This is a genomic window from Streptomyces sp. NPDC058663, from assembly GCF_042716745.1.
Taxonomy (GTDB): domain Bacteria; phylum Actinomycetota; class Actinomycetes; order Streptomycetales; family Streptomycetaceae; genus Streptomyces.
On record NZ_JBHXRV010000019.1, the window covers coordinates 20,251 to 77,921 of the forward strand.

The 57,671-nt window shown below is 72.2% G+C and carries 43 protein-coding genes and 1 tRNA gene (1 of these 44 running past the window's edge); 15 read left to right on the forward strand and 29 right to left on the reverse strand.

Features of this window, described 5'->3' with window-relative positions; genetic code table 11:
* Positions 1-159: 159 nt before the first annotated feature.
* From ACFWVV_RS15910 to ACFWVV_RS15925, 4 genes are all read right to left on the reverse strand, one after another.
* Positions 160-2,529, reverse strand: a complete 2,370-nt coding sequence (locus ACFWVV_RS15910; RefSeq protein ID WP_384352804.1) for a glycoside hydrolase family 3 N-terminal domain-containing protein — start codon at positions 2,527-2,529, stop codon at positions 160-162.
* Positions 2,530-2,687: 158 nt separating this feature from the next.
* The gene (locus ACFWVV_RS15915; RefSeq protein WP_384352801.1) at positions 2,688-3,512 is read right to left on the reverse strand and encodes an SAM-dependent methyltransferase; all 825 of its coding nucleotides are present in this window, start codon (positions 3,510-3,512) and stop codon (positions 2,688-2,690) included.
* A 103-nt stretch (positions 3,513-3,615) separates the two neighbouring features.
* Positions 3,616-3,831: a DUF397 domain-containing protein gene (locus ACFWVV_RS15920; RefSeq protein WP_384352836.1), complete on the reverse strand. Its 216-nt coding sequence runs from the start codon at positions 3,829-3,831 to the stop codon at positions 3,616-3,618.
* A 108-nt stretch (positions 3,832-3,939) separates the two neighbouring features.
* Positions 3,940-4,800 (reverse strand): helix-turn-helix domain-containing protein, encoded by an 861-nt coding sequence (locus tag ACFWVV_RS15925; protein ID WP_384352798.1) that lies wholly within the window; start codon positions 4,798-4,800, stop codon positions 3,940-3,942.
* 238 nt (positions 4,801-5,038) lie between these two features.
* Here ACFWVV_RS15925 and ACFWVV_RS15930 point away from each other — a divergent pair, with 238 nt between their 5' ends.
* The 3 genes from ACFWVV_RS15930 to ACFWVV_RS15940 all read left to right on the forward strand — a co-directional run bounded on the left by ACFWVV_RS15930 (position 5,039) and on the right by ACFWVV_RS15940 (position 9,617).
* Positions 5,039-5,503: an ATP-binding protein gene (locus tag ACFWVV_RS15930; RefSeq protein WP_384352795.1), complete on the forward strand. Its 465-nt coding sequence runs from the start codon at positions 5,039-5,041 to the stop codon at positions 5,501-5,503.
* On the forward strand, positions 5,500-5,919 hold the full coding sequence (locus tag ACFWVV_RS15935; protein ID WP_384352792.1) for a hypothetical protein: 420 nt from the start codon (positions 5,500-5,502) through the stop codon (positions 5,917-5,919). Before ACFWVV_RS15930 ends, ACFWVV_RS15935 begins: the two co-directional genes overlap by 4 nt.
* Positions 5,920-6,053: 134 nt before the next feature.
* The gene (locus ACFWVV_RS15940) at positions 6,054-9,617 is read left to right on the forward strand and encodes a DUF4132 domain-containing protein (RefSeq protein WP_384352789.1); all 3,564 of its coding nucleotides are present in this window, start codon (positions 6,054-6,056) and stop codon (positions 9,615-9,617) included.
* Positions 9,618-9,717: 100 nt separating this feature from the next.
* On the opposite strand, the gene ACFWVV_RS15945 is transcribed toward ACFWVV_RS15940, so the two are convergent.
* Both ACFWVV_RS15945 and ACFWVV_RS15950 read right to left on the reverse strand, forming a co-directional pair.
* Complete coding sequence (locus tag ACFWVV_RS15945; protein ID WP_384352833.1) at positions 9,718-10,203, reverse strand: thioesterase family protein; 486 nt, start codon at positions 10,201-10,203, stop codon at positions 9,718-9,720.
* A gap of 285 nt (positions 10,204-10,488) precedes the next feature.
* Entirely contained in the window at positions 10,489-11,385 is an 897-nt protein-coding gene (locus ACFWVV_RS15950) for a TetR family transcriptional regulator C-terminal domain-containing protein (RefSeq protein ID WP_384352786.1), read from the reverse strand.
* Between the two features lie 219 nt (positions 11,386-11,604).
* Between ACFWVV_RS15950 and ACFWVV_RS15955 the strand changes: the two genes are divergently transcribed.
* Positions 11,605-12,912 carry an MFS transporter gene (locus ACFWVV_RS15955; protein ID WP_384352783.1) on the forward strand — a complete coding sequence of 436 codons (1,308 nt, stop codon included), beginning with the start codon at positions 11,605-11,607 and terminating at the stop codon, positions 12,910-12,912.
* A 76-nt stretch (positions 12,913-12,988) separates the two neighbouring features.
* On the opposite strand, the gene ACFWVV_RS15960 is transcribed toward ACFWVV_RS15955, so the two are convergent.
* From ACFWVV_RS15960 to ACFWVV_RS15980, 5 genes are all read right to left on the reverse strand, one after another.
* On the reverse strand, positions 12,989-15,634 hold the full coding sequence (locus tag ACFWVV_RS15960; protein ID WP_384352782.1) for an ATP-binding protein: 2,646 nt from the start codon (positions 15,632-15,634) through the stop codon (positions 12,989-12,991).
* 155 nt (positions 15,635-15,789) lie between these two features.
* Positions 15,790-16,842: a YeiH family protein gene (locus tag ACFWVV_RS15965; RefSeq protein WP_384352779.1), complete on the reverse strand. Its 1,053-nt coding sequence runs from the start codon at positions 16,840-16,842 to the stop codon at positions 15,790-15,792.
* Positions 16,842-17,411: a cysteine dioxygenase gene (locus tag ACFWVV_RS15970; protein WP_384352776.1), complete on the reverse strand. Its 570-nt coding sequence runs from the start codon at positions 17,409-17,411 to the stop codon at positions 16,842-16,844. The genes ACFWVV_RS15965 and ACFWVV_RS15970 overlap by 1 nt, the downstream gene beginning before the upstream one ends.
* Positions 17,412-17,519: 108 nt before the next feature.
* Positions 17,520-18,425, reverse strand: coding sequence for a LysR substrate-binding domain-containing protein (locus tag ACFWVV_RS15975; RefSeq protein WP_384352773.1), 906 nt, complete (start codon positions 18,423-18,425; stop codon positions 17,520-17,522).
* A gap of 157 nt (positions 18,426-18,582) precedes the next feature.
* Positions 18,583-20,253, reverse strand: a complete 1,671-nt coding sequence (locus ACFWVV_RS15980) for a cytochrome bc complex cytochrome b subunit (protein WP_384352770.1) — start codon at positions 20,251-20,253, stop codon at positions 18,583-18,585.
* 867 nt (positions 20,254-21,120) lie between these two features.
* Here ACFWVV_RS15980 and ACFWVV_RS15985 point away from each other — a divergent pair.
* A complete protein-coding gene (locus ACFWVV_RS15985) occupies positions 21,121-22,287 on the forward strand; it encodes a hypothetical protein (RefSeq protein WP_384352767.1) in 1,167 nt (388 codons plus the stop codon).
* Between the two features lie 3 nt (positions 22,288-22,290).
* Here ACFWVV_RS15985 and ACFWVV_RS15990 read toward each other — a convergent pair whose 3' ends face one another.
* Positions 22,291-24,471 carry a tetratricopeptide repeat protein gene (locus ACFWVV_RS15990; RefSeq protein ID WP_384352764.1) on the reverse strand — a complete coding sequence of 727 codons (2,181 nt, stop codon included), beginning with the start codon at positions 24,469-24,471 and terminating at the stop codon, positions 22,291-22,293.
* A gap of 335 nt (positions 24,472-24,806) precedes the next feature.
* Here ACFWVV_RS15990 and ACFWVV_RS15995 point away from each other — a divergent pair, with 335 nt between their 5' ends.
* Entirely contained in the window at positions 24,807-25,910 is a 1,104-nt protein-coding gene (locus ACFWVV_RS15995; RefSeq protein ID WP_384352830.1) for a M20 family metallopeptidase, read from the forward strand.
* A 24-nt stretch (positions 25,911-25,934) separates the two neighbouring features.
* Here ACFWVV_RS15995 and ACFWVV_RS16000 read toward each other — a convergent pair whose 3' ends face one another.
* Genes ACFWVV_RS16000 through ACFWVV_RS16010 form a run of 3 tightly spaced genes read right to left on the reverse strand, consistent with a single transcriptional unit; the run spans position 25,935 to position 29,102 of the window.
* Entirely contained in the window at positions 25,935-26,834 is a 900-nt protein-coding gene (locus tag ACFWVV_RS16000) for an ABC transporter ATP-binding protein (RefSeq protein ID WP_384352761.1), read from the reverse strand.
* Between the two features lie 4 nt (positions 26,835-26,838).
* Positions 26,839-28,017, reverse strand: coding sequence for a FecCD family ABC transporter permease (locus tag ACFWVV_RS16005; RefSeq protein ID WP_384352758.1), 1,179 nt, complete (start codon positions 28,015-28,017; stop codon positions 26,839-26,841).
* Positions 28,014-29,102: a FecCD family ABC transporter permease gene (locus ACFWVV_RS16010; protein ID WP_384352755.1), complete on the reverse strand. Its 1,089-nt coding sequence runs from the start codon at positions 29,100-29,102 to the stop codon at positions 28,014-28,016. The genes ACFWVV_RS16005 and ACFWVV_RS16010 overlap by 4 nt, the downstream gene beginning before the upstream one ends.
* Positions 29,103-29,269: 167 nt before the next feature.
* Here ACFWVV_RS16010 and ACFWVV_RS16015 point away from each other — a divergent pair, with 167 nt between their 5' ends.
* The 6 genes from ACFWVV_RS16015 (at position 29,270) to ACFWVV_RS16040 (ending at position 37,100) form a co-directional block, all read left to right on the forward strand.
* Complete coding sequence (locus ACFWVV_RS16015) at positions 29,270-30,259, forward strand: ABC transporter substrate-binding protein (RefSeq protein WP_384352827.1); 990 nt, start codon at positions 29,270-29,272, stop codon at positions 30,257-30,259.
* 104 nt (positions 30,260-30,363) lie between these two features.
* A complete protein-coding gene (locus tag ACFWVV_RS16020; protein WP_384352752.1) occupies positions 30,364-31,974 on the forward strand; it encodes a (2,3-dihydroxybenzoyl)adenylate synthase in 1,611 nt (536 codons plus the stop codon).
* Positions 31,975-32,067: 93 nt separating this feature from the next.
* Positions 32,068-32,700, forward strand: coding sequence for an isochorismatase family protein (locus tag ACFWVV_RS16025; RefSeq protein WP_384352749.1), 633 nt, complete (start codon positions 32,068-32,070; stop codon positions 32,698-32,700).
* 4 nt (positions 32,701-32,704) lie between these two features.
* Complete coding sequence (locus tag ACFWVV_RS16030; RefSeq protein WP_384352746.1) at positions 32,705-32,956, forward strand: phosphopantetheine-binding protein; 252 nt, start codon at positions 32,705-32,707, stop codon at positions 32,954-32,956.
* Positions 32,953-36,909 (forward strand): amino acid adenylation domain-containing protein, encoded by a 3,957-nt coding sequence (locus ACFWVV_RS16035; RefSeq protein WP_384352743.1) that lies wholly within the window; start codon positions 32,953-32,955, stop codon positions 36,907-36,909. Before ACFWVV_RS16030 ends, ACFWVV_RS16035 begins: the two co-directional genes overlap by 4 nt.
* Complete coding sequence (locus tag ACFWVV_RS16040; RefSeq protein ID WP_384352740.1) at positions 36,906-37,100, forward strand: MbtH family protein; 195 nt, start codon at positions 36,906-36,908, stop codon at positions 37,098-37,100. Before ACFWVV_RS16035 ends, ACFWVV_RS16040 begins: the two co-directional genes overlap by 4 nt.
* Positions 37,101-37,186: 86 nt before the next feature.
* On the opposite strand, the gene ACFWVV_RS16045 is transcribed toward ACFWVV_RS16040, so the two are convergent.
* Together ACFWVV_RS16045 and ACFWVV_RS16050 are read right to left on the reverse strand one after the other, a co-directional pair.
* Positions 37,187-38,557: an enterochelin esterase domain-containing protein gene (locus ACFWVV_RS16045; protein ID WP_384352738.1), complete on the reverse strand. Its 1,371-nt coding sequence runs from the start codon at positions 38,555-38,557 to the stop codon at positions 37,187-37,189.
* A 370-nt stretch (positions 38,558-38,927) separates the two neighbouring features.
* Positions 38,928-39,395: an ATP-binding protein gene (locus ACFWVV_RS16050; protein ID WP_384352736.1), complete on the reverse strand. Its 468-nt coding sequence runs from the start codon at positions 39,393-39,395 to the stop codon at positions 38,928-38,930.
* Between the two features lie 173 nt (positions 39,396-39,568).
* On the opposite strand from ACFWVV_RS16050, the gene ACFWVV_RS16055 reads away from it, so the two are divergent.
* Both ACFWVV_RS16055 and ACFWVV_RS16060 read left to right on the forward strand, forming a co-directional pair.
* A complete protein-coding gene (locus tag ACFWVV_RS16055; protein ID WP_384352733.1) occupies positions 39,569-40,441 on the forward strand; it encodes a Scr1 family TA system antitoxin-like transcriptional regulator in 873 nt (290 codons plus the stop codon).
* Entirely contained in the window at positions 40,438-40,644 is a 207-nt protein-coding gene (locus ACFWVV_RS16060; protein ID WP_384352730.1) for a DUF397 domain-containing protein, read from the forward strand. Before ACFWVV_RS16055 ends, ACFWVV_RS16060 begins: the two co-directional genes overlap by 4 nt.
* 125 nt (positions 40,645-40,769) lie before the next feature.
* Here ACFWVV_RS16060 and ACFWVV_RS16065 read toward each other — a convergent pair.
* A tRNA-Leu gene (locus ACFWVV_RS16065) sits at positions 40,770-40,857 on the reverse strand.
* Between the two features lie 97 nt (positions 40,858-40,954).
* Complete coding sequence (locus ACFWVV_RS16070) at positions 40,955-41,419, reverse strand: hypothetical protein (protein WP_384352727.1); 465 nt, start codon at positions 41,417-41,419, stop codon at positions 40,955-40,957.
* Between the two features lie 157 nt (positions 41,420-41,576).
* Here ACFWVV_RS16070 and ACFWVV_RS16075 point away from each other — a divergent pair, with 157 nt between their 5' ends.
* Positions 41,577-42,947, forward strand: coding sequence for a DUF2254 domain-containing protein (locus ACFWVV_RS16075; protein ID WP_384352724.1), 1,371 nt, complete (start codon positions 41,577-41,579; stop codon positions 42,945-42,947).
* A 136-nt stretch (positions 42,948-43,083) separates the two neighbouring features.
* Here the strand turns inward: ACFWVV_RS16075 and ACFWVV_RS16080 are convergent, their stop codons facing one another.
* The 10 genes from ACFWVV_RS16080 to ACFWVV_RS16125 form a co-directional block, all read right to left on the reverse strand.
* Positions 43,084-44,079: a sugar phosphate isomerase/epimerase family protein gene (locus ACFWVV_RS16080; protein ID WP_384352823.1), complete on the reverse strand. Its 996-nt coding sequence runs from the start codon at positions 44,077-44,079 to the stop codon at positions 43,084-43,086.
* Between the two features lie 174 nt (positions 44,080-44,253).
* Positions 44,254-45,702 carry an alkaline phosphatase family protein gene (locus ACFWVV_RS16085; protein ID WP_384352721.1) on the reverse strand — a complete coding sequence of 483 codons (1,449 nt, stop codon included), beginning with the start codon at positions 45,700-45,702 and terminating at the stop codon, positions 44,254-44,256.
* Positions 45,699-47,024, reverse strand: coding sequence for a metabolite traffic protein EboE (gene eboE, locus ACFWVV_RS16090; RefSeq protein WP_384352718.1), 1,326 nt, complete (start codon positions 47,022-47,024; stop codon positions 45,699-45,701). Before eboE ends, ACFWVV_RS16085 begins: the two co-directional genes overlap by 4 nt.
* Positions 47,025-47,144: 120 nt before the next feature.
* Positions 47,145-47,999: a TatD family hydrolase gene (locus ACFWVV_RS16095; protein ID WP_384352715.1), complete on the reverse strand. Its 855-nt coding sequence runs from the start codon at positions 47,997-47,999 to the stop codon at positions 47,145-47,147.
* The gene (locus ACFWVV_RS16100; protein WP_384422708.1) at positions 47,999-49,336 is read right to left on the reverse strand and encodes an EboA domain-containing protein; all 1,338 of its coding nucleotides are present in this window, start codon (positions 49,334-49,336) and stop codon (positions 47,999-48,001) included. The genes ACFWVV_RS16095 and ACFWVV_RS16100 overlap by 1 nt, the downstream gene beginning before the upstream one ends.
* On the reverse strand, positions 49,333-50,247 hold the full coding sequence (locus tag ACFWVV_RS16105; RefSeq protein WP_384352709.1) for a sugar phosphate isomerase/epimerase family protein: 915 nt from the start codon (positions 50,245-50,247) through the stop codon (positions 49,333-49,335). The genes ACFWVV_RS16100 and ACFWVV_RS16105 overlap by 4 nt, the downstream gene beginning before the upstream one ends.
* Positions 50,244-51,542, reverse strand: coding sequence for an SCO3242 family prenyltransferase (locus ACFWVV_RS16110; RefSeq protein WP_384352706.1), 1,299 nt, complete (start codon positions 51,540-51,542; stop codon positions 50,244-50,246). Before ACFWVV_RS16110 ends, ACFWVV_RS16105 begins: the two co-directional genes overlap by 4 nt.
* Positions 51,539-52,684, reverse strand: a complete 1,146-nt coding sequence (locus ACFWVV_RS16115; RefSeq protein ID WP_384352703.1) for an inositol-3-phosphate synthase — start codon at positions 52,682-52,684, stop codon at positions 51,539-51,541. The genes ACFWVV_RS16110 and ACFWVV_RS16115 overlap by 4 nt, the downstream gene beginning before the upstream one ends.
* A gap of 158 nt (positions 52,685-52,842) precedes the next feature.
* Positions 52,843-56,598 carry a ThuA domain-containing protein gene (locus ACFWVV_RS16120; RefSeq protein WP_384352700.1) on the reverse strand — a complete coding sequence of 1,252 codons (3,756 nt, stop codon included), beginning with the start codon at positions 56,596-56,598 and terminating at the stop codon, positions 52,843-52,845.
* A gap of 174 nt (positions 56,599-56,772) precedes the next feature.
* On the reverse strand, positions 56,773-57,671 hold the 3' portion of the coding sequence (locus ACFWVV_RS16125; RefSeq protein WP_384352697.1) for a sugar phosphate isomerase/epimerase family protein. The gene runs 106 nt beyond the window's last position; the window shows 899 of its 1,005 coding nt (coding positions 107-1,005); its start codon lies beyond the right edge, outside the window — the gene reads right to left on this strand; the stop codon is at positions 56,773-56,775.

Sequence of the window (57,671 nt, forward strand, 5' to 3'; positions counted from 1 at the left end):
CCTCCCAGGGCCGGCCGCCCCGTTTCCCGTTGACCCCACCCCGTACGGCGCCCCCCCCCCCCCCCCCCCCCCCCCCCCCCCTTCAGGCCAAACCCCCGGCCGCCCCCCCCCCACCCCCGCGGTACTGCGGCCGGGGTCGGGCGATCTTCAGTGCCGCCTTCAGGTGACCTTCAGTGTCGCCTTCGCCGTGGCCTCGGAGCTCGTACCGGCGTAGAGGTCGAAGTCGCCCTCCTCGACGACGAAGGTGCCGTCCTCGGAGTTGGTCCAGAAGCCGAGGTCCTCGGCGCCGAGCCGGAACCGCACCGTGGTGGACCTGCCCGCGGCGAGCCTCACCCGGCGGAAGCCGCGCAGCTTGCGCACCGGCTGGACGACGCTCGCGAACCTGTCGTGCACGTACAGCTGCACCACCTCGTCGCCTTCGCGGTCACCGGTGTTGGTGAGGGTCACCGCGACCTCGACGGTGTCGCCGTCGCGCAGGGCGCGCGCCGGGACCGACGTACGGCTCGGCTTCGGGGCGCCGGTCTCGAAGGTGGTGTAGCTGAGGCCGTGGCCGAAGGCGAATTCCGGGCCGTGCGGGAGGTCGAGGTACTTGGAGGTGTACTTGTTCTTCGGGTCGTACGGGCGGCCCGTCGGCTCGTGGTGGTAATGGATCGGGATCTGGCCGACGGAACGGGGGAAGGTCACCGGGAGCTTGCCGCCCGGGTTGACCTTGCCGAACAGGACGTCGGCGATCGCGTTGCCCGCTTCGGTGCCGCCGTGCCAGGCCTCCAGGACGGCGGGTGCGGAGGCCAGCCAGTCGCCGATGGTGAGCGGGCGGCCGTTGACGAGGACGACGACGAAGGGCCTGCCGGTCGCGGCGACGGCGGCGATCAGCTGCTCCTGGTTGCCGGGCAGACCGAGGTCGGCGCGGGCGGCGGCCTCGCCGCTGAGCGCGGCTCCCTCGCCGACGACCACGACGGTGACGTCGGCGGCCTGCGCGGCGGCGACGGCGGCCGGGATCCCGCTGGTGTCCTTGCCCTCGGCGTCGACGCCGAGGGCGTACGTCACCTCGGCGCCGGGGAGCGCCGCCCTGATGCCGGCCAGGACGGTGACCGCGGGCCACTTCTGCGCGGCGAGCGGGGTCGTCCAGGTGCCGAGGAGGTCCGGGGAGTCGCCGAAGGGTCCGACGACGGCCACGGACCTGGTGGCGGGCGGGAGCGGCAGTGCCTTCTTGTCGTTCTTCAGCAGCACCATGGTCCGGGCGGCGGTGTCGCGGGCGGCCTTGCGGGCGGCGGGCGTCGGTTCCCGGACGATGTCCTTCTCGTCCACGTACGGGTTGTCGAACAGGCCGAGTTCGTACTTGAGGCGCAGAACTCGGCGGACCGCGTCGTCCAGGCGCTCCTCCGTGATCAGGCCGGCGCGCAGCAGTTTCTTGCCGTGGTCGGCCAGGTGGGTGCTGGTCATCTCCATGTCGACGCCGGCGTTGAGGCCGAGGCGCGCGGCCTCGCCACCGTCGGCGGCGAACCCGTGCGGGATGAGTTCCTGGACGCCGGCCCAGTCGCTGACGACGAATCCGCCGAATTCCCAGTCGTCCTTGAGGATGCCGGTGAGGAGGCGCGCGTTGCCGTGTGCCGGTACGCCGTTGACGGTGTTGAAGGAGGCCATGACGGTGGCGCAGCCCGCGTCGAGGGCCGCTTTGAACGGCGGCAGGTAGAAGTTGCGCAGTTGCGACTCGGAGGCGACGACCGTGTTGTAGTCGCGGCCGCCCTCGGCGCCTCCGTAGGCGACGAAGTGCTTGGCGCAGGCGGCGATCCGGTCCTTGGCCGCGAGGTCGCGGCCCGCCTCGGTGCCCTGGTAGGCGACGACCTTGGCGGCGGCGAGCACGGAGGTGAGGTAGGGGTCCTCGCCGCTGCCCTCGGCGATGCGGCCCCAGCGCGGCTCGCGGGTGACGTCCATCATCGGCGCGAACGTCCAGTGGACGCCGTGGGAGCGGGCTTCCCTCGCGGAGACCTCGGCGTCGGTGGCGGCCACCCGCGGGTCGAAGGAGGCGGCCTGCGCGAGCGGGATGGGGAACGTCGTCAGCATGCCGTGGATGACGTCGAGCCCGTAGAGCAGCGGGATGCCGAGCCGGGTCTCCTCGACGGCGATCTTCTGGAGGGCGTTGTTGGCCCTGCCGCCGTAGATGGACAGGACCGAGCCGAGCCTGCCCTCGCGGACCGCCTTGGTGGCCGCCTCCGTGCCCCCGCCACCGGGGCCGGTCTCGTAGGCCCAGGGCAGCTGCTGGAGCTGCCCCAGCTTCTCGTCCACCGTCATGGTGCGGAGCAGCGCCGAGATCTCGCGTTCGTGGCGTCCCCCGGCGCTGCCGGGCCGGGGTGGGCGGGCCGCCGCGGCGGCCGGGCCGTTCGCTCCTGCTGCCGCTTGCACCGTGTCCGCCGCTCCCGTCGCCGTACCCTGTGCCGCTTGGGCCGCCTGTGCCGTTGCCGCCGCCGCGCCCGCCGCCACGGTTCCGCCGAACGCGGCAAGGACGCTGCGTCGTCTCACACCACTCATGCGTTCACCCCTTTGGAGAAGTACGGCCATGAAGTACCTGTGGACCATCACCTGTCGAGGGGAAGCTAGGTGGCTGGTACAGGTAGGTCAAGGGACGCGGCCGTGGTGGGTGCGACCTGAGTGATTCCTCGGTGTTTCCTCGGTTCTTCCTGGGTGATTCAGGCCTTGCGGGCCACGCCGACCCAGCCGGGGATCGGTTCGTCGCCGCTGACCGGGACGGGTTCGCCCAGCTCGGGGTGCCATTCGGCGGCCAGCGAGACGCCCGGCTCGACGAGCTCCAGCCCGTCGAAGAAGCGGGCGACCTCCTCGCGTGAGCGTGGCTGGAGGGTGAGGCCGCGGGCCCGGTACGTGGCGGCGGCCTTGTCGGCGCCCTCCGGGTCGAAGTCGCGGGCCACGTGCGAGAGCACCAGATAGCTGCCGCTCGCCAGCCGGTCCATCAGGCTGCGGACGATGTCGTAGGCGCCGTCCTCGTCACCGATGAAGTGCAGCAGCGCGACGAGGGACAGGGCGATGGGCCGGTCGAAGTCCAGGACCTTGCCCGCGCGTTCCAGGATCTCCTCGGGGCGGCGGGCGTCCGCCTGTACGTACTCGGTGGCGCCTTCGGGGGTGCTGCGCAGCAGGGCCTCGGCGTGTGCCAGCACGATCGGGTCGTTGTCGCAGTAGACGATGCGCGCGTCGGGGGCGGCGGCCTGCGCTATCTGGTGGAGGTTGGGCTCCGTGGGGATCCCGGTGCCGATGTCGAGGAACTGGCGTACGCCGTGCTCGGCCAGCCAGCGGGTGGCGCGGTGCATGACGGCCCGGTTGACGCGGGCCATGTCACGGCCGCGGGAGTCGATGAGCAGGAGCTGCCTGGCCATCTCCTCGTCGACCGGGTAGTTGTCCTTGCCCCCGAGGAACCAGTCGTACATCCGGGCAGGGTGCGGCTTGCTGGTGTCGATCTCGACGGATGCGGAGCTGCCGGTGGTGCGGTCCTGCCCGGTCATGGGTGTCTCCATGGGGTGTAAGGAAGTGGACACAGCGCGGGGATCCTCGGGTCAACAGGGAAAGCTCGGGTGAGCAGGGAGTGCTCAGGTCAGCGGGGAGTGCTCAGGTCAGCAGGAAGTCTGCCTTGCCGGCCTTCGCTCCCTGGATGAAAGCGGCGATCTCGCCGGGGGTGTAGATGAGGGCGGGGCCCTCGGGGTCGGCGGACTGGCGCACCGCGACGCGGCCGTCGGCCAGCTTCATCGTCTCCACGCAGTTGCCGCCGTTGCCGCCGCTCCAGGGCTTGGACCAGCCGTCGGTGGGCAGGTCACCGGCGGGCATGCCGTTGTAGATGCGCTGACCCGGGCGGCGGTCGGAGTGCCGCTCGCTGCGGCGGTCACCGGGCCGGTCGGCGCGGCGGCCGTCGCGGGGTGTGCGGGACATTCGGCTTCAGAGCTCCTTGCGGAAATCCGCGAGGATCTCCTTGGTGCGTGGTGCGGTGGCGGCCTGCGCCGCCATGCGGTCCATGACTTCGAGGTGGGTGGCCACTTCGAGGCGCGCGTCGAGGTAGACGGCTCCGGTCAGGTACTCGCTGTAGACCATGTCGGGCAGTTCGGGGACCGCAAACCGGAAGAGGACGAAGGGCCCGTAGGTCCCCGGGTGCGGTCCTGCGGCGAATTCCGCCAGCTGGAGGGTGACGTTGGGCAGGTCGGCGACCTCCAGCAGCCGGTCGGACTGGGCCCGCATCACGTCCGGGCCGCCGGCCGGGCGGCGCAGCGCGGTCTCGTCCATGATCGCCCACAGGGTCGGCGCGTCGGGGCCGGTCAGCAGCGACTGGCGCTCCATGCGGAGCGCGACGTGCCGTTCCACGTCCTCGGGGCGGGTCTGGCCGATGGCTCCGGTGCGCATGACGGCGCGGGCGTAGTCCTCGGTCTGCAGCAGCCCCGGCACGAAGTGCGGGTCGTACGACCTGACCAGGGACGCGGCGCCCTCCAGGCTCACGTACATGCTGAACCAGTCGGGCAGGATCGAGTGGAAGCGCTGCCACCAGCCTGGCCTGTTGGCCTCCTGGGTCAGCTCGACGAACGCGTCGCAGTCCTCGTCGCTGCTGCCGTACGCCTTCAGCAGCAGCTGTACATAGGGGATCTTGAGGGTGACCTCTGCGGTCTCCATCCGGCGGACGGTGGCCGGGGCGACGTGCAGCACCTTGGCCGCCTGGTCGCGGCTGAGCCCCGCGCGTTCGCGGAGGTCCTGGAGCCGCTTGCCGAGCACGACCTGACCGACGGTCGGGGCGGACCGCGGTTCACTCATGACTGACCTCCCCGTAACTCACCGTCACTGATTGCGGGTTGTTCTCACGTGCTGTTGCGATGCAGTGTGCCACGCGTTCCTGATCTCCGAAACGACACTCTGAAATTTTCAGAGTGCCCCTTGCCAAGTGGAGAGGGCAGAGGGAGAGTTGTGGCGTGAACTGGTTCACGCGGTTGCCGCGCACCACACCGGGGGAGGCGGTGCGCGGCAGCCGCTCCCCCATGGTGAGGATGCGGTCGTGGTACCTGGCTCCACGCTCTTTCCCCAGGTCATGGGCCCGATTCAGGGGGCCCGTGTCCGAAGGTTCGGATTTGCGCTGCCCGCATGTCCGGAGTCCGTTGCGCGCGCAAGGCATCTGACGACGGACCGGCTGGCGTACTGGGGACTCTTCGCGGACGTCGGCGACACGGCCGCGCTGGTGGTCTCGGAGCTGGTCACCAATGCGGTGATCCACACGGGGAGCGCGCGGGTCCGGTGCGAACTGTCCGACCGTGAGGGTCGGCTGCGGATATCCGTGCAGGACGAAGGGGTCTGCGCCGAGGGGCCCGCGCTGCGGCGCGAGGCGGCCTCGGAGACCGAGGGCGAACACGGACGCGGTCTGTTCCTGGTCGATGCCCTGTGCGACACCTGGGGCTCACAGGAGTACAGCGCGGACTCCGGCCGGACGGTGTGGGCGGAACTCACCCACAGCGGTACGCGATGAGTCATCGTCTCGCCGACCGGCTGACCCGGATGCGCCGCAACGGCGCCGGGTCGGGCGGTGCCCACCGGTTGCTGCTGCCCCCCGGCCAGGACCACACCCCGCTCGGCTGCGACGCGGTGGGGTTGCCCGCCCGGCACGGTCAGCGGCTGCTCAGGCAGTTGTCCCGGCCCGGCTGCGTGTTCGCCGACGCGGACCGCTGGTGGTGGATCGTCCCGGCGGGATCGGACCTCGGACTGCCGTGGCCCGAGATCGCCGAGTACGCGACGGGGGCGTATGTCAGGGCTTCGCGCCCGCGCCTGGTCCACGCACCCGAGGGCCCGGCCCCGTACACGCCGCCGATCCCCCTGTATCTGATGGTGTGCCGGCTGGCGGGTACCGCGCCGGTCTGGGCCGACGGGCTCTCGACCCCACGCTGACCTGCTGCTTCGTGCCCGCCTCGGGCCTGCGCAAGAGGCGTTGTCAGTGATGCTCGCTACTGTGTTCGTACTGATCGACGGGCGGCCCTGCGGCCGTCCTGTACGGGCACGATGGGGTGGGCACTGTGGGGCGGTTGGAGCAGGTCGAAGGCGTGGCGGCGGTCGAGGGCGCGGCGGCGGAGGCCGGTGCCGAGGGGCTCGCGCCGGCGGGGGCGGTCGGCGTGGCCGGGACCGTGCCGGTGCCGGACGAGGACACCTTTGTGCTGCCTGCCTCGTGGCGGCGGGTGCTGCATCCCCGGCGCGGCGGCATCCCGACGGAACCCGCGCCCGCCTCGCCGAGCGCGGTCGCGGAGTTCCGGTCGCTCGTCACGGAGCGCTCCGCTTCGATCGAGGAAACCCTGGGCTCCGCATCGACCGACCCCGCCCTGGCCGAGTCGGCCCGCCGTCATCTCGCAGGCTCCCCCGATCCGGTGGGCGCGGGCGCGGTGCTGGCCATGCTCGGCCGCGACCCGGAGCGCGAGTGGATCGACGCCCTGGTGGAGCTGCACGGTCTGCCCTTCGCGGCGCGTGCCGTGGTGGAGTTCCTCGACCTCGCCGTGCTGCACTACGACGCCCGCGGTAACAGGCTCCCGCAGCCCGGACTCGGCACCATGCCCGAGGGCCGGGGACAGTACACCGTGCACGGCCGCCGCCCCGCGCCCGACCGGGTACGCGCCCTGCTCGCCGCCACCGACGACGCGACCTACCAGCGGACCGTCGACGCGGTCGGACGGCGCCTGGGCACGGGCCGGCGCCGGATCAGCGCCGCGTACCTGCTGCCGACGCAGACCCGGTGGGTGGACGCGTGCTGTGCCGACCCCGGCCCGGACGGCAGTGAGGGCGGCGCGGTGCTCACCCTGCTGATGTGCGCGCTCGATTCCCCCGCTCAGCTGGAGGCCCTGGAGAGCAGCACGTCGTCCGGCTGGCCGGGCTGGTCGGTGGCGACGATCGCCACCCTGGCCGAGGGGATCGGCACCGCGGCGGTGAAACCGGTGGCGGCACAGCTCTCCGGCACGTACCCCTCCTCGGACCAACTGCGGCTGATCGCCATGGCGCTCGCCGAGTTCCCCACCGACGAGGCGTTAACGGAGCTGCTCGATCGCGCGGACAACACCTGTGTGGGGCCCGCCCTCCAGGAGGCCACGGCCCGCTGGCCGGTGCGGGCCGTCCGGCTGATGGCCGCGGAGACCCGGCGCGGCGGAGCGCTCGCGCAGCGGCTGCTGCGCGGTCACGTGCTCGCGCACCGGGCGCTGGTCGAAGCGGTGCTGCCGGAACTGCCGGGGGAGGTAGCGGCGGTGGTGCGCCCGCTGGTGGACGAGTCCGGAAGACTGCCGGACATCCCGGCCGCCGGCCTTCCCGAAGTACTGGTCTCCCCGCCGTGGACGAGCCCGGAGGAGCCGGGGATCAGGCCCCGGCCGGTGACCGGGCTGACGGTGCCGACGGAGTCGGCCGTGGTGTGGGCGCCCGGTGAGCACGAGCAGTGGCGCAACACCAGGTCCTGGCATCAGAGCGGCTGGTACGGCGAGCAGGTGGCGGGGTTCTCCGCCGAGGAGGTGCGTGCGGAACTGACGCAGGCGTCGCCGGAGTCCGCCGTGCTCTTCGTGACACGGCCCGAGGACGAGGTGCGCCCCTTCCTCGACAGCTGGGCGCCGGAAGACCTGTGGGACGGTGAGACACTGCTGAAGCCGGTCGCCGCGAGGTTCGGGACGGCCGCGCTGACCCTGCTGACACGGGTGGCCCGGCGCCGGCCGGCCCTGCACAGCGTGCTGCTCATGCCGTTCGTCGATGTGCGGGTGGCACGGCTGATGGCCGACTGGCTGACCGGGCGCAAGTCGATGGCGCCGCTGACCCGTTCCTGGTTCGCCCGGCACGCCGGGGCGGCGGCCGGCCTGCTGGTGCCGGACGCGGTCGGCAAGCCCGGCACCGGGCAGCGGGCGGCCGAGCGGGCGCTGCGGCTGATCGCCGCCCAGCACGGGGCGGACGTGGTGCTGACGGCAGCCGCCCCTTACGGACCGAAGGCCGCAAAGGCCGTGGATGCCCTGCTGCACGCGGATCCGCTGCGTACCGCGCTGCCGGCGAAGCTGCCGGTGATCGGGGCGTGGGCGGAGCCGGCGCTGCTGCCGCAGCTCACGCTGCGCGGCGGGCAGTCGGCCCTGCCGCTCGACGCGGCGCGGCACGTGGTGATGATGCTCGCGCTGTCCACGCCGCAGGAGCCGTACCCGGGGCTGGCCGCCGTGCAGGAGATCTGCGACCCGGCGTCGCTGGCCGAGTTCGGCTGGGAGCTGTTCGAGGCGTGGCGGCTGGCGGGGAAGCCGCCCCAGGACAGCTGGGCGCTGCACGCGTTGGGGGTGATCGGTGACGACGGGACGGTGCGGCGGCTGACGCCGGTCCTCAAGATCTGGCCCGGCGTCGGGGCGCACCACCGGGCCGTGGAGGGTCTTGAGGTGCTCGCCTCGATCGGCTCCGACGTGGCGCTGCTGCATCTGCACGGCATTGCTCAGCGGGTGAAGTTCAAGGCGCTCAAGGCAAAGGCCCAGGAGAAGATCGCACAGGTCGCGGAGGGCCTCGGGCTGACCGGGGAGCAGCTCGCCGACCGGCTGGTGCCGGACTTCGGGCTGGCGGCGGACGGCTCGACGGTCGTCGACTACGGCACACGCAAGTTCACTGTCGGCTTCGACGAGCAGCTGCGCCCCTACGTCCTGGACGGCGGGGGGAAGCGGCTCAAGGACCTCCCGAAGCCGGGCGCCAGGGACGACGCGGAGCTCGCCCCCGCCGAGCGCAAGCGGTTCATGGCGCTGAAGAAGGACGTCCGGACGACCGCGGCGGACCAGGTGCGGCGGCTGGAGGCAGCGATGGTCACGGGCCGGTCGTGGACGGCGGCGGAGTTCCGGGAGCTGTTCGTGGCACACCCGCTGCTGTGGCACCTGGTGCGCAGGCTGGTGTGGGTGAGCACGCCCGGGGTCGGTGCGCCGGCCGCGGCAGCGGCGGGGGACGGTGTGCGGGGCAGGGCGGTGTCCGGGGACGGCGGGCGGGGCACGGCGGCGGAGGACGGCGTACGGGGCACGGCGGTGCCCGGGGACGGCGTGCGGGGCACGGCGTTCCGGGTGGCGGAGGGCCGTACGTTCGCGGATGCGGAGGAGGGCGTGTTCGTGCTTCCCGAGGACGCGTCGGTGCGGCTGGCACATCCGCTGACGTTGGGCGAGGAGGCGGTGGCCGCCTGGTCGGAGGTCTTCGCCGACCACGGGATCCTCCAGCCCTTCGCCCAGTTGGGGCGGCCGGTGCACCGCCTCACAGCAGAGCAGGCGGCAGGTAGCCGGCTTGCCCGTTTCGAGGGTTTCAAGGTGCCGACCACCAAAATGCTCGGGCTCACCAAGCGGGGCTGGGAACGCGGCGTGCCGCAGGACGCCGGAGTGGAGAACGACATCAGCAGGCAACTCGGCGACCACCTCTACGTGGTGATCCGCCTGGACGGAGGGATCGCGGTCGGTGCCATCGACGCGATCCCCGAACAACGCCTGGCCGCGGTCGTCCTCGACACGCGCCGCGACGCGTACTGGTCTCGCGAGGACACCGGTCTGCGCTTCGGGGACATCGATCCGGTGGCGGCCTCCGAGGTCCTCGCGGACCTGGTGGACCTCACGGAAGGGGCCGTGCGATGACCGCCGCGGGGCACTGGTGACGCCCGCGACCAGCGGGGGGGCTGATCCAACGCTTGAGGGGGGGACGCGTAGGAACGGCTCTCGGGAGCGCCGAGCTCCCTCAGGAACGGGGCGCGGGCACCTGAGCGATGGAGCGGCCCGCCCAGGCGGGGGCGTCCTCGGTGAGGGAGACCAGCCGTTCACGGATGCTCTCAGGGAACGGGGTGGCCCGCCCGGCCCGCTGGTCGACGTGCAGGGCGAACAGCTCGCTGGTGGCCACCGGCTCGGCCTCGGTCGGCAGAGTGGCGGGGGACGGGTCCTCGATGCCCTTGGCACTCTCGGTGCCTTCGATGCCCTCGATCGGGTGCGCGTCCGCCACGATGAAGAGTTCGTGCGCGAAGCGGACCTTCTTGACGTCGGCGCCCAGGACCCGGGTGCGGACGGCGAGCCTGGCCCCCTCGGGGACTTCACTCAGGTACCGCAGGTGCGTCTCGACCGTGCAGAGGGAGCAGCCCGTGCGCTCGCGGTAGCCGGCGTGGAGTCCGGTCTCGATCATCATGGCGTCGGTCGCGTACCCGAAGACGAGGACGTAGAAGGCCTCGCTCATATGGCCCTTGTAGTCGATCCACTCGGGCCGCACGGTGTGGTGGACCAGCGGCAGGCAGTCCACGATGCTGTCCAGCTCGGTGGTGTCGGTGACATCGGCCTCGTCCCGGGCCCTGGCGGAGGACGGGTCGGCGGCGCTTGCGGAGGACGGCTCGGAAGGCCTGGCGGAGGACGGCTCGGCGGGGGTGTGCGTGCTGATCACGACCTGATTGACGCTCATACGGATCTCCTGGTGGTGGGGGGGAAGTGGCGCGACAGGCTCCGGGCGGACCGGTCCTGCGGCGGCTCAGGTCGCGTGGGTGAGCGTGGCGTCCACGTACGCGAGGAGCGCGTCGTGCATGTCCTGCGCACTGGTGCCGCCCGCGGACCCGGCCCCGGTGGGGGTGGAGGCGAGCACCTGGCCTGCGAGGCCGTCGATGAGGGCGGTGAGCAGGAGCGCCGTGGCCTCCGGATCCGTGCCGGGCCTGAAGGCGCCCTGAGCGACTCCGCGCCGTACGACGTCGGCGACGGTCTCCCGGCACTGCCGGTAGTACTCGACGTGCAGTCGGCCCACGGCGGTCGAACGGGCCGCCTCCGCCCAGAGATCGAGCCAGACGTGCCACTGCCGGCGCTGTCGCTCGCCGTAGGGGATCTGGAGCTCGATGAGCTGGCGCAGCTCGTCGGCGGCGTCGCGCGCCTCGGCGGTACGGGCGGTTCTGCGGGCGGCGTCCTGGTCCATGCACCAGCGGACGGCCGCCTCCAGCAGATCGTCGCGGCCGGGGAAGTGGTAGTGGACGGCGGCGGTGCTGGTGGCGCAGGCCGCCGCGATGTCGGCGACCCGTACCGCGTGGAAGCCGCGTTCGGCGATCAGCCGGACCGTCTCCCGCACGATCTGCAGGGGGCGGCCGCCGTCCGGGGAGCCCGCGCCTCCTGCGCTGCGGTGACGCCTGCCCGGCGCCCCCCGCACCGGGCGCGGGCCCTGCGAGGCGAGCAGCCATCCGGCGTCCACCCCGGCCGTGTCGGCGATCCGCGCCAGTTCGGCGGCGGTGAAGCGACGGGTGCCACCGAGGGAACGGGACAGTTGGGAGGGGTCCATGACGATCCGCCGCGCGAACTCACGCTGGCTGACCCCGGTGGCGGCGACGACCTCCCGCACCCGGGCAGCGACGGCGGACGCGGGCTCCGCCGCTACGTGCTGCTGCATGGTCGGCCACCGTACGCAGGAATTGAGCGAATCTCAACGCGGATGCGCACTGACATGCCATGCAGGCACTGACGGCTCCATCAGTTCCTGACGGTCACCACCCTCCCGCACCCGCCGTCCTCCTCCCCCCCCATGGCACCCCGCTACCCGCTCACTCCTTAACGCAGCCTTCACAGAGCCCTCTTGTGCCTGATCAACATCTCGGCAATCGTCCGGACCATGAGCCATACGCCCACGCCCGCGACCTCCCCCCCTCCCCTGGAGCCCGCCGCGCCCCGGCCCGTCCGGCAGTTGCTCGCCGCCTCCGTGGGCAACGCCGTGGAGTGGTACGACTGGTACGCGTACACCTTCCTGGCGACCTTCATCGCCGCCGAGATCTTCCCCAAGAGCTCGGGGAACTCACTGGTCCCGCTGCTCGCCACCTTCGCGGTCTTCGCCGTCGGCTTCTTCATGCGGCCGGTCGGCGGTCTGGTGCTCGGTGCGCTAGCCGACCGGCACGGCCGGCGGGCCGCGCTGACCGTGACGATCCTGCTCATGGGCGGCAGCAGCCTGCTGGTCGGCCTGACCCCGACGTACGCCTCGGCGGGGATCCTGGCGCCGGTCGTGCTGGTGGTGGCGCGGCTGCTCCAAGGTCTGTCCGTGGGCGGCGAGTTCGCGGCGTCGACGACGTTCCTCGTGGAGTCGGCGGGGCCCGGCAGGCGCGGCCTGTTCTCCAGCTTCCAGTACGTCTCGACGACGGCCGGTCAGCTGGCAGCCTCGGGCATCGCGGCGCTGCTGGTGTCGAACCTGAGCGACGGGCAGATGGACGGGTGGGGCTGGCGCGTCCCGTTCGTGCTCGGGGCGCTGCTGAGCCTGGTGGGGTTCTGGATTCGGCGCGGGGCGCACGAGACGCACACGCCGGTGGAGCGGGCGGAGCGTCCGGGTCTGTTCGACGCGCTGCGGAAGTACCCGCGGCAGTCGTTGCTGATCTGCGGGATCACCATGGGCGGCACGATCTCGTACTACACCTGGACGTCCTACCTTCCCACGTACGCCGAACTGAACGGCGGGTTCGAGAAGTCGGACGCGCTGCTCGCGGGGACGATCTCGCTGGCGTTCTTCGCGGTGCTCCAGCCGCTCGGGGGGCTGCTGTCGGACCGGATCGGGCGGCGGCCGCTGCTGCTGTTCTCGGGGCTCGGGTTCGCCGTGTTCATCGTGCCGCTGCTGGGGATCGTGGACGGGGGCGTGTCGTTCGGCACGCTGGTGCTGGTGCAGTGCGCCGGAATGGTCCTGCTCACCGGGTTCACTTCGATCTCGGCGGCGGTGAACGCGGAGATCTTCCCGGCCAGGGTGCGGGCCTCGGGGATCGGCTTCCCCTACTCGCTGACGGTGGCCCTGTTCGGCGGGACCGCCCCGTACCTGGGCACACTCTTCAAGGACCTCGGCAGCCCTGGGCTGTTCGCCTGGTACGTGGCGGCGCTGTGCCTGGTGTCGTCGGTGGTGTTCTTCCGGCTGCCGGAGAGCGCGCACAAGGAGCTGGAGAAGTAGGGGGACCGGGCGGAGAGCACCTTTCGCCGATCGGGCGGAGGTCACCCCCTCGCCCGTCAGGCGGGGAGGGGACGGCTCACAGCCGTGCCAGTTCCCGCTCCGCCGTCTCCACCAGCCCGTCCGCATGACAGCCGAGGGCCAGTTTCCGGCCCTCCTGCAGTTCCGTGCGTGAGCGGGCGGCGATACCCCATTCGACGCGGGCGGCGGCGTGTTCGTACCCGCAGGGCGACTCCTTGAGCAGGCTCACCGCGCGTTCCAGCAGGTCGGCGGCGCGCGGGCCCTTCGCCAGGGCGGCCTCGCAGCGCAGGGCCTCGCCGATCGCCGTGTGGGTGCCGACCCGTTCCGCCCGCTCCCGGGCGTATCCGGCGAGCCTCGCGGCGCGGGCCGGGTCGTCGGTGGCGACCGCGCGGGCCAGGTCGACGGCCCACGGGGCGATCACCGGGTGGTGTCTGCCCTGCGAAGTCAACGTCTCTCCCGCGGCCTCGAGTTCGAGGACGGCCTCCTTGGTGCGGCCCGACGCGAGCAGCAGTCTCCCTCGTACGGAGGCGGCGTCCGGGAAGACGCGGGTGGCCGGGTAGGGCGCCTGGAACTCGAAGTCGTCGGCGATCCGCCGGGCCTCTTCGACGTGCCCGCGGGCGAGCAGGGTGTCGATGAGCATGCTGACGGCATCCCAGTGCACCGGCATCCGGTGTCCCACCCGCTCGGCGAGCCGTACGCTCTCGCGCAGGTCGCGCTCGGCCCGCGCGAGGTTGCCCCGCCGGCGCTGGAGATAGCCGGTGAGGGCGTACGCGAAGGCCAGGTGGGCGCCGCTCCAGCCCGCTGTCGTGAAGGCCTGGCGGGCCTCGGTGAACAGCGCGTCCGCCCGGTCCAGCTGGTCGGCGAACAGATAGCTGAGCCCCAGCAGGGCGGGTGGTTCGAAGCCCCAGGTGGTGTCGGTCCAGGTCAGTCCGACGGGCAGGCTGCCGTTGACCAGGGCGCGGTCCCCGGTGTCGACGGCCACCTGGCAGTCCTCGCCGACGGCGGTCGCGTCGAACGCCCGGAGCATCAGCAGGGCCTGCTCGGTGGTGTCGCGGCCGGTGACCCGTGCGGCGGCCTCGGCGAGCCGCCGGGACCGGCCGATGCCGTCGCGCTCGACGGCCAGGACGCCCTCCCACAGGAAGTGCACCGTCTCCAGCCGCATCCGGGCCTGTCCGGCGGGCGCGGCGGCGGCTGCCGCGGCGACCATCCGGCCCGCTTCGCTGATCCGGTTGTGGTGGGTGAGGGCCTGGGAGAGCAGGAACACGGCGCCTGCGCGCTGCTCGTCGTCGAGGCCGGGCCGGCCCAGGGCGGATTCCAGATACGCCGCGGTGGCGGCGGGGTCACTGAGGTGGATCACCTTGCCCAGCTCGTACTCCACCTGGGAGAGGAGGGTGGGCAGCGGGGGTTCCTTGAGCGCCCGCTCCAGGCAGCGCCGGGCGGCGTCCGGGGCACCGACCGCCGCGTACTCCTCGGCGGCCGCCCGCATCCGTTCGACCAGGTCCTCGTCGCCCTCCGGCGGGAGTTCCAGCAGGTGGCGGGAGGCGGCTGCGGCGCCGTGCCCCGCCTCGATCAGGCGGCGGGCCGCGACGCCGTGCATGCCGGTGCGCAGGCCGCCGGGGATCGCCCGATACACGGCCTGGGCGATCGTCGGGTGCACGAAGTCGAGCCGGTCGTCGCCGGTGAGGATGCGGGCGGCCCGCAGCCGCTCGGCGCAGTCCGCGGCGTCCTCGACGGGGAGGTTGGCGAGCTGCGCGGCCAGTTCCAGGGAGATGTCGGTCTCCAGGATGCTCGCGGCGAAGGCGAAGTGGGCGGTGCTGGTCCCCATGCCCATGAGGCGCTCCACCAGGCCGGGCTCGCGGGCGGACATGATGAGCGGGCGCAGCCGGCCCGCGCTCGCTTCGACCGGGTCGAGTCCGGCGTCCTTGGCGCGGGCCAGCAGCTCGACGGTCTCGTACAGGTTGCCGCCGGTGACGGCCCACACCTCGCGGCAGAACGGGTTGTCGGCGTGCTGCCCCAGTTCCTCGCGGGTGAGCTGCGCGGTGGCGGCCGGGGTCAGTTCGCTCAGCAGTACGGCGCCCCCGGTGGCGGCGCCGCCGAGCCGGCGGAGCAGGGCCGCGGACTCGCCCCCGGATTCGGCGGTGCGGTACGCGACGACGAGCAGCACCCGCAGCTGCGCGCCGCGGGTGGCGTGGTGCGCGAGCCAGGTCAGCGTCTCCAGGTCGCTCCACTGTGCGTCGTCGACCACCAGGACGAGTGGCTGGTGTGCCACGGAGAGCCGGTCCACCAGCACGTCGAGGCCGTCGCGCACACCTTGCGGATCTGCCTTCACCTCGCTGGGCGGGGCGATGCCGAGGGCAGGCCCCGCGCTCGAGTACCGGTCGCCGAGCAGGTCGCGGGCGTCGGCGTCCCCGGTGACGGTCAGCGCGGGCTGCAGCAGTTGCCGTACGACATGGAAGGGGACGGAGGTCACGGTCTCGCCGCCGCGCGCGGACCACACCGTGCAGCCCCGGTCCCTGGCCACTCGCTGGACCTCCGCCAGCAGCGCGGTCTTCCCGATCCCGGGCGCACCCCGGTAGACCAGGACCCCGCCGCGCGCGTGCTCCTCGCACAGGGCGTCTATCGCCCGGCCGGCCGCGACCAGCTCCGCTTCGCGTTCCAGCAACAACGGGCCGGGGACCGGATTCTCCGGCCGGGACACGCTCATCCCCATCCCCCTCGCAGGTGTCGGATCTCCGAGCCTAGTCCCCCGGGCGGAACGGTGACCAGTATCCTCCGCAATTCACCGCGACGGGGTTTCCCGGGCGGCCTCCACCGCCAATTCCGCGGCTGTGGGCAGGGATTGACGCTCCGTCCGCTTGTTCAGGAGGTGGTCAGCAGGACGCCCCCGTACGACACTCCCGCCACCACCACCCACGACGCCAGCCCGAGCCCGGCGACCCGGCCTCCGGTGCGGGTCAGGGTGGGCAGGTGCACGGCGCTGCCCAGGCCGAACAGGGCGGCGGCCAGCAGCAGTTCCTGCGCGTGCTGGGCCAGGCCGATCGCTGCGCCCGGGAGCAGGCCGGTGCTGCGCAGCGCGACCATCGCGAGGAAGCCCACGACGAAGAGCGGGACGAGCGGCGGCCGTGCGGCCCTGCGGCCGCCCGCCACCGGTGCGGTCCTGCGCCTCCTGCGTACCGACAGGGCGACCGCGGCCACCAGCGGTGCGAGCAGCGCCACCCGCATCAGCTTGACCAGGACGGCTTCGCCGAGTGCGGCGGGACCCGCCGTCTGCGCGGTGGCCACCACCTGCCCCACGTCGTGCACGCTCGCTCCGACCCAGCGGCCGAACTCGGCGTCGGTGAGCCCCAGCGGGCCGTGCAGCAGGGGGAGTACGGCGATGGCGAGCGTGCCGCACAGGGTGACCAGGGCCACCGAGGTCGCGGTGTCGCGTTCGTCGCTGTCGGTGGCCTCGCTGACCGCGCCGATCGCGGAGGCCCCGCAGATCGAGTACCCGGTGGCGATGAGCAGCGGCTGGTCGCCGGGCAGCCCCATCTTCCGGCCGAGCCACCAGGTGCCGGAGAAGGTCGCGGCGACCACCGCGAGGACCATGAGGACGGTCGCCCAGCCGATGCCCAGGACGTCGTCCAGGCTCAGCTTCAGCCCGAGCAGGACCACACCGGCCCGCATCAGCCGTTTCCCGGCGAAGGTCAGCCCGGGCCGTGCCCCGCCGCGCACCAGGGCCCGGGCGAACGGCAGGTGCGCGACGACGATGCCGAGCACCACGGCGGCGGTCAGCATCGGCACGGCGGGCAGCAGCAGATGGACCGCCCAGGCGGCCGCGACCCCGGCCGCCGCCAGGGCGAGCCCCGGCAGTGTGCGGGGTGCGGAAGGGGCGGCGGACGGCCCGGCCGGGCGTTCCCGCAGGAGTGCCATCAGCGGTCGGCCGGCAGGGCGTAGACACGGCGGACGCTGGAACCGATGCGGGATATGTCGGCGCCGTAGACGTGCAGGGATATCGCCGTGTCGGTACAGGCGTTCCAGACCTTGTGGATGTCGCCGGGCGGGGCGAACCCGCAGACCGCGCCCGGTGGGTTGACGACGTCCTCGGTGGCGACGAGGTGGGCCTCGGCACCCTGGCCCGCGGGGACCAGGCGGTAGCGGCGCTCGCGCTCCTCGCCCTGGTGGACCCCGGTGGTGCACCAGGAGATGTGGTCGTGGACGGAGGTCTCCTGGCCCGGCAGCCAGACGAGGGCGACGACCGAGAAGCTGCCGTCGTGCTCGGCGTGCAGGAGGTGCTGCCGGTAGCGGTGCGGGTCGCTCTCCTGCTGCTCGGCGGTGAGGAGGTCGTCGGCGCCCAGGTGCGGGGCGAGGCGTTCGCCGACGAGGTAGGCGGTGAGGTCCGGCGGGAGTCCGCGGCCGACGGCTTCGCGCACCGAGGCGACGAGGGCGTCCAGGCGGCCGGTGGTACGCGCTGCCGTGTAGGCGGTCGAAGTCGTGGTCATACGGGCAGGGTGACGGCGTACGATCCATCACGTCCAACACCGATTCCTACGCCGTTCCCCACATTCTGCTTATGGGTGGCGGGCCGTGTGATCCGGTGCGGCGGACGCTCAGCAGCCGATCTTGTTGGCGGCGACCGTTCTCAGCTCGTCGAGTACGAGGGCGGTGGCCGGGATCCGCAAATGCTGCCGCAGGACGTATGCGGAGACCTGCCGCTTGGAGGCCGGGGCGAGGGCCCGCCCTGTCACCTTCTCGTGCCGCAGGAAGTTGAGGACGAGGCCCGGCATCATCGCGATCCCGAGCCCCTCGGCCACCAGGCTCTGCACCACCAGGTTGTCGTCGGTGGTGAACGCGATGTCCGGCGCGAAGCCCTGTTCGGCGCACTCGTGGAGGAAGTTGACCCGGCAGCGCAGACAGCCGGCGATCCACCGCTCCTCGGCCAGGTCGGCGAGCCTGACGGACCGGCGCCGGGTCAGCGGGTGCCTGGTCGGCAGCAGCACGAGCAGCTGGTCCTCCAGGAGCGGGATCTCCGCCACGTCCTCGGGCACGTCCTCGTGCAGCCCGGGATAGGTGAAGGCCAGGGTGATGTCGCACTCGCCGCGCACCAGGCGGTGCAGCGACTCGGGCGGCTCGTCCTCGCTGAGTTCGACCCGTACTCCGGGGTGTCCGGCGGCCAGCCGCGCCATGGCTTCGGGGATGAGGGTGGCGTTGGCGCTGGGGAACGCGCAGACCCGCACCCGCCCGGTGTGCAGCCTGGTCAGCGCGTTCATCTGCTGCTGGGCAGCGGTCATGGTGTCGAGGATGGCCGCGGCGTGCCTCGACAGGGTCTCGCCGGCCTCGGTGAGGCGCAGCCCGCGCCCGGCCCGGGTGAACAGGGGCGTGCCCACTTCCCGTTCGAGGGCCTTCATCTGCTGGGTGATCGCGGGCTGGGTGTAGCCGAGCGAGCGCGCGGCGGCGGAGTAGGAGCCGGTGCGGACCACTTCGTGGAAGGACTTGATGTGCCTCGAATCGAACACCAGCGCATCATAAGCAGAATTTGGGTGGCTCTCCCACGGGTCCCGGCGGGACGGGTTTGGGGCGCCGGGAGCTCATTTCCCGACCCGGACGGTGGCTCCCAGGACGTACGGCCCGGCACGCCGGGGCCGGCGCCGGCCGCCCGGTGCCCGGCGCGCGTCAGTGCCCGTGCCCTCCCCCGGAGTCGTGCGAGTCGCCGCTGTGCAGCGCCCGGTACTCCTCGGCGGTCGGCTTGGGCACGTACGTCCCCGGCCCGTACATCGCCTTGGCGAGCCTGGCCCGCAGCCGGTCGCTGCGGCGGACGGAGCGCCGCACCCCGTTCGCGTCGACCTCGGCCCCGGCCTCGTACGGTACGGGCTGTTCGTGCGCGGTCAGGGTGTACAGCTCGGCCTGCGAGAGCGGGATGTGGATCTCGACGTACTCGCCGTGCGGCAGCCGCTTGATGGTCCCGCTCTCCCTGCCGTGCACGGCCTTCTCGGCGTCCCTGAGCTGGAGGCCCAGACAGATCCGCCGGGTGATGACGAAGGCGAGCACCGGTCCCGCGAAGGAGGCGACGCGCACGAACCAGGTGAGGGCGTTGAGGGACAGGTGGAAGTGGGTGGCCCACAGGTCGTTGCCGCCGCCGATCAGGAGCACCGCGTACAGCGTCAGCCAGGCGACGCCGAGCCCGGTCCTGGTGGGGGCGTTGCGCGGACGCTGCGCGAGATGGTGCTCGCGCTTGTCCCCTGTCACCCACGCCTCGATGAACGGATAGACGCCTATCGCCAGCATGATCAGCGGGAAGAGCGTGAAGGGGATGAAGACACCGAGCTGGAGGGTGTGTCCCCAGGCGTTGATCTCCCAGCTGGGCATCACCCGGATCAGTCCCTCGGAGAATCCGAGGTACCAGTCGGGCTGCGCACCGGTGGACACCAGGTCGGGCCGGTAGGGGCCGATCGCCCACACCGGGTTGATCGAGAACGCCGCGGAGACGATCGCCAGTACGCCGAAGACGAGGAAGAAGAAGCCTCCGGCCTTGGCGACGTACACGGGCAGGAAGGGGGCGCCGACGACGTTCTTCTCGGTCCTTCCGGGGCCCGCGAACTGGGTGTGCTTGTGGTAGAAGACCAGGATCAGATGGGCGACGACCAGCCCCAGCATGATCCCGGGCAGCAGCAGGATGTGGACGGGATAGAGCCGCGCGATGATGTCGTCCCCGGGGAACTCGCCGCCGAAGAGGAAGAACGCGAGGTACGTCCCCACCACCGGGACCGACAGGATCGCCCCGTGCGCGAAGCGCAGCCCGGTGCCGGAGAGCAGGTCGTCGGGGAGCGAGTACCCGGTCAGCCCGGTGATCAGGCCGAGGAAGAGCAGTGTCCAGCCGAGCAGCCAGTTGATCTCGCGCGGCTTGCGGAACGCCCCGGTGAAGAAGACCCGCATCATGTGCACGAGCATCGCGGCGACGAAGACCAGCGCCGCCCAGTGGTGGATCTGCCGGATCAGCAGTCCGCCGCGCACCTCGAAGCTGATGTCGAGGGTGGACTCGAAGGCCCGGGTCATCCGGACGCCGCTGAGCGGCGTGTACGCGCCGTGGTAGACGACTTCGGCGCTGCTGGGTTCGAAGAAGAGAGTGAGGTAGATGCCGGTGAGAATGATGATCAGGAAGCTGTAGAGGCAGATCTCGCCCAGCATGAAGGACCAGTGGTCCGGGAAGATCTTGCGCATGTTGCTCTTGGCCAGGGTGAACAGGCCCAGGCGTCCGTCCGCCCAGTCGGCCAGCTTCTCGCCCTTGCCCGGCGGCCCGGTCCGCGCACCGGTGCCCTTGGTGAGTCCGTCGCTCGGCTCGCTCATCACGACCCCCTCATCCGGACCTTCAGAGTAGGCGCGTCGCCATACAGATCCAACAAGGTTGACGAGACAGGGCGTTGAGATGTGACGTGCCGGCCGGACCGACCTGAGCGGGACCTCCCGGCAGCCGTGGCGACCGGCGCGTACGCGGCTGGATATCGTGACCGGTCGTACGGTACGGAGCGGGGGGGCGAGGGACGGGGTGAGAGTGACGGATCCGGGCGGCGAGGGCTGGATACGGGTGCCCGTGGGCGAGGGGTCGTCCCGGTGGGCGGCCAGGGGCGGGTGCCGGAAGGTGCTCCTGGTGGTGCACAACGTGACGTCCGCGACCCGGCTGCTGGACGTGCTCCCGCTGTTCGACGACGACTGGGGGGTGCAGTTGCTGGTGACCTGTCCCGGGTCCTCGGCCTTCCGCGCCGGGGTGGCGGAGCTGCTGGCCGCGACGGGGGTACCGGTGCTGCCGTGGGAGCAGGCGCTCGCGACGCCGGTCGCGCTCGCGATATCCGCGAGCTTCGGGGGCGAACTCCATCTGATTCGGGGGGAGTTGGCCATCCTGTCACACGGGGTTGGCTACACTAAGAGGCTGGCTACACCGGACACCGGACACCGGACACCGGACACCGGACACCGGACACCGGGCGGCTCGCGGCCGAGGCCGCGTCAGGGCCGGGTGCCGCCTCAGGGCCGGGTGCCGCCTCAGGGCCGGGTGCCGCCTCAGGGCCGGGTGCCGCCTCGACGCCTCCCACCTTCGGGCTCTCCCCCGAGTGGCTCCTCCACGACGGCGTCCCGCTCGCCGAAGCGCTCGTCCTGTCCCACCCCGAGCAGCAGCACCGGCTGAGGGAAGCGTGCCCCCGGGCCGCGCACACCGGTGTGCTCGCCGGCGATCCCTGCTTCGACCGGATGCTGGCGGCCCGCCCGCACCGGGACCGGTTCCGCAGGGCGCTGGGCGTCCGTCCCGGGCAGCGGCTCGTCGTCCTCAACTCCACCTGGAACCCCGAGTCGCTCTTCGGCGACGGCGGCGACGAGGACCTGCTGCCGGGCCTGCTCCCCCGGCTGACGTCCGAACTTCCCGCCGACGAGTACCGGATCGCCGCCGTCCTGCACCCCAACATCTGGTACGGGCACGGCCCCGGCCAGGTCCGCGCCTGGCTGGACCGGGCACGGCGGGCCGGGCTGACCCTGATCGACCCGCTGCACCACTGGCGGCAGACGGTCCTCGCGGCGGACGCGGTCGTCGGCGACCACGGTGCGGTCTCCTACTATGCGGCGGCCCTCGGGCTCCCGGTGCTGCTCGGCAGCGCCCCACTGGCCGGGCTCGACCCGGACTCCCCCGTGGCCGCCTTCGTCGCCGGGGCGCCACGCCTGGACCCGTACGGCCCCCTCGCCCCGCAGATCGAACAGCTCATCGCCGGCCACCGGCCGTTGACGGAGGCCGCCGGATTCACCAGCGCCGTCCCCGGCGAGTCGGCGGCCCTCCTGCGCACCCTCTTCTACCGCCTGATGGGCCGCCCGGAGCCGGACTGCCCCGCCACGCTCCTCCCGCTCCCCGTGCCGCCGTACGACCCCGCGCTCCGTACCGCACCCGTCCGGGTGGTCACCCGTCCCACCGGCACGCCCGGCGAGGTCGCGGTGACCCGTTACGCCGACCCGCGCGCCACTCCCCCGGCCGCCGGGGACGTGCACACGGTGGTGCACGAGGACACCAGGGACCCCGGGCGGCTCGCCCTCGCGGACGTGATCCTCCGCGAGGGCGCACCCGACGACCCGCGCTACGGCGGCCCGGCCCACTGGACGGCCGAGGTACTGGAACGCTTCCCGCAGTGCGCGCTGGCCGTCTACGTGACCGGCCCCGGCAGCTGTACGGTCCGCACCCGGGCCGGCACCCTCTTCCACCTCTCCGGCGGCCATGGCGCCGACCCGGCCGCGTACGCCTCCGCGCTGTACGCCTGCCAGGCGACGGGCCTGCCGCCGGACGGCCTGGCCGTACGCATCGGGCGCACCGCGCACCCGGTGACGGTCACTCGGGATGACCTGTGACGGTCACTCGGGACGAATAATCCCTTCCGCACCGACACACAGAGCTCGCAGCTGACGCAGGTAGGCGAGGTGGTGGACGGCCTGCTCGTCCTCCAGCAGCGCGAGCGCCTCGTCGATCAACGGCAGCGCGGCCGCCCGTTCCGTCGCGCTCGCGGGCCGGGTGCCGTCGACGTGGGTGCGGGCGAGATCGGTCAGCGCGCGTGCCGTGTTGTAGGTGTCGCCGCCCGCCCCCAGGGTCCGAAAGGAACGCACCGCCGCGCCGAGCAGCGCGCGCCCCTCCTCGGGCCTGCCGAGTCCGGCCAGCGCGCGGCCCCGGTGGCGGGACAGCAGGGCGAGTGCGCGCGGCAGATCGGCGGCACCGTCGTCGTCCGGACCGATCTGCGCGTACAGGGCGCCTACCTGTTCGAAGAGGCCGTACGCCTCCGCCCAGCGCCACTGCGCCATCCGCAGGAGTCCGAGCCCCTCGACCACCGAGGCCTGGCCGCGCAAGTGACCCGCCGCGCTTTCGTCGCGGGCGGCGGCGCGCAGTGCGCTCTCGGCCTCCTCGTACCGCTCCAGGGCGGTCAGGGCGAAGCCGAGGTGGGCGTGCGCCATCCCGGCGGTACGGGTGCCGGGGAAGTGGGTTGCTGCGGTGCGCGCTCCGGTGTGCAGTGCGGGCAGCAGGACTTCGAGCAGGCCCGCCTTCAGCTGGACCGGCCACAGTGCGCGCGCCAGCCGGCACACGGTGTCGGGCTCGCCGAACTCGTCGGCCGCGGCCACCGCCTCGGCGAGATTGCCCGCTTCCGCCGCCAGCGCGGCCAGCACGTCGCCCGGGCTCCGGTATCCCACCTCGGCGTCGGTGGCGGCGGGCCGCGGTGAGCGCCAGCTCTGCGGGAGGGCGGCGCGGGCGGTCGGCTCGGCGAAGTGGAGGAGTCCGCGCAGCACGCGCTGCACCGCGGCGGAACAGACCGCGACGCCGTCCGCGCGGAAGGCTTCCTGTTCGGCGTGGGCGCGTACGGAGGGCCGGTACCGGTAACCGCCCTGGGGGGTGACGTCCAGAAGCTGGAGCCCGGCGAGGACGTCCAGCGCGCGGGCGGCTTCGGCGGCCGGGACGCCGGCGGCCCACCCGGCGATCCGGGCGGAGCAGCCGGGCCACGGGCGCAGGGCCGCCAGCCGGTAGATCCGGGCGGTGGCCGGGTCGAGGGTGTGGTACGCGTCGTCGATGGCGACGCGGACGGCGTCGTTCTCGCTCATGGCGGGCAGGGGCGACCCTTCCGGGCGGGACGGCGGCAGATGGGCGTGCAACCGGGGCGCGGCGGCCCGCAGCGCGTACGGCGAGCCCGCACAGCGGGCGAGGACGGCGGGCATCCGGGCGTGGGCGGCGTCGACGGCCTGCTTGCCCGCGACCTTGACGAGGAGTCTGCGCGCGTCCTTGTCTGTGAGAGGCCCGACGGGTACCCGCAGGATGTCCAGCCCGTGCAGCGGGTCGCGGGCGACCAGCACGGTGACCACTCCGGGCGCCGAGCTCAGCAGCGCGCGCACCTGGGCGGCGGAGGTCACGTGGTCGAGTACGACGAGCAGGTGAAGGTCGGCCACGCAGCTGCGGAAGTACTCCGCCCGGTGCTCCTGGGCCGGGGGTATCTCTTCGTGGCCCACCCCGAGCTGGCGGAACAGGTCGCGCAGTACGGCGCCCGCGTCCATGGCCCCTTCCGGGCCGCCGCGCAGATCGACGTACAGCTGCCCGTCGGGGAACCGGCCGCTCGCCTCCCGGTTGCCCCAGAACACTGCCGCCGCGCTGGTGCCGATGCCTTCGGGGCCGTACAGCAGGACGGCACGGGGGCGCCCGTCGGCCTTGCGCGAGGCTTCCTCGTCGAGCTGCTTCAGCACCTTCCTGCGGTCGGTGAAGGAGTGCGGGGCGGCGGGCAGCCGGGGTGTGGAACGGACGCGTCCCGGCCTCGTCACGGTGCCGGCGAAGGCGGCCCAGTCCCTGGCGAGACCGGGGTCGTGACGCATCGCCTCATGCAACCGGTGTGCCACGTCGTCGAGTTGGCGTCCACTGGAAGGTGCGGCCACGTGGCGGCCGAGGGCGCGCTGCACCAGGCCTCCGGTCGACTGCCAGACCCATTTGCCCGCCTCGTTCGCGGTGCCGCTGGCGACCGCTCCCAGCACCGCCGTGACGGCAGCCAGCGAAATGGGATCCAGCATCAGGCACTCCCCCGTCGGACCGGTCGTGAGGGATCAACGGTATCCGCACGAGCCCGCACACAACACCGGTCCGTGGGCCCGGTGTTGCCCCCCACCCGGCCGACCCTCCCGGTACGGCGCACGAGGACCGGACCGGCCCCCGTAGGGTGGCAGGATCCGCACATATTCCATGGTCAGGAGGACAACAGGTGTCGGAGAGCACGGACAGCGGCCCAGCCGGTGGCAGGGGCGGCGGTACAGACAGCGGCCCGGTCGGCGGTACGGACGGTCGCCCGGCCGACGGCACGGACGCCAGTACGGTCGGCAGGACGGTCCCGCGCGAGGTGAAGGCCGCGATGCGCGCCCGCGTCGGCGAGGTCCGGGAAGAGCTTCTGGCCCTCAGCCGTCGGATCCACGCGCACCCGGAGACCGCCTTCCAGGAGCACCGCGCCGCCGCCTGGTGCGCGGACCTGCTCCGCGCGCACGGCTTCGCCGTCACCGCTCCCGCCTACGGTCTGGACACCGCCTTCGAGGCGACCGCCGGCTCCGGCCCCACGACCGTCGCGCTGGCGTGCGAGTACGACTCGCTGCCAGGCATGGGGCATGCCTGCGGGCACAACCTGATCGCCGCGGCCGGGGTGGGCGCGGCCCTGGCGCTGGCTCCGTATGCCGATGAACTCGGTCTGACGGTACGCGTGTTGGGCACTCCCGCCGAGGAGAGCGGGGCCGGTAAGGCGCTGCTGCTCGACGCGGGGGCGTTCGACAGGGTGGACGCGGCGATGATGGTCCACCCGTGTCCGTTCGAGGTGGCGGACTTCCGGTCGTTCGCGATGGGCTCGCTGGACGTGACGTACCGGGGGAAGTCGGCGCACGCGGCGATGAACCCGCACGACGGGCGGAACGCGGCCGACGCGCTGACCGTGGCGCAGGTGGCCCTGGGGCTGCTGCGGCAGCAGTTGCCCGGGGAGTGGAAGGTGCACGGCATCGCCACCGAGGCGGGTACCGCGCTCAACGCCATCCCGGAGCGGTCCCGTGCCTCGTACGCGCTGCGCACCCCTTCGGTGGAGGAACTGCGGGAGCTGCGCGGCCGGGTGGAGGACTGCTTCCGGGCGGGGGCGCTGGCCACCGGCTGCGAGATCGACCTCGTACAGCCTTCGCCCGACTATCTGGACTTCCGCTCCGATCCGGAGCTGGTCGCGCTGTGGTCGGCGAACGCGCGCGAGCTGGGCCGGCCCGAGCCGCAGGTGCGCGGCCCCTTCGCGTCGACCGACATGGGCAACGTGTCGCACGTGGTGCCCTCGATCCACCCGGTGCTCGACATCGGCAGCGGTACGAGCGGCCCGCACCAGCCGGAGTTCACCGCGGCAGCCGCCACCCCGGCCGCCGAGGGGGCGATGCTGGACGGGGCGGTGGCGCTGGCGTGGACGGCGGCGGACTTCGCGGTGACGCGGCGGCGGTAGTCCCGCGGCGGGCGCGATGCGCGGTCAGCTTACGGAGGTGGTGACCGCGTCCGCCGCAACGGCCGGATCCGTGCCCGCCCCCACGGCCGTGTCTGCGCGCGCCGAAGCGGACGCGTCCGTGCCCGCCGGAGCGTCCGCGTCCGTGCCCGCCGCCTTCGCGACCGGTACGACGACCGGTGAGCCGTCGCCCGGGGCAGCGAGGATGTCGGCGTCGACGCCGTACAACTCCTTCACGAGAGCGGCGGTGACCACCTCGCGGGCAGGGCCGTGGGCGACGACGCGGCCCCGGTTCATGGCGACGACGGTGTCGGCGTAGCGGGCGGCGCTCGCCAGGTCGTGCAGGACCATGACGACGGTGCGGCCCGCCGCCGCCACCTCCCTCACCAGGGTGAGGACTTCGACGGCGTGGCCGAGGTCGAGGGCGCTGGTCGGCTCGTCGAGGAGGACGATCGGGGTTTCCTGGGCGAGGACCATCGCCAGCCAGCAGCGCTGCCGCTGCCCGCCGGAGAGCTGGTCGAGGCGGCGTTCGGCGAGCGCGGTGGTGCCGGTGGCCTCCAGGGCAGCCCGGACCGCCGCCTCGTCCTCGCGCGACCACTGCCGGAACAGGCCCTGGTGCGGGTGGCGTCCGTACCGTACGAGTCCGGCGACGGTGACCGCCTCGGGGGCCTGCGGGGACTGGGCGAGCAGGGCGATGCGGTGGGCGGCCCTGCGCTGGGTGAGCTGCCAGACGTCCGCGTCCCCGGCGCGCACGGTGCCCGACTCCGGCTTGTGCAGTCGGGCGACGGCGCGCAGCAGGGTCGACTTGCCGCACCCGTTGGGCCCGACGATCGCGACGACCTTGCCGCTGGGGACGGTGAGGTCGACGCCGTCGACGACGGGGTGGCCGGGGTATCCGGCGGTGAGCGCCTCTACGGTCAGTTCCACGGGATCAGGCCTTTCCGGTCCGGGTGGACTTGGAGGGGGAGGCGGGAGCGTCGCCGGGAGTCGAGGGCGCCACGGACGCGGGGGAGGCGGCGGGGCGCGTCGAGGGCTTGTTGCCGAAGAGCACCCAGAGCAGGAAGGGGCCGCCCAGCACACTGGTGACGACGCCGACCGGGATCTCGACCGGGGCGATGACCCGGCCGAGCGCGTCCGCGCCCGCGACGAGTGCCGCGCCGACCAGCGCGGAGCCGATGACGGGGACGCGGGTGGGTCCGCCGAGCCGGGCGGCGAGCACGGGCGCGGCGAGCGCCACGAACGCGATCGGTCCGCCGATGCCGACGGCGATGCCGGCCAGGACGACGGCCAGGGCGAGGGAGAGCGCCCGCACCCGGGGGACGTTGACGCCGAGGGTGGCCGCCATGTCGTCGTCGAAGCGCAGCAGCTGGAGCCGGCTGCCCATGACGAGGGCGAGGGGCACGAGGACGAGGAGCAGGTAGGAGAGCGGGGTGCCGACGCCCCAGTCACGGCCGTTGAGCGAGCCGACGGTCCACAGGAAGACGCCGCCCGCCGTGTTGTCGTTCTCACGGGACATCACCAGGTCGGTGGCGGCGCCGATGACGGTGGAGACGCCGATGCCGACGACCAGGATCCGGTAGCCGCCGCGTCCGGCGCCGCCCGCGCACAGCACGACCAGCATGGCGGCGAGCGCGGCGCCCAGCGGTCCCAGCCACCAGTCGCCGATCATGCCGGTGGAGGACCCCACGACGGACGCGACGACGGCGGCCGTGGCACCGTCGTTGACGCCGATGACGTCGGGGGTGGCGAGCCTGTTGCCGGCCAGGGTCTGGGTCAGACAGCCCGCGATGCCGAGGGCGGCGCCGACCATCAGCCCCACCGCGATGCGCGGCAGCCGGAACTCCTGGACGAGCATCACCGTGGCGAAGTCCCCGGTGCCCAGGAGCCCGGCGACGGTGTCGGAGAAGCTCATCCCGGTGGAGCTGGCGAACGCGGCGCACGCCACGATCACCCCGATCAGCACCGAGAGCCCGACGGCCACCAGCGCGCTGCGGTACGGGAACAGCCAGGAGAGGGTGCCGAGGCGTACGGGGGTGGAGTCGGGCGGGGTGACCGGGAGGGGAACGGGCGGGGAGCTGTTCGGCTCCGTAGCGGTGCCGTTCTTCGTCATGCGCTCGCTCCCGCCGTGGACAGGTGCCGCGAGCGCGCGATCCAGATCAGCAGCGGGCCGCCGATGAAGGCCAGCAGCACGCTCACCGGTGTCTCCCACGGCCTGATGACCACCCGGGCGAGCAGGTCGGCGGCGATCATCGCGACCGCGCCGAACAGTCCGGACAGCACCAACTGGCCCGCCATCCGCGGCCCGGTGACGGCGCGTGCCGCGTACGGGGCGAGCAGGCCGAGGAAGGCGATCGGCCCCGCGAGTGCGACCGCCGCTCCCGCGAGCAGTGTCACCGCGACCGCCACGATCAGCCGGATCCGGCCGGGGTGGTGGCCCAGCGAGCGCGCGCTGTCGTCGCCGAGCGCCAGTGCGGACAGCGGGCGCACACAGGCGAACGCGATCACCAGGCCGACCACGATCAGCGGGATCAGCGGGTAGGTGTCCTTGGTCTCGATGCCCGCGAGGGATCCGATCGTCCAGTAGCGGTACGTGTCGAAGGTGGACTGGGTGCCGAGCAGGACATACGACGTGGCCCCGTGGAACGTCGCGCCGAGTGCGGATCCTGCGAGCACGAGCCGCAGCGGCGACCCTGCTGCCCGCCCGGACGCGGCGAGCAGCAGGACGACGGAACTCGCCGCCATGCCACCGGCGAGCGCCCACACCAGCACTCCGTACGCCGAGGTGACGCCGAAGTATGTGAGTCCGATCACCACGCCGAGTGCGGCGCCGGAGTTGACGCCGAGCAGTCCGGTCTCGGCAAGGGGGTTGCGCGTGACGGCCTGGAGCAGGCAGCCGGCGGCGCCGAGCGCGATGCCGACGAGGAGTCCGGCGAGCGTGCGCGGCAGCCGTACGTCCATGACGGCAAGCCGGATCTGCGCATCCGCGCGGGCGGCGGGGTCGCCGGTGAGGAACCCCCAGGCGCGCGCCATCGGGTTCGAGCCCGAGCCGATCAACAGCGACAGCACGCACAGTCCCAGCAGGAGCAGGACCAGAGCGGCGGCCGCCAGGAGCGTGGGGCGGTGCGGCTTCGCCGAGCCCGGTATGGGGGGTTCGGATCCGGACTCCCGGACCCGCCCCTCTTGCGCAACCAACATGAAGTTAGCCTAACCTAACCACCACGTGGATCCCCTGGTCGGGGCACCGCGAACTCCCTGCTGCCGCGGGACCAGTTCGCCATGCCCCCGCTCGGGGGGTGACACCCCGTATGTCCGGTTTTCTGGCCGGGCATCATTTCGCCTTCACCAGCATGGAGATCACGGACATGTCGTCGAACCTCACCCCGCGCGCCCGGCTGACCGCGGTGGCAGCCCTCACCCTCGCCTCCGCCCTCACCCTCTCCGCCTGCGGTTCGGACAAGTCCGCCTCCAAGGAGCCGGACGCCGCGGGCCAGGCCAAGAGCGCGGAGAAGGTCCCGGTCACCGACGCGACCGGCGCCGAGGTGAAGGTCCCGGTCGCACCGAAGAACGTCGTCGTCCTCAGCGAGATGGACCTCGACTCCGCCCTCGCTCTGAAGGTCAAGCCTGTCGGGCTGTCCGCGGGCCGCGGCCAGAAGGGCGCCCCGGGTTACCTCGCCGACCAGGCGAAGGGCATCCCGGTGGTCGGCGCGGTCACCGGACCGGACATCGAGAAGGTCATCCAGGCCAAGCCGGACGTCATCCTGGCCGGCCAGCTCGCCGACAAGCAGGTCCTCGCGCAGCTCCAGAAGATCGCGCCGACCGTCGTCACCATCGACAAGAAGAAGGACTGGAAGAAGTCCTTCGCGCTGACCGGCAAGGTGCTCGGCAAGTCCAACGAGGCCGCCGAGTTCCTCAAGGGGTACGACACCAAGGTGGCCGAGGTGAAGAAGGCACTGGGCGCGAGCGCGGGCAAGAGCGTGTCGGTGGCCCGCTACTCCGCCAAGGGCACCGCGGTCATGCAGCAGGGCGTGTTCATCTCGGACGTCGTCAAGGAGATCGGCTTCAAGCGCCCCGGCATCCAGAACGAGAAGGGCCAGGGCCACTCGACGCCGCTCAGCGACGAGGACCTGAAGCAGATCGACGCCGACTGGCTGTTCATCGGCACGCTGACCTCCGCGGGCAAGGACGCCAAGCTCTTCACCGAGCTGAAGGCGAAGCCCGCTTACCAGCAGCTGACCGCGGTCAAGGAGAAGCACGTCACCGAGATCGACGGCTCCAAGTGGACCAGTCTGGGCGGTGCCCAGGCCGCGGTCTCGGTCCTGGACGACATCCAGAAGGCCATGGCCGCCAAGTAGGCCCCGCCCTCACGCCCTCCCGGCCCCGCCCTCACGTCCTTTCGTTCGGGGCCGGACCCGCACCTGGTCCGGCCCCGCCCCACGACCCCCGCCGAGGAACCCCCGTGCTGCCCGACGCCCCCACCTGGCCCGACGACCTGGCCGCCCAGTACCGTGCCGCCGGCTACTGGAACGGCGAAACCTTCGGCGAGATGCTCCGCTCCCGCGCCGAGGCCCACCCCGACCGGACCGCGATAACCGACGGCGACCGGCACTGGAGCTACGCCGAACTGCACACCAGGGCGAGCGAGCTGGCCTCCGGCTTCGCCGCGCGAGGCATCTCCAGGGGCGACCGGGTGGTGGTCCAGCTCCCCAACATCGCCGAGTTCTTCGAAGTGGTCTTCGCCCTGTTCCAGGTCGGCGCGCTCCCCGTGTTCGCCCTCCCCGCGCACCGCGAGACCGAGATCCACTACTTCTGCGAGTTCACCGAGGCCGTCGCGTACGTCGTCCCCGACCGGGCCGCCGGTTTCGACTACCGCGACCTGGCCTCGAAGGTCCGCGCCGACGTCCCCACCCTGCGCCATGTCTTCGTGGTGGGCGACGCCGGTGTGCACACGCCGCTCACCGAGGTCCCGCTCCCCGCGACGGACCTCGACGGACCGGCCCCCTGCGATCTGGCCTTCCTCCAGCTCTCCGGCGGCAGCACCGGTGTGCCCAAGCTGATCCCCCGCACCCACGACGACTACATCTACTCCCTGTGGGGCTCCAACGAACTCTGCGGCGTGAGCGCCGACTCGGTCTATCTGGTCACCCTCCCCGCGGCGCACAACTTCCCGCTCTCCTCCCCCGGTTCGCTCGGCGTCCTCCACGCGGGCGGCCGGGTGGTCATGTGCCCGCAGCCCGACCCGGACACGGCGTTCCCGCTGATCGAGCGCGAACGCGTCACGATCACCGGGGTGGTTCCTCCACTGGCCCTGGTCTGGACGGAGTCCGCCGCCACCACCTCGTACGACCTCTCCAGCCTGGAGGTCCTGCTGGTCGGCGGTGCGAAGTTCAGCGAGGCGGCGGCCCGCCGGGTGGGCCCGGCGCTCGGCTGCACTCTCCAGCAGGTCTTCGGCATGGCCGAGGGGCTCGTCAACTACACGCGTCTGGACGACGATCCGGAGACGATCGTCACCACCCAGGGCCGGCCGATCTCCGCCGCCGACGAGATCCGCATCGTCGACGACGCCGACGTGGAGGTCCCCGAGGGTGAAGCGGGTCACCTGCTGACCCGCGGCCCTTATACGATCCGTGGTTACTGGCGGGCACCCGAGCACAACGCGCGGTCCTTCACCGCCGACGGCTTCTACCGCACCGGCGACATCGTGCGCCGAACCCCCACCGGCCACCTGGTCGTCGAGGGCCGGGCCAAGGACCAGATCAACCGCGGCGGCGAGAAAATCGCCCCCGAGGAGATCGAGAACATCATCCTCGGCCACCCCGCCGTGCACGACTGCTCGCTGGTCGCCGTCCCGGACGAGTACCTGGGCGAACGGACCCTCGCCTACGTCATCCTGCGCGCCGGCGCCGAGCCGCTGAAGTCCGTGGCGGTCAAGAAGTTCGTACGGGAGCAGGGCCTGGCCGCGTACAAGGTCCCCGACCGGGTCGAGTTCGTGACCGCGTTCCCGCAGACCGGCATCGGCAAGATCAGCAAGAAGGACCAGCGGTCGATCGCCGCCGCGCCGCAGGGCTGACCCTCCACAGCTCCCCCGCACCACCCGTAAGACGTACGACCCCACCCGTCACACGTACGACCACGCACCGCCCCGCTCTACGAAAGGCCCCCCATGGCCCTCCCCGCCGTCGCCCCGTACGCCATGCCCACCCCCGACGAGCTGCCCGAGAACCGGGTGGGCTGGACCATCGATCCGCAGCGGGCGGTGCTGCTCGTCCACGACCTGCAGAACCACTTCCTGACGGCGTACACCGAAGGCACCTCGCCGACCAGCGAACTCCTGCCGAACGTGGCCGCGTTGGCGACCGCGGCCCGCGGCGCCGGCATGCCGGTCCTATACTCCGCCCAGCCCGGCGGGCAGTCCCCCGCCGAGCGCGGACTCCAGCAGGACTTCTGGGGGCCCGGCCTGCCGGACGACGCGCACGCGAAGGCCATCGCGGGACCGGTCGCTCCCGAGCCCGGCGACACCGTCCTCACCAAGTGGAAGTACAGCGCGTACGTCCGCACCGACCTTGAGCAGCGGATGCGCGAGGCGGGCCGCGACCAGCTCGTCATCGTCGGCGTGTACGCGCACATCGGGGTCCTGATGACGGCGTGCGACGCGTGGATGCGCGACGTGCAGGCCTTCGTCGTCGCCGACGCGGTGGCCGACTTCTCCCGCGCGGACCACGACATGGCGCTGAAGTACGCGGCCGGCCGGTGCGCGGTCGTCACCACCACCGAATCCGTTCTGAAGGGGATCTGAGGACATGCCGGACCAGACCGCCGCCACGCCCCTCACCGTCGAGCTGATCCGCGCCGACGTCGCCGACGTGCTGGGCGAGGACCCCGAGGACATACCCGTCGACGAGAACCTGGTCGACTACGGCCTGGACTCGATGCGCATCATGGCGCTGCTGGAGCGGTGGCGCCGCGACCACGGCACCACCGCGTCCTTCGTCGACCTGGCCGAGCAGCCCGCCATCGAGGCCTGGGCACCGCTCCTGGGGGCGGCCTCATGACGGCCCCGACGGCAGCGGCCTCGGCCGGCCCCGCCGCGCCCCTGCGGCCGCTCAAGCTGACCGCGGCCCAGTCCGGCATGTGGTTCGCGCAGGCCCTCGATCCGCACAGTCCGGCGCAGAACACCGCCGAGTGCCTGGAGATCCACGGGCCGGTCGACCCCGAGGTCTTCGCCAGGACGCTCCGTCAGGTCGTGTCCGAGGCCGACGCGTTGCGGGTGCGGATCGTGGACGCGGCGGACGGGCCGCTCCAGTTGCCGCTCGCCATTCCGCAACTCCCGCTGCACGTCGCCGATCTCCGCTCCCGGACCAACCCCTTCGCCGACGCGATGGAGTGGATGCGGGCCGATCTCGACACGCCCTTCGACCTGGCGAAGGGGCCACTGTTCGCGCACGCCCTGTTCCAGGTGGGCGACGCACGCTGGCTCTGGTACCAGCGGGTCCACCACGTGGTGATGGACGGCTTCGGGTACTCGCTGCTGGCCCGCCGCACCGCCGAGGTCTACACCGCGCTCGCCGCGGGCGAGAGCCCTGCGGACAGCCCGTTCGGGCGGCTGGCGGACCTGGTCGACGAGGACGCCGGGTACCGGGCCTCGGAGACGTACGACAAGGACCGGCGGTTCTGGGACGGCGCGTTCGCCGACCGCCCCGAGGCGCCGAACCTGGCCGGGCGCACCGCGCTCCCCTCCCGCACATTCCACCGCCGCACCGCACACCTCTCCCCCACCGCCACCGACCAGCTGCGCGAGCTGGCGTCGTCGATCCGGGCGACCTGGCCGGAGGTGCTGATCGCCGCCCAGGCGCTTCACCTCTCCCGGGCCACGCATGCGGAGGAGGTCGTGCTCGGGCTGCCGATGATGGGCCGGATGGGTTCGGTGGCGCTGCGCGTCCCCGGCATGGTGATGAACGTGCTGCCGCTGCGGCTCACCGTCAGCCCGTCGGCGACCTTCGCCGAGCTGACCCGGCAGGTGGTCCTCGGCATCCGCGCGGCACGCCGCCACCAGCGTTACCGGTACGAGGACATCCGCCGCGACCTCGGCCTGCTCGGCGAGGGGCGCTCCCTGGTCGGCCCGCTGATCAATGTGATGCCGTTCGACTACGCGCTGACCTTCGCGGGCGCCCGCACCGAGGCGCACAACCTGTCCGCGGGCCCGGTCGACGACCTCACGGTCAATGTCTACGACCGCACCGACGGCAGCGGCCTGCGCATCGACTACGACGGCAACCCCGCCCTCTACGGCACCGACGAACTCGCCCTCCACCAGGCCCGCTTCCTGGAGCTGCTCGAGCGCGTCGCACACGCGGGACCGCACACCCCGCTCGCCGCACACAGCATCGCCCGCGAGAGCGAACTCGCCCTGGTGCTGGACGAGTTCAACGCGACCGACCGCCCCCTGCCGGTCACCACCCTGATCGCCCCGATCGAGGAGCAGGCGGCCCGTACCCCGGACGCCACCGCACTCGTCTTCGGCGAGCAGCGGCTGAGCTACGCGGAACTGAACTCCCGGGCCAACCGGCTCGCGCACCGCCTGATGGAGGAGGGTGTGCGGCCCGGCACGGTCGCCGCGGTCGCCGTGCCCCGCTCCGCTGACCTGGTCGTTGCCCTGCTCGCCGTACTGAAGGCGGGCGGCGCCTATCTGCCGCTCGACCCGGACTACCCGGCGGACCGGCTCGCCCACATGCTGGCCGACGCCGAACCGGCCTGCGTCGTCGCGGACCGCGCGGACCGCGTACCGGCCTCCGGTTTCGGCCTTGTCGCCCTCGACCGGTTCGATCCCACGCCCTACTCCCCCGCGAACCCTGCTCCCGGCCTCACCCCCGAGCACCCCGCGTACGTCATCTACACCTCGGGCTCGACGGGCCGCCCCAAGGGTGTCGTCGTGTCGCACCGGGCGATCGACAACCGGCTGCGCTGGATGCAGGCGGAGTACGCCCTGACTTCCGCCGACCGGGTGCTGCAGAAGACGCCGTCCGGTTTCGACGTGTCGGTCTGGGAGTTCTTCTGGGCGTTCCGCGAGGGTGCGACGCTGGTCGTCGCCGAGCCCGGCGGCCACAAGGATCCCGCGTACCTGGCCCGCGTCATCCGCGAACAGGCCGTCACCGTCTGCCACTTCGTGCCCTCGATGCTCCAGGTCTTCCTGACGGAGCCCGCCGCGGCGTCCTGCACGGGGCTGCGCCACGTGTTCTGCAGCGGTGAAGCGCTGCCCCGCGAGACGGTCCGCGAGTTCGGCCGGGTGCTCGGCGCCGGCGTACCGCTGCACAATCTGTACGGTCCCACGGAGGCAGCCGTCGACGTGACGTACCACGCGTGCGACACGGCGGAGTCGGCGGCGGGTGCGGTGCCGATCGGGCGCCCGGTCTGGAACACCCGGCTGTACGTCCTGGACGCCGCACTCCAGCCGTGCCCGCCCGGCGTTCCCGGCGAACTCTTCCTGGCGGGCGTGCAGTTGGCGGACGGCTACCTCGGCCGCCCGGCGCTCAGCGCGTCCCGCTTCGTCGCCGACCCGTACGGCGCCCCCGGTGCCCGCATGTACCGCACGGGCGACCTGGCGCGCTGGACCGAGCACGGCGAGGTCGAGTACCTGGGCCGCACCGACCACCAGGTGAAGCTGCGCGGCCAGCGCATCGAACTCGGTGAGATCGAGGCCGAGTTGGCGCAGGATCCGACGGTGGGCGCGGTCGGCGTGCTGGTCCGCGAGGACCGGCCGGGCGATCAGCGGCTGGTCGGTTACGCCACCCCGGCCGCCGCGGGAGTGAGCCCCGACCCGGAGGCCCTGCGCGCCCGGCTCGCCCGCACGCTCCCCGAGCACATGGTGCCGGGCGTGATCGTGGTCCTGGACGAGCTGCCGCTCAGCCCGAACGGCAAGCTCGACCGCCGCGCGCTGCCCGCGCCCACGTTCACCGGCACGGCCGACAGCGGCCGGGCCCCCTCGGGCCACCGCGAGGAGACGCTGACCCGGCTCTTCGCCGATGTGCTCGGCGTGGCCCGGGTGGGCGTCGACGACGCGTTCTTCGACCTCGGCGGTACGTCGCTCCTCGCGGCCCACCTGGTCGCCCGGGTCCGCGACGCGCTCGGAGCCGAACTCACCATCGGCACGCTGTTCCAGGCGCAGACTCCGGCCACTCTCGCCGCCCGCCTCGACGCGGGCGGCCACGAGTCCGACCACGCCCTGGACCTGCTGCTCCCGCTGCGCGCCACCGGCGACCGCACCCCGCTGTTCGCGTTCCACCCGGCGGGCGGCATCAGCTGGTGCTACTCGGGCCTGCTCTCGCGCCTGGATCCCGGCCAGCCGCTGTACGGGCTCCAGGCCCGCGGCCTGTCCGGCGACGAGGGCAGTGTTCTGCCGACGACCATGGAGGAGATGGCCGCCGAGTACATCGAGGCAATGCGCACGGTGCGTCCGCACGGCCCGTACCGGCTGCTGGGCTGGTCGGTGGGCGGGGTGCTCGCGCACACCGTCGCCGTACAGCTCCAAGAGGCGGGCGAGGACGTCGAGTTGCTGGCCCTGCTGGACGCCTACCCGTCCGACCAGTGGCGCGACGCGGCGATCCCGGCCGAGACGGACGCGCTCACCGCGCTGCTGCGGATGGCCGGTTACGACCGTACGGACGAGCTGACCCGCGAGGACGTCCTGGCCACGCTGCACCGCGAGGGCAGCGCCCTGGCCGGCCTGCCGGACCGCACGCTCTCGGCGGTGGTCGACATCGTCGTGAACAACGCCCGCCTGATGCGCGCGCACGAGCACCGCCCCTTCGCGGGCGACGTGCTCTTCTTCACGGCGGCGGCACCGCGCCCGGAGGACTGGCTGACCCCGGACGCCTGGTCCCCGTACATCGGCGGCACCCTCCGCAATCTCGATCTCGACTGCCTGCACCCGGAGTTGACGCAGCCGGGTCCGCTGGACGAGATCTGCGCGGTGCTCGCCGCCCATCTGAAGGAGCTGGACCACGCATGACCACGGCATCGCCCTTCGACGCCCCGGAGTCCGATTCGGCCTCGGAGGGCACCCACCTGGTCCTGCGCAACGCGGACGGGGCACACTCGCTGTGGCCGGCCTTCCGGGCTCCCCCCGGGGGCTGGGAGACGGTGCACGGCCCTGCTCCGCACGCGAGCTGCGTGTCGTATTTGCAGGAGTCCCCGGCGTAAGGGGGGCGCGCACGCGGGATCACTTGGATCGAGGGGGCCGCGGGCCGGCTACTGCCGACCCACGGCTCCCCTTCCGCGAGACGACGTCACTTCCCGAGCAACTCCACCAGACCGTCGGTGAGTTCGGTGCGCCAGCACAGGTAGTCGTGGCCACCGTTGTACTCGCGGTAGGCGGCGTCGTCGTACCCCTTGTCGGCCAGGGTGTCGCGCAGCCTGCGTGCGGCGGGCAGCGCCACCCACTCCTGCTCCCCCACCGAAAGCCAGAACCGCACGGGCAGCCGTTCGGCGGCGGCGATCTGCCCGGTCAGCCACTCCGAGCTCTCGGCATCGGGCCCATCCGGCCACCAGAACGACCCCGACTGCGCCAGTACGAGCCCGAACCGGCCGGGCGCGCACACCGCGGCATAGGCGGCGGTCAGCCCGCCCAGGCTCTGCCCGGCGACCACGGTCCGCGCCGGGTCGTCCGTCAACGCCAGCCACGCACCCGCCCAGGGCAGCAGCTCCCGCTCCAGGAAACCCGCGAACCTCTCATTGCACGCCATTTCATCCCACCGGACGTCCGACCCGAGCGACTCCGGCAGCAACGCCACCAGCGGCGGAATCCGCCCGTCTGCGATCAGATTGTCGAGCAGCGAGGCGACGTCGAGCCCCGGCTGCCACATCTCCCCGTCCAGCAACACCAGCACGGGCAGGCCCTGCTCGTCACCGGACGCCTGCCGGGCGCCCCCGGGCGGCCCTGCTGCGCCGCCGGGTAGCACCCGCTCGCTCCCAGCGGGCCTCCGCGCACCTCCGAGCGGCTCGTACACATGCACCTGCCGCTCGTTCCCGAGCAGCTCGCTGTGCACGGTGTGCACGGTGACGGTGCCACGCGGCACGCCGGCCCGCCGCTGCCACAGGTCCCCGGAGGGCGCCTGCGGCAACTCGACGTACGACACCGGCTCGCCACCCCAACGCCGCTCAAGCGTGCGCGAGTTGAGCGGATCGCCCACCTGCCTGCCGCGCAGCCACGCCCAATACGCCTGGGTGCCGTACTCCGGCCCACCCCCCTCGTCCGCGCAGAACGCGTAGGTGGCCCGCCAGTCGTCCCGCATCCGCACGGACCAGTGCCAGATGTCGGTGCCTGGCACCCGTTCCATCAGATTGCGGGCCATGTCGCGCGGGTCGACGACCTTGTTCGGCAACACGAGCACGGCGCGGGTCGCCGCACTCCCCCGCCAAAGAAAGGTCACCACCCGATACGCCGGGTCCCCGGCCGGATCGCTCTCGACGACGGGCGAGCCCCCTGCCCTGCGTACCTCGCCCCAGAAGTCGCCGCCCCCGACGGCTTGCGCCACCCAGCCACTGCCCACCCGCTCCACGGGCTCGGGCCTGGCGATACGCGGCGGCCGACGAGTGGTCCCGCCGGGTGGGACGGACAGCGGCATGGGGGCCTCCAGCGGTTGCTTCACGTGCGACATCACCAAATAAGGCTCACCTTACTTGGGCTGCCCCGCCGCACCGTGCACGCCCGACGCCCCCGCCCCCGCCCCCGACGGAGGCCGGCGCACCCGTCACTCCCGAGCCACCTCCTCCATTCAGGACGGCCTCGGCAACCGGCGATCGAGCACCAGTCAGCCAGAACCGCCGGTTCCGCGCGCTCGCCCTCTCTCAGTTCAAAGAGAGACACCAGATCGAAGCGGCGGAACAATACGGACTCCGCCTCCGCGACCGGCCGCAAGCCCGGCACACACGCAAGCAGCTCCTGCTCCTTCTCCCCATCTCCGCTTCGGGACATCCGTCGAGGCGGAGCGAGGGAGGTGGAGCGAGGACCGCCCCGGCGCCGGAGGCTCACGGGTGCAGGGACAGCTCGGCCCAGACGGTCTTGGCGCAGTTGTCGCGGACGAACCAGTCCCACCGGTCCGCGGTCGCGGAGACCAGCAGCAAGCCCCGGCCGGAGGTCGCGTACGGGGACGGGGGTTCGGGGATACCGCCGTCGGCGGGGGTGCGGGGGAAGCGGTCGGGGCGGGTGTCGGTGACCTCGATTCGGATCGTGTCCGGGGTCAGGTCGACGCGGACCTCGAAGTTGCGGCCCGGGGTCCGGCCGTGGCTGATCGCGTTCGCCGCGAACTCGGCGACGACGGCTGCCACTGCGCGGGAGGAACGGGAGGTGTGCGGGACCCCGAGATCGGCAAGATGCTGCACGGCGAGCAGACGGGCGAGGCGGGCACCGCGCGGGCTGGAGCTGAAATGCATGCGGAACACGTCGGGCTGCGCTGGGCTGAGCGCGGGGGCCGGAATCGGAATTTTCGACTTCATGGCGTAACCGTCCCGTCACGCGGATAGCCTGACCAGGGCATCCTGACGTACCGAATCTGCGGGTACGGGCGGGGTTCTGGTTTGTACGGCATGCGGGCCGTGGCCTCGCGCGGGCGGGGCGCGTTGACTTCGGGACCGTACGTGAACGGTGCGGCGGCGGGAGCGTGAAGCGGATGGTCGCGAAGGACAACGGAAGCGGGAGCGCCGGTCGGACCGGTGCACGGAAGGGGCGGAAGCCCGACGACGACCGGCCGGCGATCTGGGTCGGCTACGGCAAGCTCCTCAAGCTGTTCCGGGAGAAGGCGGGAATGAGCCGGGAAGCGCTGGCGGAGGCCGTCGGGTACTCGTACGAACAGACTGCCTCGATCGAGCAGGGGCGCCGCCCGGCGAAGGGACGGTTCACGGAGTGCGCGGAGGAAGTGCTGGGGGCGGGTGGGGTGTTGGGGGCGTTGCAGGAGGAGGTGGATCTGGCACGACTGCCGAGGTTCTTCCGGAACTACGCGGTGCTGGAGGCGGAGGCGTTGAGCTTCTTCTGGTACGGGGGGTATGTGATCCCAGGCCTGTTGCAGACCGACGATTATGCGCGGGCCCTGCTCGGAGCGCATTACCCACCGGTGTCCGAGGAACTGCTCGAAGAACGCCTCGCTGGCCGCATGGACAGGCAGAAGCTGCTGGATCGGCAGACGCCACCAGTCGCGGCAACCTTCCTGATCGAGGAGGTGGTACTACGTCGGCCGGTGAGCGGAGCCGTCGCCATGAGGCGCCAGCTCCAGCACCTCCTGGGCCGAGGCGCTGAACGCCACATCCAAATCCAGGTGGTGCCCACCGATCTCGGAGCACACCCGGGCCTCAACGGATCGATGGTGTTGCTTGAGACGGCTGCGCGGGAGCAGGTCGCCTATGTGGAGTCGCAGGACATCAGCATGGTCATTTCAGAGGCGGACAAGGTCAGTGACCTCTCGCTGCGCTATGGGATGCTGCGATCGCAGGCGCTCAACGTCGGAGAGTCTGCGCGTCTGATCGAACGCGTCTTGGGAGAGCTATGAACAACAGTCAGTCCCTGCGAGGCACTTCGGACCCGTTCTGGTTCAAGAGCAGCTACAGCGGCACCGGCGGCGGCGAGTGCGTGGAGGTCGCCATGACGCCAGTTGTTACGTACGTCCGCGACTCGAAGTGCCGGCAGGGGCCAATACTTCAGGTCGGGGCCGGTGAATGGACAGAGTTCATCTCGTTCGCGACGCACGGTTGAGCGGAATGGTGGAGGGGGCGACTCGCACCGAGTCGCCGAACCCCACACAGGTCTTCGCAGGTTACGTGTTTGCTCACGCCACAGCCCTGGAAAGCAAAAAACCCCACATGAAGTGGGGTCTCAGCTGGTGTCCGAGGGGGGACTTGAACCCCCACGCCCGATAAAGGGCACTAGCACCTCAAGCTAGCGCGTCTGCCATTCCGCCACCCGGACAAGGTGTCTGTCGTGCGGGGCCTTTTTGCGCTGGCCCGTTCCGACATGGAAAACAATACCAGGGGTTCGGGGTGGGTTTCACCTGCGTATTGCGTGGTCAGTGACCTGCGGCCGCCTTGTTGGAGTCGACCCAGTCGGCGTTGTGCTGCCATGCGTACAGAGTGCTTCCGTCCGCGTACGCGTAGTAGAGGTCGCAGCGGTGGGTGGCCCGGCTGTGGGCGTCCTCCGGGAACCAGTCGGCCTTGAGGGCCGAGTGGGCGAGGGGGGTGGCGGGGACGATCTTCTTGCAGGTGGGCGGCAGGGTGGAGGGGGTCGGGAGGGTTGCCTTGAGGAGGCGGTCGCCGCCCGTGGTCCGCATCGCGTACGAGATGTTCTGGGCGGTGTCGGGCAGCCAGCGCGGGACCGAGGCTCGGGCCTCCTTGGCGGCGGTGCCGGTGGTGTACGTGGAGGACTGGTCGTGGCGGTCCTGGTACCAGTCGTACGCCGCGGGGGCGGCGACCACGCCGAGGAAAGCGGCGGCTGCGACGGTTCCGGTGGCGGCGAGGATGACGGGGGCCTTCATGGCAGTGCTCCAGGAATGGGGTGAATGCGGCGTTGTGGGTCAATCCTCTCGGGCGGATGGGCCGTACGGGTCAGCCCTCAGGGCCGTTCCGTGTACGACTGGAGGGGGACGCGGGCGGGAGGCTCTCTCGGGGTTTCCGGCGGCCTACGCTCGCCCGGTGAGCACTCCACTCGGTACGCGATATCGCAGGCCCCGGCCGCTTTCGCCGTTGCGGGAGCACCTGAGGGACACCTTCTGGTTCGCGCCGGCCCTCGGGCTCGCCGCCGCCGTTCTCGTCGGGGGTGCGGCAGCGGCCGTGGACGCGGAGGTCGTCTCGCTGCTGCGCGAGTCCGGGTCGTACGACGAGCTGGGCGAGCTGATCGGGCTCGCCGAGGACGCGAAGACGATCATCACCACCGTCAGCTCGGCCATGATGACCTTCATCGGCGTGGTCTTCAGCATCTCGCTGGTGGCCGTGCAGATGGCGAGCGGGCAGTTCACGCCGCGCGTGGTGCGGATCTTCGTACGGAGCCGGATCACCAAGCTCACGTTCAGTGTCTTCCTGGCCACCTTCGTGATGTCGCTGCTGGTTATGGCCGGGTACGACGGGGAGACCGATCCTCGGCGGGTGTCCTCGGTGCCGCTGGTACAGAGCGCGCTGACGATGGCGATGGTGGCGATGAGCCTCGTGCTGTTCATCGCCTATGTGAACTCGACGCTGCGGCTGATGCGGGTCGGTTACGTCGTCGACCGGATCGGCCGGGAGGCGGTCGGCGTGCTGCGCAAGCAGGAGCGGGGGTGGGAGCGGGGTGCCGTGCTCGGCGAGGAGACCGGGCTGATCCCGTACGAGGGGCGCGCCGGGGTGCTGCGCGACGTGTACATCGCCCGGCTGGTCCGGGTGGCCGCACGACGCGGGGTCGTACTGCGGCTGATTCCGCGGATCGGGGACTTCGTCGTGCCCGGTACGCCGGTGCTCGCCGTGCACGGCGGGCGGCCGCCCGCGCCGCGCGCGCTGCGGCGCACCGTGTCGGTGGGGGTGGAGCGGACCTTCCACCAGGACCTGGGGTTCGGGCTGCGGCAGCTGTCGGACATCGCGCTGCGGGCCCTGTCGCCCGCCGTGAACGATCCGACGACCGCCGTGCAGGCGGTCGACCGGATCGTGCAGTTCCTCTCGGTGGCCGTGGGGCTTCCGCTGGGGGCACTGCACCACCGGGCCAAGGACGGCTCGGTGCGGTTCGTGCAGTCGGTGCCCTCCTGGGAGGACCTGGTGGACCTTGGGTTCAGCGAGATCCGGTTGGCGGTGCACGGCAATCCGCAGGTGTCCCGGCGGCTGATGGCGGGGCTGGACGATCTGCTGCTGCTCGCCGCTGAGCGTGCCCATGGGTACGCGGGCCACGTCGGCGGCCAAGAGGGCGAAGAAGGGTTCGAGGATCGGCGGGAGCCGTTGCTGCGGCACCATGCGCTCCTGGTGGAGCTGGTGGAGCGCACGGTGCCGGAGGCGACCGAGCGGGAGTTCGCGCTGCTGCCCGACAGGCAGGGCATCGGGTGAGTTCTGCTGTGGGGCCGGCCGATGCCCGGGGGCTGGCCGTTGCCCGGGGGCTGGACCTTGCCCGGGTGGCCGGACACACGGGGCCCGGACTCCGGGGGCGAACCCCGGGGGAAGCCAGCGGGCCCGGCCCTCGGTGTCAGCAGTCGCGCTCGCGCAGGGAGTGCAGGTGGGCGCTGGACTTGCGGGCGAAGGCGAAGGAGTCGGCGGGCTGGTCGTGTTCGACCTGCCAGTGGTGGCCGCCGCGGCCGTGGCGGGTACGGCTGACCGCGGAGATGAAGCGCCGGTAGTCGATGTCTCCGTCACCCACGTCGGTCATCCGGTAGCCGTCGCGCGTTGCGGTGTCGTGCTCGCCGTCCTTGACGTGGAAGAGCGGGTAGCGGTGCGGCTGCCTGAGGACGTAGCGGAGCGGGTCGAAGGGGGCGGGGGTGCCGTCGGCCCTCTTCGAGAAGCGGAACTGGGCCACGTACGCCCAGTAGATGTCCATTTCGAGGAAGACCAGGTCGGGGTCGGTCTCGGCGAGCAGGACGTCGTAGAGCCGGGTGCCAGGACTGTCGGTGGCGAAGGAGAACTCCTCCGCGTGGTTGTGCTGGTAGAACTTCATGCCGCGTTTGCGGGCCGCCTCGCCGTACTTGTTGAACTCTTCGGCGCAGCGCTTCCAGCCGTCGACGGTGGCGCCGTAGCGCCAGGGTCCTGAGGCGGTGCCGATGTGCGGGAGGCCGAGGGCCTGGGCGTCGTCCAGGACCTTCGTCAGGTTCTGGGCGAAGGTGTAGGCGTTCGGGTTGTTGTCGTCGTAGTAGCCGACGTGGCTGCCGATGCCGCGCAGGCCGTGGTCGCGGGTGAGGCGGCGGAGCTGGGGCAGGGTGAGGGGGCCCGCGGAGCCCTGGCTGTACCCGGCGAACTCGACTTCGTCGTATCCGTGGCGTTGCAGCTCGGCGAAGACCTTGGCGAAGCCGAGGGTCGAGACCTTGTCGCGGAGCGAGTAGAGCTGGATGCCGAGGCGGCCGGGGGGCAGTACGGGACGGCCGCGGCCCTTGCCGCGGGCGGTGACGGCGGGGGCCTCGGCTGCTGTCGCGGGGGCGGCGGCCAGGCCCAGGAGGGCTGCGGCGCTGGTGCCGGCGGCGACCGAGAGCATGTTCCGCCGGGAGAGTTTGTGGGTGAGTTCCGGGTCGTTTGCCTTGCTGGAGAGGTTCACGGGTCTCCTCGGGTCAACGGTGAACGAGCGGGGCCGGCCCGGGTGGGATCTGCGGCCCGGGCGGATTGTCAGTGGCGTCTGCTTCAGTGGAGGCAGTGACAGGAGCGCGGTGCGTCAGTGCAGGCCTGCCAGTCGGAGCAGCAGGGCCTTCACTTCGGTGGCCGCGGTGCGGCCGGTGATCGTGTGGGGGGTGGAGCAGAGGATGAGCGGACCTTCGTCGTCGCTCTCGGGGAGGCGGCCGTGGCTGCCGCGAATAGGTGACGGGTCCAGGGGGACCACGGCCATCCGGTAGCGCATGCCGAGTTTCTTGCGTGCGACCGCGGTGGCGGCCTTGAGGCGTACGTACGGGTCGAGCGGGTCGAGGAACAGCTCGACCGGGTCGTAGCCGGGTTTGCGGTGGATCTCGACGAGCTGGGCGAAGTCCGGGGCCTTGGCGTCGTCGAGCCAGTAGTAGTACGTGAACCAGGCGTCCGGGGCGGCCACGGCGACCAGTTCGCCGGAGCGGGGGTGGTCGAGGCCGTGGGCCTTCTTGCCCTCGTCGTCGAGGAGTTCGTCGATTCCATCCAGGCCGGTGAGCGCGTTGCGGGCGGCTTCCAGGTCTTCGGGGCGGCGTACGTAGATGTGGGCGATCTGGTGGTCGGCCACGGCGAACGCGCGGGAGGTGGTCGGGTCCAGGTACTCCATGCCGTCCTGGGTGTGGACCTCGATCAGCCCTGCGCGGCGCAGGGCGCGGTTGATGTCGACGGCGCGGGAGACGCGGGTGATGCCGTACTCGGACAGCGCGACGACGGTGCGGCCCTCGGCCCTGGCGTCGTCGAGCAACGGGGTCATGACGGCGTCCAGATCGGCGGCGGCCCGGTGGGAGCGGGGGTCGTCGGGGCCGTAGCGCTGGAGGTCGTAGTCGAGGTGCGGGAGGTAGCAGAGCGCGAGGTCGGGGTGGGAGGTGCGCAGGATGTGGCGGGTCGCGTCGACGATCCAGCGCGAGGAGACGATGTCGGCGCCGGGGCCCCAGAAGTGGAAGAGGGGGAACGTGCCGAGGCGTGAGGTCAGTTCGTCGTGGAGGGAGGGGGGCCGGGTGTAGCAGTCGGGTTCCTTGCGGCCGTCCGCGTAGTAGACGGGGCGGGGGGTGACGGTGATGTCGGTGTCCGCGCCCATGGCGTACCACCAGCAGATGTTGGCGACGGTGTATCCGGGGTGGACGCGGCGGGCGGCGTCCCAGATCTTGTCGCCCTGGACGAGGCCGTTGTGCTGGCGCCACAGCAGGACCTCGCCCAGGTCGCGGAAGTACCAGCCGTTGCCGACGATGCCGTGTTCGGCGGGGGTGGTTCCGGTGAGGAAGGTGGACTGCGCGGCGCAGGTGACGGCGGGCAGGACGGTGCCGAGCGGTGCCTGGGAGCCGGACTGCGCGAGCTGCTTGAGGCGCGGCATGTGGTTCAGGAGGCGGGGGGTGAGGCCGACGACGTCCAGGACGAGGAGGGGGGTGGGGGTGCGGGAGGGGGGCGCGGGTGTTGTTGCGGAAGGGGCGGGCGAGGGCTCGGATGCGGGCGGGGGTGGTGGGGTCATGGGAGTTCCTTGAGGCCGAGATCCGTCAGGAGGTCGCGTACGAGGGCGAGTTCGGCGGCGGTCCCGTCGGCGAGCTGGGCGCGGTTGCGGGGGCGCAGCTCGGGCGGGAGGGCCTGCCAGGTGTAGGTCTCGACCTCCAGGTGACGGGTGAGCGGGTGGCCGGTGGGGCCGGCGACGAGGCGGGACAGGGTGTCCTGGAGTACGGCGAGGGTGGAGGTGAGGGGTGGGGCGGGCGGAGCGTGCAGCGGGACGTGGAAGTGGGAACGCCAGGGCGCGTCGTCCGGGAGACCGGAGCCGTTCAGGGCTTCGGCGAGGTCGTCCGTGCCGAGGAGGGGGGCGGGACGGGGCCGGCCTCCGGAGCCGGGCGGGCCTCCAAGACCGGGGCGGCTTCCAGGGCCGGGCCGGCCTCCGGGGCTGGTGGTGCGCGGCGCGGGGGTATGCGGTGCCGGGGCGAGGGGTGAGGGGGTGCGGGGTGAGGAGGCGCGGGGTCGGCAGCGGGTCTGGTGGAGGAAGCGGGGTTCGGCGAATTCGGCCAGGGCGGCGCGGACTTCGGGGAGGTGGGGGTGTTCCGCGTGGAGCGCGGCGGAGAGCTGGGCCTTGACGATGGTGATGCCCGCCGACGTGAGGGCGTCGAGGGCGGTGGCCGGGTCTTCGAAGGAGGTGGCGAGGTGGCAGGTGTCCACGCAGATACCGAGGCGGGGGTGTGCCAGGTCCGTGAGCGGGCGGAGGGCGTCGGCGGTGGTCTCGACGGTGCAGCCGGGCTCGGGTTCAAGGCCGATGCGCAGCGACTTGCCGGTGAGTTCCGCCAGGGCGTCGAGGCGGCGCGCGAGGGTGGTCAACGCGGTGTGGGCCGTCCCGGCCGCGGCGGGATCCTCGTCGTACGGGGTGCGCCAGGCCAGCGGGAGAGTGGAGATGCTGCCCTCGGTGACGTCGTCGGGCAGCAGGGCGGCGAGGAGGCGGGCCAGGGTGGTGGTGTAGGAGAGGCGTTCCGGGTCGGTCCAGTCGGGTGTGTAGACCCGGTACTTGACCTCCTGCGCGCCGAACCCTTCGTAAGGGAAGCCGTTGAGGGTGACGACTTCGAGGCCGCGCCGGTCGAGTTCGGCACGCAGGGCGCGCAGCGCGGCCGGGTCCGCCTCCAGGGTGTGCGCGGCGGCCCTCGCGAGCCACAGGCCGATGCCGAGGCGGTCCCGGCCGAGTCGTTTGCGTACGGGTTCGCAGTGGTCGCGGAGCTGGGCCATGACGCCGTCGAGGGTCTCCGCGGGGTGGACGTTGGTGCAGTACGCGAGGTGGACGGTCGAACCGTCCCGGTGGCGGAAGCGCATGCCGGGTGTCCCCTTCCGGTGTCCGGTGTCGTGGGCCTCTGCGGGCCGGGCGAACGGTTGCGGGTGGCCGGTGGCCGGTGGCGGGTGGCCGGTGGCTGCTGCGGTGGGGCGGGCCGGGGCTCAGCTGCCGCCGCGGAGGATGGAGTTGCCTTCGTGCAGGGGTGGGGGCGGTGCGGCGGGGGAGGTGAGGTCCAGGCGGCCGCTGAGGCCGTAAAAGGCGACGGGGTTGCGCCACATGACCTGGTCGACGTCGTCGGCCGGGAAGCCCGCGGCGAGGAGGGCGTCGGCGACCTTGCGCGTCTTCAGGGGGTCGCTCCTCCCCCAGTCCGCTGCCGAGTTGACCAGGACGCGCTCCGTGCCGTGCTCCTGGATGATCGCGACCATCCGGTCCTCGTCCATCTTGGTGTCGGGGTACACCGAGAAGCCGAGCCAGCAGCCGCTGTCGGCGGCGGCCTTCACGGTGGTCTCGTTGAGGTGGTCGATGAGGACACGGTCGGGAGTGAGGGCCGACTCGCGGAGCACGTCGAGGGTGCGGTGCAGGCCGGTGAGCTTGTCGCGGTGCGGGGTGTGGACGAGAGCGGGCAGGCCGTGGTCCGCGGCGAGTTGGAGCTGGACGGCGAGGGCGGTGTCCTCGGCCGGGGTCATCGAGTCGTAGCCGATCTCGCCGACGGCGACGACCGAGTCCTTGGCCAGGTAGCGGGGCAGTTCGTCGAGGACGGGTGTGCAGCGGGGGTCGTTCGCCTCCTTCGGGTTGAGGGCGATCGTGCAGTGGTGGGTGATGCCGTGCTGCGCGGCGCGGTAGGGCTCCCAGCCGAGCAGGCCGTCGAAGTAGTCGAAGAAGCTGGCGGGCGAGGTGCGGGGCTGGCCGAGCCAGAAGGACGGTTCGACGACCGCTCGGACTCCGGCCGCGTACATCGCCTCGTAGTCGTCCGTGGTGCGGGAGGTCATATGGATGTGCGGGTCGAAGATGCGCATCAGGATTCCTCGGCGGGGGTCGTGAGGGTGCGGACGCGGTGCAGGTCGGCGGGGACGGGGCGGCCGGCGGCGGTGCGTTCGGCGGCGTAGTCGGTGAGCATCCGGGCCAGTTCGGTGTCACCGCGTGACCGGCCCGCGAGGGAGGCGACCGACGCCACGGGCACGCCGGTGAAGAGGCACTTGAGGACCGCGTGCCGCCAGGCGTGCGGGGGCAGGTGGGCCGCGGCGTACGGGCCGACGGCGGCGGTGAGGAGGCGGGTGTCGTGGGTGCGCAGCGCGTCCTCGACCAGAGGCAGGGCCGAACCGTCGCGCAGCCGGTCGAGGTGGGGCAGGGCCAGCAGCACGGCCCGGCGCTCCGCGGCGCTGCCGCCGGAGTACAGCCGCCGCACGGTGTCGAGATCGGCGTGCGCCGCGTGGAGGAGGAGAACGCGCGCGCTGGCGGCCAGATCGGAGGCGGGTGCGGGGGAAGGGGCCGGGGCGGTGGATGCGGCCGTGGCTGTGGTGGGGTCGAAGGCAGGTCCGGTGGGGGCAGGAGTGAGCTCGGAGGCGGGTCCGGTGGGGGCCGGGGCGCACTCGGAAGCAGGCCCGGTGGAGGCGGGGGTGGGTGCGGGAGTGGTCCGGGCGAGGGCCGGGGTGGGTGAGGCAGAGGGGCCGGTGGGGGCCGGGGCGCACTCGGAAGCAGGCCCGGTGAAAGCAGGCCCGGTGGAGGCGGGGGTGGGTGCGGGAGTGGTCCGGGCGAGGGCCGGGGTGGGTGAGGCAGAGGGGCCGGCGGGGGCCCGGGGCCCGGGGGCGGTGGCAGAGGTGGGGCGCGGGTTCGGTCCGTCGCTGGTACGGGGGTGGCAGTGGCGGCCGGCCTCGGCGAAGCGCAGCTCCCAAGCGGGGATATGCGGCGGGGCGGAGGGGGGCACCAGGACTGAAGGCGGCGCGGCAGGGGGTGCGGCAGGGGGCGCCCCAGCGCGGGTGGGCGGGGCGGGCGCGGGGGTGCCGTGCAGGCCGAGTCGTCCGGCAGGGGCGGGCGGCGTGACAAGGGGTGCGGCAGAGGGCGCCCCGGCGGGGCCGGGCGGGGCAGGAGCGGGGGTGGCGTGTGGGCCGGGCTGTCCGGCGGCGGGTGAGGTGAGGTCCGGCCCGGGGCGGGGGTGTCCGGTGCGCCGCGCGGCGGGGGGTGCCGCAGGCGAGAACGCGTCCGTAGTGGCGGGCGCGGCCGAGGCGGGCCGTGCCGCAGCCGCCAGGGCCTCGTCCAGCCAGCTGCGGCCCGACTCACTCAGATCGGTCTCCAGGAGAGATCTGAGCTCTGCGAGGTCCGGGAACGCACGGGAGTCATGGGGGTCCGGGGTCATCGTGCGCCTCCTGCCGGGAGTGACGCGGGGGCTGAGGAGGCGGCGGCGCACGAGTTCAGGAACTCTATGGATTCGGCCGCCAGGCGGGGGCCTGCGTGGGAGTGGCGGGGAAGTTCGACCACGGTCAGGCCCTGGTAGCCGGTGTCCGCCAGGGCGGAGAGGACCGGTGGGAAGTCGATCTCGCCCTCGCCGAAGGGCAGGTGTTCGTGGACGCCTCGCCGCATGTCCTCGATCTGTACGTGGCGCAGCCAGGGGGCGGCCTCGCGTACGCAGTCGGCCGGTGCATTCGGTTCCAGGCACTGGCAGTGGCCGATGTCCAGAGTGAGGCCGAGGAGTTCCGGGCCGCCGAGCAGGTGGCGCAGGCGGTGGAAGTCGGCGAGCGTGGCGAGCAGATGTCCGGGTTCGGGTTCCACCGCTAGGGGCATGTCGTGGGCTGCCGCCGCGGCCAGGACGGGTTCCAGCGCGTCCGTCAGGCGTTGCCAGGCGGTGTCGGGCGGGGTGCCCTCCGGTGTGACACCGCTGAAGAGGTGCACCGCGTGGGCGCCCAGATCCGCCGCCACCCTGATCGCCGTCACGAGGAGTCCGGCGCGGAGCGACCTCGCCTCCGGGTCCGCGTCCAGCAGGGTGGGGCCGTGCTTGCACCGAGGGTCCAGGACGTAGCGGGCGCCGGTCTCGATGGTGACGGCGAGGCCGAGGCGGTCCAGGCGCCGGGCCACGTCCCGGGTCAGGGCGGGGAGCTCCGGGGAGGCCGGGTCCAGGTGCATGTGATCGAGGGTCAGCCCCACACCGTCGTACCCGAGGTCCGCCAGCAGGTGCAGCGCGTCGTTCAGCCGGAGGTCGGTGAGGCCGTTGGTGCCGTAGCCGAAGCAGAGGCGGCTACCGGGCGCGGGTACGTCCGTGGGGGCCGTCACGTCGGGCTCACCTTGCGCGCGAGGCGGCGGGCCAGCGGGGCCAGCAACAGCAGCGCTGCCCCGGCTCCCGGTGCACCGGACCTGGCGATGAGGGCTGCTTGCAGGGGGATCATGGCGCGGATTCCACCGCCGACGGCCCGCTGGGTGAGGGGTGGCGAGGGGTTCAGGACCGCGTGGACGAGGGGTTTGCCGGCGGTACGGAGGTAGACCGCGGCCAGCCCGGCTGCCACCAACGGCGTGACCGACACCGGAGAAGTGGATGCGACGGGAGATGTGGGCCACGTGCGTGGTGCGGGGTGTGCAGTGGGTGGCTCGAAGGGACTGCCTCCCAGCCGTCCGAAGGGAAGGGCCACCACCCGCCGGGCCGAGCTGACCCCAGCCCCTTGGGCAGGGCGCATTGCGGACCCGGGGGCAAAGGCTCCGGCGGCCACGACGGCAGCGGTGGTTGCCAGCGCTGCCAGCGGTGCGGTGCTTGAACCACCCTGGGTCTCGTGGCGCGAGACCTCTGTCACCGCATAGGTGTGCGCGCCGAGCATCGCCGCGCTGGGGGCCGCCGCGACGAGCGCGGTGCGGACCACAGCGAGCGGGGCCGTCGCGGGAGCGGGGCGCCAGGTCTGGGCCGGACGGTGCTCCGGGGCACGGTCGGCCCTCGCCGTCGCCACCGCCCCCATGAGGACGTCCAGGGAGCGGGCCGCCGCCATCGCGGCCGGACCTGCCGGAGTGTGCTTGAGCTTGAGGTCGTACGACCAGACCGTCGCCGTCAGCAGCGCGGCTACGCCAAGGGTCGGCCTGCCCGCTCGCCCAGCCAGGGTCAGACCGGCCGCCGTCAGCGCGCAGGCGGCCGTCAGCGCGGCCCCCGGGGCGATCCGTCCCGACGGGATCGGGCGGTGCGGGCGGTCCACGGCGTCCTCCGCGCGGTCGGCCCAGTCGTTGAGCGCCATGCCCGCTTCGTAGAGGCAGAGGGAGGCGGCGGCAGCCAGGAAGGTGCCCCGGTGCGGCCGTACGGAGAGGGCCGCCGCTCCGGCGAGGGCGTCGCCGGGAACGGTGACCAGGGCGGAGACCCTGAGGAGTTCGAGCCACGCCGACAGTGGGCCGGTGGCCCCGCGGGGTCGGCTGTCCGGCCGAGGCGGGGCGTCATTCCGGCTGGGGCGATCTTCCCGCGCGGGCCCGCCGTCGCTCAGGAGCGCACGGACGCCCGCCCCGGAAAGGTCACCGCCCCGCGGTACACGTGCCTCCGCCCCGGAAAGACCACCACCCCGCAGCGCACGCGCCCCCCGCCACCCGAAGCCGCTCACTCGTCCTCCTCCCCCAGCCACCCCGCGAAGGAGGTCAGTTGTGCGTACTGGTCCGCCAGTGACGCGGGGGCTTCGCCGTCCGGGTCCTTGAAGTAGAAGGACAGGGCGGGCAGCGGGCCCGAGAGGCCGCGTTCGTGGGCGCGGGCGGCCAGTCGGGCGAGGTCCAGCACCAGCGGGGCCGCCAGGGCCGAGTCGCAGCCCTGCCAGGTGGTCTGGAGGGTCATCCGGGTGCCGAGGAACCCCTCGAACGCGATGTGGTCCCAGGCCGTCTTCCAGTCGCCGAGCGCCGGGACCTCGTCGATGTGGACCTCGCCCTGCGGGAGTTCGCCGAGCGTGTCCGTGAGGACCCGGGTCTTGCCCGCGTTCTTCGCGGCGGCCGCCGCCGGGTCGGCGAGCGCGGCCCCGTCCCCGCCGCCGAGCAGATTCGTGCCCGACCAGGCGCGTACCGGCAGCGCACGCTGCACGAACATCGGCGCGAGTACCGCCCTCAGCAAAGTCTGGCCCGTCTTGCCGTCACGTCCGGCCCAGGGAATGCCGCTGGAGCGCAACTCGTCCGACAGGCGTGGGGAGTTGATGCCGGTGGACGGGGTGAAGTTGACGTACGGGCAGCCGGAGCGGATGGCCGCTGCCGCGTACAGGGAGCTGGGCGGCAGGGTGTCGTCGTCGGCCGGGGCCGGTTCGGTGGAGGACACATTGACGACGACCACCCGTGCCAGCGCGTGCCGGGTGCGGAAGTCGTCGATGTCCGCCGCGAAGGCGTCGACCAGGACGGAGTGCGGGCGCGCGTCGTCCGGCACGGGGCCACCCGGTCTGATCTCCGCGTCCGCCCGTTCCAGTTCGGCCCGTACTGCCGAGGTGAGGCCGTACGGCAGCACTCCCCCGGCCTCCAGCTCCTCGGCCCGCTTGGGCAGCGGACAGCTGGCGGTGTCGTGGCCGCCGAAGACCAGCGAGCCCAGGGCGGGGAGCCCGGAGCCCGTGAAGGGGCCGGTCTCCGTGACCATTCCGGTCGGCGGGCGCAGGCCCGCCACCACGGCCGCCCAGCCGGCGACCGCCGTCGTGGCGACGGAGCCGCGCGCGCCCACGAACCACACTCCGGTCCGGATGCCTGTCGGTTCGGCTTCGTCGCTTGCGGGATGCGGCACAGGTGCCTCCCAAGTCCATGGGGTCAACGGTGTGTGAAGGGGGCGGTGGACGGGAGGGGCGGCGCCTTCCCGCCCACCGCCGGTACAGGGTCGCTTCCCGGCAGGGGGAGCGCCAGAGGGCCCTGGGGCCTGTGGGGCGCGCTCCCCCGAACCGGGGCCTAGCCGGGCAGCTCCCTCAACTGAACGTTGCGGAAGGAGACTTGGTCGACAGCTCCATGGTTCTGGAGGCCGATGTGGCCGTCCTTCAGGCTCCGCGCGGGGTCCGTGTTGGTGAAGTCGTTGATCTTCGCGCCGTTGAGGAAGATCTGCAGGCGTTCACCCGTGACCTTGATCTCGTAGCTGTTCCACTGGCCCGGCGGGCGCAGCACCCGGTCGCGTTCCTTGAGGTTCGCCGACTTGAAGGAGTACACCGAACCCGTCGTGCGGTCCGCCGCGTCGCTCGCGTCGATCTGGATCTCGTACCCCTTGCTGACGGCCGACCAGGGGTCGTCGGAGGCGGGGAATCCGACGAAGACACCGGAGTTGTCGTCTGCGGTCATCTTCCAGTCGAGCTTGAGGGAATATGAGCCCAGTTCCTTGGCCTGGTACCAGAGGAGGCCCATGCCGCCCTCGGAGCGCAGTTCGCCGTCCGTGACGGTGAACCTGCCGGGTCCCGCCTGCTTCCAGCCTTCCAGGGTCTCGCCGTTGAAGAGCGGCCGGTAGCCGGTCTGCGGCTTGCAGTCGGCCTTGACCTGGCCGGCGGCATAGCGCAGACCGCCCAGCAGGTGCTGGCGGAAGCCCGGTTCGGCGTACGACTCCTTGGTGTGGCCGCTGCCGGTGTAGAAGGAGCGGCCGCCCTCGTAGGTCTGGCACCAGGCGATCGGGTGGTCGCCCTTCATGGTGCCGCCGGTGTACGTCGTCTCGTCGAGGGTGGCGAGGATGCGGGCCTTGCCACGGGGATTGGTGCGGTAGTTGTACCACTCGTCGGTGCGCTCGACGGAGGCGCCCAGGTGCGCGGTCGCCGGGTGCGCGGTGTCCTCGATGCGGGTGGTGGCCTTCTGGATCTGCGGGTGCGAGGCGAAGTACGCGCCGACCAGGCCGCCGTAGAACGGCCAGTCGTACTCGGTGTCGGCCGCCGCGTGGATGCCCATGTAACCGCCGCCGGTACGGATGTAGTTCTCGAACGCCTTCTGCTGGTCGGCGTTGAGGACGTCACCGGTCGTCGACATGAAGACGACGGCGTCGTAGCGGGCCAGGTTGCTGGTGGTGAACTGGGCGGCCTCCTCGGTGGCGTCCACGGTGAGGTTGCTGGTCTTCCCCAGTTCCTTCAGGGCGGCGATGCCTTCCGGGATGGCGTCGTGCCGGAAGCCGGCCGTCCTGGAGAAGACCAGGACGCGCTTGGCCGTCTTGTCGGGGGCGCTGTTCGACAGCTGGAAGTCGTCGAGGTCGTAGAGCGCGCCCGCCCCGCCCTTGAAGACCAGGAACAGCTCGGTGGTCTTCTTCGGTACGGCGCGCAGCGGTACGTCGACGTCCTGGAAGACCTCCCAGCCGCCGGTCACGGGGACGGGTGCCGAGCCGAGGATCGGGCCGCTCGCCGAGCCGGTGCGTACCTCCAGGAAGCCGCCCGCGCCGCCGGAGGACACCCGGGCCGTGAGTGTGGTGGTGCCGGTGAGGTTGTAGGGCTTGAACGAGATCCAGTCGTCGTTGTCGATGTCGCCGACGGTCCTGCCGCCGTGCGCGGACGCCTTCTCGTAGACCCTCGTTCCCGACTGCCCGTTGAAGTGCTCCGCCTGCCGGTGCCTGGGCTGGAGCTGCGCCTGGTCGTGGCTGGTCAGCGCGGCCTGGCCGCCGCCTCCACCGTCCGTGTATTCGGCGTCGAAGACCCCGAAGATGTTGGCGTTGGGGTCGTGGCCGCCGTCGGAGGAGGTCTTGATGGTGCCGGAGCAGCCGTTCGCCGAGGTGATCGGGTGGCCGTGGCTGTCGTGGCCCAGGATGTATGTCACCTTGACCTTGGCGCAGTCGATCGGTTTGCCGCCCGCCTGGTCCTCCGGGTCGGTCACCTTCACCTTGAAGGGGATCTCGTCACCGAAGTCGAACAGGGTGCCTTCGGCGGGCAGTTCCAGGGTGACCTTGGGTGCGGTGTTGCCGACGACGACGTGGGCGCTCGCCGAGCCGGTCCGGCCGGTCGGGTCCTTCGCCGTCACGGTCGCCGTGTAGGTGCCGTTCTTCCGGTACGTGTGGGTGGGGTTCGGCTCCGTCGACTTCGCGGTGCCGTCGCCGAAGTCCCAGCTGTAGGTGAGGCTGTCTCCGTCGGCGTCGGTGGTGCCGGCCGAGGAGAACGCGACCTTCAGGGGGGCCTTGCCCGAGGTCTTGCTCGCGGCGGCCTCGGCGACCGGGGAGTGGCCGCCGGTGGCGTTCTCGATGCGGTAGAGCCCGGAGTTCTCGTCGCCGCCGAACCAGGCGGTGCCGTAGTCGAGGACGTAGAGCGCGCCGTCGGGGCCGAAGGCGCTGTCCATGACCTGGGTGCCGGTCCACGGGAACGGGTTGATCTTCTGGACGGTGCCGTCCTCGCCCTGCTCGATCCGCTTGATCCAGCGGCGGCCGAACTCGGTGGCGAAGAAGTCGCCGTCGTACGCCTCGGGGAACTTCACCGGGGAGGTGTTCGCGGCGTCGTAGCGGTAGACGGGTCCGCCCATCGGGGACTCGGAGCCGCTGCCGAACTCGGGCACCGAGCCGCCGTCGTACGGGATCCAGGCCGCCTGTGACGGTGGCAGGTCGGTCAGGCCGGTGTTGTACGGCGAGTCGTTCCTGGGTGCGGCGCAGTCGAAAGTGGCGCCGGAGGTCTTGGTGGCGAAGTCGTAGTCGACGTAGGGCTGGTTGTCGCCCGTGCAGAACGGCCAGCCGAAGTTGCCCGGCTTGGTCACACGGGCGAATTCGACCTGGCCCGCGGGACCGCGCCGGGGGTCGGCGGCGCCCGCGTCGGGGCCGTAGTCGCCGACGTAGAGGATGCCGGTCTTCTTGTCGACGCTGAAGCGGAAGGGGTTGCGGAAGCCCATCGCGTAGATCTCGGGGCGGGTCTTGTCGGTGCCCGGGGCGAAGAGGTTGCCGGCGGGGACCGTGTACGACGCGTCGTCGTGGACCTTGATGCGGAGGATCTTGCCGCGCAGGTCGTTGGTGTTGCCCGAGGTGCGGCGGGCGTCGAAGGCCGGGTTGCGGCCGGGACGCTCGTCGATGGGGGTGAAGCCGTCGGAGGCGAACGGGTTGGAGTCGTCGCCGGTGGAGAGGTAGAGGTTGCCCGCCGCGTCGAAGTCGATGTCGCCGCCGACGTGGCAGCAGATGCCGCGGGTCGCCGGGACGTCGAGGACCTTCTTCTCGCTGGCGTTGTCGAGGGTGCCGTCCGCCTTGAGGACGAAGCGGGAGAGCCGGTTCACCCCGTCGAACCTCGCGAAGTCGGCTGCGGTGCCGGTTTCGGGGGCGTCGCCCGCGGGCGTGTCCAGCGGGGGTGCGTAGTAGAGGTAGAGGGCCCTGTTCTCACTGAATTCGGGGTCCAGCGCGATGCCCTGGAGGCCTTCCTCGTCGTGCGAGTAGACGGGGACGGAGCCCACCACGCGGGTGTTTCCGGCCGCGTCGGTCATGCGGAGTTCGCCCTTGCGGGAGGTGTGCAGGACCGAGCGGTCGGGGAGCACCGCCAGGGACATCGGCTCGCCCATCTCCTGGGCGCCCTTGGCGAGGGTGATCTGCTGGAACTCCTCGGCCGCCGCTGCCGGGGCGGCGGGCAGCGCGGTCGCGGTCCGCGGTGCGGTGAGGGCGAAGGAAGTGGCGGCGAGGAGGCCGCCGGTGAGGAGGGCCAGCGTTCTCCTGGTACGAGTGGTGCGGGGGGTGCCGGTCGTTCTGGTGGTTCCTGAGAGGGGCGTTCTCGGGCGTTTTCCGTGCACGGGGTCCTCCGGAGTGAGTGGCCGGGCGGAACGTACGGGATGCTCCGGCGAGCGGGGCTGGCGCCTTGCTCGCGGCTCACGGCGGGTGGGGCGGGTGCCCTGCTCGCCATGGGGGGGTCGTGCCTTGCTCGCCAGAGGTGGGACGTGCCTCAATCGCCAGTGGTGGGTCGCGCCCTAATCGCGGCCGCCGAAGGCCGCGTCGAAGGACGCGGTCGGCGGATCGAAGTCGAAGCGCTTGAGGTGGGTGAGTGCCTCGGGGGCCCCGGCCAGCCGGTCCATGCCCGCGTCCTCCCACTCCACCGAGACCGGGCCTTCGTACCCGATCGAGCGGAGCATCCGGAAGACGTCCTCCCACGGCACGTCGCCGTGCCCGGCGGAGACGAAGTCCCAGCCGCGGCGCGGGTCGCCCCACGGGAGGTGCGAGCCGAGCCGGCCGTTGCGGCCGTCCAGGCGGGTGCGGGCCTCCTTGCAGTCGACGTGGTAGATCCGGTCCCGGAAGTCGTAGAGGAAGCCGACCGGGTCGAGGTCCTGCCAGACGAAGTGCGAGGGGTCGAAGTTCAGGCCGAAGGCGGGGCGGTGTCCGACCGCTTCCAGGGCGCGTTGGGTGGACCAGTAGTCGTATGCGATCTCGGAGGGGTGCACCTCGTGGGCGAACCGGACTCCCTGGTCGTCGAACACGTCCAGGATCGGGTTCCAGCGTGCGGCGAAGTCCTCGTAACCGCGGTCGACCATGTGCGGGGGGACGGGTGGGAACATCGCCACCAGGTGCCAGATGGACGAGCCGGTGAAGCCGACGACGGTACGGACGCCGAAGGCGGCGGCCGCGCGGGCCGTGTCGGCCATTTCGGCGGCGGCCCTGCGGCGTACGCCCTCCGCCTCTCCGTCGCCCCAGATCCTGTCGGGCAGGATCGCCCGGTGGCGTTCGTCGATGATGCTGTCGCAGACCGCCTGGCCGACCAGGTGGTTGGAGATGGCCCAGCACTTGAGGCCGTACTTGTCGAGCAGGGCGTGCCGGGAGTCCAGGTAGCCGGGGTCGGCGAGGGCCTTGTCGACCTCGAAGTGGTCTCCCCAGC

Coding starts and splice junctions, on each gene's coding strand:
- ACFWVV_RS15910 (WP_384352804.1), bottom strand. CDS start 2,529: ATGAGTGGTGTGAGACGACGCAGCGTCCTTGCCGCGTTCGGCGGAACC.
- ACFWVV_RS15915 (WP_384352801.1), bottom strand. CDS start 3,512: ATGACCGGGCAGGACCGCACCACCGGCAGCTCCGCATCCGTCGAGATC.
- ACFWVV_RS15920 (WP_384352836.1), bottom strand. CDS start 3,831: ATGCCCGCCGGTGACCTGCCCACCGACGGCTGGTCCAAGCCCTGGAGC.
- ACFWVV_RS15925 (WP_384352798.1), bottom strand. CDS start 4,800: ATGAGTGAACCGCGGTCCGCCCCGACCGTCGGTCAGGTCGTGCTCGGC.
- ACFWVV_RS15935 (WP_384352792.1), top strand. CDS start 5,500: ATGAGTCATCGTCTCGCCGACCGGCTGACCCGGATGCGCCGCAACGGC.
- ACFWVV_RS15945 (WP_384352833.1), bottom strand. CDS start 10,203: ATGAGCGAGGCCTTCTACGTCCTCGTCTTCGGGTACGCGACCGACGCC.
- ACFWVV_RS15950 (WP_384352786.1), bottom strand. CDS start 11,385: ATGCAGCAGCACGTAGCGGCGGAGCCCGCGTCCGCCGTCGCTGCCCGG.
- ACFWVV_RS15955 (WP_384352783.1), top strand. CDS start 11,605: ATGAGCCATACGCCCACGCCCGCGACCTCCCCCCCTCCCCTGGAGCCC.
- ACFWVV_RS15960 (WP_384352782.1), bottom strand. CDS start 15,634: ATGAGCGTGTCCCGGCCGGAGAATCCGGTCCCCGGCCCGTTGTTGCTG.
- ACFWVV_RS15965 (WP_384352779.1), bottom strand. CDS start 16,842: ATGGCACTCCTGCGGGAACGCCCGGCCGGGCCGTCCGCCGCCCCTTCC.
- ACFWVV_RS15970 (WP_384352776.1), bottom strand. CDS start 17,411: ATGACCACGACTTCGACCGCCTACACGGCAGCGCGTACCACCGGCCGC.
- ACFWVV_RS15980 (WP_384352770.1), bottom strand. CDS start 20,253: ATGAGCGAGCCGAGCGACGGACTCACCAAGGGCACCGGTGCGCGGACC.
- ACFWVV_RS15990 (WP_384352764.1), bottom strand. CDS start 24,471: ATGCTGGATCCCATTTCGCTGGCTGCCGTCACGGCGGTGCTGGGAGCG.
- ACFWVV_RS15995 (WP_384352830.1), top strand. CDS start 24,807: ATGCGCGCCCGCGTCGGCGAGGTCCGGGAAGAGCTTCTGGCCCTCAGC.
- ACFWVV_RS16005 (WP_384352758.1), bottom strand. CDS start 28,017: ATGACGAAGAACGGCACCGCTACGGAGCCGAACAGCTCCCCGCCCGTT.
- ACFWVV_RS16010 (WP_384352755.1), bottom strand. CDS start 29,102: ATGTTGGTTGCGCAAGAGGGGCGGGTCCGGGAGTCCGGATCCGAACCC.
- ACFWVV_RS16015 (WP_384352827.1), top strand. CDS start 29,270: ATGTCGTCGAACCTCACCCCGCGCGCCCGGCTGACCGCGGTGGCAGCC.
- ACFWVV_RS16025 (WP_384352749.1), top strand. CDS start 32,068: ATGGCCCTCCCCGCCGTCGCCCCGTACGCCATGCCCACCCCCGACGAG.
- ACFWVV_RS16030 (WP_384352746.1), top strand. CDS start 32,705: ATGCCGGACCAGACCGCCGCCACGCCCCTCACCGTCGAGCTGATCCGC.
- ACFWVV_RS16035 (WP_384352743.1), top strand. CDS start 32,953: ATGACGGCCCCGACGGCAGCGGCCTCGGCCGGCCCCGCCGCGCCCCTG.
- ACFWVV_RS16040 (WP_384352740.1), top strand. CDS start 36,906: ATGACCACGGCATCGCCCTTCGACGCCCCGGAGTCCGATTCGGCCTCG.
- ACFWVV_RS16045 (WP_384352738.1), bottom strand. CDS start 38,557: ATGTCGCACGTGAAGCAACCGCTGGAGGCCCCCATGCCGCTGTCCGTC.
- ACFWVV_RS16050 (WP_384352736.1), bottom strand. CDS start 39,395: ATGAAGTCGAAAATTCCGATTCCGGCCCCCGCGCTCAGCCCAGCGCAG.
- ACFWVV_RS16055 (WP_384352733.1), top strand. CDS start 39,569: ATGGTCGCGAAGGACAACGGAAGCGGGAGCGCCGGTCGGACCGGTGCA.
- ACFWVV_RS16060 (WP_384352730.1), top strand. CDS start 40,438: ATGAACAACAGTCAGTCCCTGCGAGGCACTTCGGACCCGTTCTGGTTC.
- ACFWVV_RS16070 (WP_384352727.1), bottom strand. CDS start 41,419: ATGAAGGCCCCCGTCATCCTCGCCGCCACCGGAACCGTCGCAGCCGCC.
- ACFWVV_RS16080 (WP_384352823.1), bottom strand. CDS start 44,079: ATGCTCTCGGTCGCCGCCGGCACCAGCGCCGCAGCCCTCCTGGGCCTG.
- ACFWVV_RS16085 (WP_384352721.1), bottom strand. CDS start 45,702: ATGACCCCACCACCCCCGCCCGCATCCGAGCCCTCGCCCGCCCCTTCC.
- eboE (WP_384352718.1), bottom strand. CDS start 47,024: ATGCGCTTCCGCCACCGGGACGGTTCGACCGTCCACCTCGCGTACTGC.
- ACFWVV_RS16095 (WP_384352715.1), bottom strand. CDS start 47,999: ATGCGCATCTTCGACCCGCACATCCATATGACCTCCCGCACCACGGAC.
- ACFWVV_RS16100 (WP_384422708.1), bottom strand. CDS start 49,336: ATGACCCCGGACCCCCATGACTCCCGTGCGTTCCCGGACCTCGCAGAG.